At 39.2% G+C, this 57671-nt stretch carries 53 protein-coding genes and 1 riboswitch (2 of these 54 cut by a window edge); of the genes, 19 read left to right on the top strand and 34 right to left on the bottom strand.

The annotated features are described in order from the left end of the window. Window positions 1–1764 carry the 5' portion of a ferrous iron transporter B gene (locus ACK1JC_RS04925; RefSeq protein ID WP_409510747.1) on the bottom strand. The gene continues 96 nt to the left of window position 1, outside the view, so only the first 1764 of its 1860 coding nucleotides appear in the window; it begins with the start codon at window positions 1762–1764; its stop codon lies beyond the left edge, outside the window. Beyond that, window positions 1761–2030, bottom strand: coding sequence for a ferrous iron transport protein A (locus tag ACK1JC_RS04920; RefSeq protein WP_409510746.1), 270 nt, complete (start codon window positions 2028–2030; stop codon window positions 1761–1763). Before ACK1JC_RS04920 ends, ACK1JC_RS04925 begins: the two co-directional genes overlap by 4 nt. A 158-nt stretch (window positions 2031–2188) precedes the next feature. Here ACK1JC_RS04920 and xerD point away from each other — a divergent pair, with 158 nt between their 5' ends. The 4 genes from xerD to thrC all read left to right on the top strand — a co-directional run bounded on the left by xerD (window position 2189) and on the right by thrC (window position 6704). Continuing rightward, window positions 2189–3106, top strand: coding sequence for a site-specific tyrosine recombinase XerD (gene xerD / locus ACK1JC_RS04915; protein WP_409510745.1), 918 nt, complete (start codon window positions 2189–2191; stop codon window positions 3104–3106). 144 nt (window positions 3107–3250) lie between these two features. Continuing rightward, complete coding sequence (locus ACK1JC_RS04910) at window positions 3251–4066, top strand: DsbC family protein (protein WP_409510761.1); 816 nt, start codon at window positions 3251–3253, stop codon at window positions 4064–4066. Between the two features lie 135 nt (window positions 4067–4201). Further along, window positions 4202–5506 carry a homoserine dehydrogenase gene (locus tag ACK1JC_RS04905; protein ID WP_409510744.1) on the top strand — a complete coding sequence of 435 codons (1305 nt, stop codon included), beginning with the start codon at window positions 4202–4204 and terminating at the stop codon, window positions 5504–5506. Window positions 5507–5564: 58 nt separating this feature from the next. Beyond that, window positions 5565–6704 (top strand): threonine synthase, encoded by a 1140-nt coding sequence (thrC, locus tag ACK1JC_RS04900; protein WP_409510743.1) that lies wholly within the window; start codon window positions 5565–5567, stop codon window positions 6702–6704. 157 nt (window positions 6705–6861) lie between these two features. Here thrC and pbpG read toward each other — a convergent pair whose 3' ends face one another. Continuing rightward, window positions 6862–7932 (bottom strand): D-alanyl-D-alanine endopeptidase PBP7/8, encoded by a 1071-nt coding sequence (gene pbpG / locus ACK1JC_RS04895; RefSeq protein ID WP_409510742.1) that lies wholly within the window; start codon window positions 7930–7932, stop codon window positions 6862–6864. 220 nt (window positions 7933–8152) lie between these two features. On the opposite strand from pbpG, the gene ACK1JC_RS04890 reads away from it, so the two are divergent. The 3 genes from ACK1JC_RS04890 to ACK1JC_RS04880 are packed head-to-tail and all read left to right on the top strand — an operon-like array spanning window position 8153 to window position 11848. Then, a complete protein-coding gene (locus ACK1JC_RS04890) occupies window positions 8153–8788 on the top strand; it encodes a response regulator (RefSeq protein ID WP_409510741.1) in 636 nt (211 codons plus the stop codon). A gap of 45 nt (window positions 8789–8833) precedes the next feature. After that, window positions 8834–10402, top strand: coding sequence for a sensor histidine kinase (locus ACK1JC_RS04885; RefSeq protein WP_409510740.1), 1569 nt, complete (start codon window positions 8834–8836; stop codon window positions 10400–10402). An 18-nt stretch (window positions 10403–10420) separates the two neighbouring features. Further along, complete coding sequence (locus ACK1JC_RS04880; RefSeq protein ID WP_409510739.1) at window positions 10421–11848, top strand: sigma-54-dependent transcriptional regulator; 1428 nt, start codon at window positions 10421–10423, stop codon at window positions 11846–11848. Window positions 11849–11920: 72 nt separating this feature from the next. On the opposite strand, the gene ACK1JC_RS04875 is transcribed toward ACK1JC_RS04880, so the two are convergent. The 4 genes from ACK1JC_RS04875 to lptF form a co-directional block, all read right to left on the bottom strand. Continuing rightward, window positions 11921–13090 carry a S41 family peptidase gene (locus ACK1JC_RS04875; RefSeq protein ID WP_409510738.1) on the bottom strand — a complete coding sequence of 390 codons (1170 nt, stop codon included), beginning with the start codon at window positions 13088–13090 and terminating at the stop codon, window positions 11921–11923. 29 nt (window positions 13091–13119) lie between these two features. Beyond that, on the bottom strand, window positions 13120–14664 hold the full coding sequence (gpmI, locus tag ACK1JC_RS04870) for a 2,3-bisphosphoglycerate-independent phosphoglycerate mutase (protein WP_409510737.1): 1545 nt from the start codon (window positions 14662–14664) through the stop codon (window positions 13120–13122). Between the two features lie 187 nt (window positions 14665–14851). Next, window positions 14852–15922: an LPS export ABC transporter permease LptG gene (lptG, locus tag ACK1JC_RS04865; RefSeq protein ID WP_409510736.1), complete on the bottom strand. Its 1071-nt coding sequence runs from the start codon at window positions 15920–15922 to the stop codon at window positions 14852–14854. Further along, window positions 15922–17022 carry an LPS export ABC transporter permease LptF gene (gene lptF / locus ACK1JC_RS04860; protein WP_409510735.1) on the bottom strand — a complete coding sequence of 367 codons (1101 nt, stop codon included), beginning with the start codon at window positions 17020–17022 and terminating at the stop codon, window positions 15922–15924. Before lptF ends, lptG begins: the two co-directional genes overlap by 1 nt. Window positions 17023–17196: 174 nt before the next feature. Between lptF and ACK1JC_RS04855 the strand changes: the two genes are divergently transcribed. The 4 genes from ACK1JC_RS04855 (at window position 17197) to ACK1JC_RS04840 (ending at window position 20118) form a co-directional block, all read left to right on the top strand. Beyond that, on the top strand, window positions 17197–18645 hold the full coding sequence (locus ACK1JC_RS04855; RefSeq protein ID WP_409510760.1) for a leucyl aminopeptidase: 1449 nt from the start codon (window positions 17197–17199) through the stop codon (window positions 18643–18645). Continuing rightward, window positions 18638–19045: a DNA polymerase III subunit chi gene (locus ACK1JC_RS04850; protein ID WP_409510734.1), complete on the top strand. Its 408-nt coding sequence runs from the start codon at window positions 18638–18640 to the stop codon at window positions 19043–19045. Before ACK1JC_RS04855 ends, ACK1JC_RS04850 begins: the two co-directional genes overlap by 8 nt. A 45-nt stretch (window positions 19046–19090) precedes the next feature. Continuing rightward, window positions 19091–19714: a hypothetical protein gene (locus ACK1JC_RS04845; RefSeq protein WP_409510733.1), complete on the top strand. Its 624-nt coding sequence runs from the start codon at window positions 19091–19093 to the stop codon at window positions 19712–19714. Between the two features lie 185 nt (window positions 19715–19899). Next, on the top strand, window positions 19900–20118 hold the full coding sequence (locus tag ACK1JC_RS04840) for a hypothetical protein (protein ID WP_409510732.1): 219 nt from the start codon (window positions 19900–19902) through the stop codon (window positions 20116–20118). Window positions 20119–20174: 56 nt separating this feature from the next. On the opposite strand, the gene ACK1JC_RS04835 is transcribed toward ACK1JC_RS04840, so the two are convergent. The 7 genes from ACK1JC_RS04835 to glnK form a co-directional block, all read right to left on the bottom strand. Beyond that, the gene (locus ACK1JC_RS04835; protein ID WP_409510731.1) at window positions 20175–20720 is read right to left on the bottom strand and encodes a VTT domain-containing protein; all 546 of its coding nucleotides are present in this window, start codon (window positions 20718–20720) and stop codon (window positions 20175–20177) included. Window positions 20721–20830: 110 nt separating this feature from the next. Then, window positions 20831–21490 carry a riboflavin synthase gene (locus tag ACK1JC_RS04830; RefSeq protein WP_409510730.1) on the bottom strand — a complete coding sequence of 220 codons (660 nt, stop codon included), beginning with the start codon at window positions 21488–21490 and terminating at the stop codon, window positions 20831–20833. 89 nt (window positions 21491–21579) lie between these two features. Further along, a complete protein-coding gene (locus ACK1JC_RS04825; RefSeq protein WP_409510729.1) occupies window positions 21580–22887 on the bottom strand; it encodes a DNA adenine methylase in 1308 nt (435 codons plus the stop codon). Then, a complete protein-coding gene (ribD, locus tag ACK1JC_RS04820) occupies window positions 22884–23966 on the bottom strand; it encodes a bifunctional diaminohydroxyphosphoribosylaminopyrimidine deaminase/5-amino-6-(5-phosphoribosylamino)uracil reductase RibD (protein ID WP_409510728.1) in 1083 nt (360 codons plus the stop codon). Before ribD ends, ACK1JC_RS04825 begins: the two co-directional genes overlap by 4 nt. Before the next feature lie 51 nt (window positions 23967–24017). Then, a complete protein-coding gene (gene nrdR / locus ACK1JC_RS04815; protein WP_409510727.1) occupies window positions 24018–24482 on the bottom strand; it encodes a transcriptional regulator NrdR in 465 nt (154 codons plus the stop codon). 148 nt (window positions 24483–24630) lie between these two features. Further along, window positions 24631–26043: an ammonium transporter gene (locus ACK1JC_RS04810; RefSeq protein ID WP_409510726.1), complete on the bottom strand. Its 1413-nt coding sequence runs from the start codon at window positions 26041–26043 to the stop codon at window positions 24631–24633. A 66-nt stretch (window positions 26044–26109) separates the two neighbouring features. After that, on the bottom strand, window positions 26110–26448 hold the full coding sequence (gene glnK / locus ACK1JC_RS04805; RefSeq protein ID WP_139853406.1) for a P-II family nitrogen regulator: 339 nt from the start codon (window positions 26446–26448) through the stop codon (window positions 26110–26112). Between the two features lie 283 nt (window positions 26449–26731). Here glnK and ACK1JC_RS04800 point away from each other — a divergent pair, with 283 nt between their 5' ends. The 3 genes from ACK1JC_RS04800 (at window position 26732) to ACK1JC_RS04790 (ending at window position 29108) form a co-directional block, all read left to right on the top strand. Next, window positions 26732–26953, top strand: coding sequence for an accessory factor UbiK family protein (locus ACK1JC_RS04800; RefSeq protein WP_409510725.1), 222 nt, complete (start codon window positions 26732–26734; stop codon window positions 26951–26953). A gap of 76 nt (window positions 26954–27029) precedes the next feature. Next, the gene (locus tag ACK1JC_RS04795; RefSeq protein WP_409510724.1) at window positions 27030–28517 is read left to right on the top strand and encodes a YifB family Mg chelatase-like AAA ATPase; all 1488 of its coding nucleotides are present in this window, start codon (window positions 27030–27032) and stop codon (window positions 28515–28517) included. Between the two features lie 78 nt (window positions 28518–28595). Continuing rightward, window positions 28596–29108: a GNAT family N-acetyltransferase gene (locus tag ACK1JC_RS04790; protein ID WP_409510723.1), complete on the top strand. Its 513-nt coding sequence runs from the start codon at window positions 28596–28598 to the stop codon at window positions 29106–29108. 143 nt (window positions 29109–29251) lie between these two features. Here ACK1JC_RS04790 and ACK1JC_RS04785 read toward each other — a convergent pair whose 3' ends face one another. Then, the gene (locus ACK1JC_RS04785) at window positions 29252–30022 is read right to left on the bottom strand and encodes a TorF family putative porin (RefSeq protein ID WP_409510722.1); all 771 of its coding nucleotides are present in this window, start codon (window positions 30020–30022) and stop codon (window positions 29252–29254) included. A 510-nt stretch (window positions 30023–30532) separates the two neighbouring features. Next, window positions 30533–31303 (bottom strand): TorF family putative porin, encoded by a 771-nt coding sequence (locus ACK1JC_RS04780; RefSeq protein WP_409510721.1) that lies wholly within the window; start codon window positions 31301–31303, stop codon window positions 30533–30535. A gap of 315 nt (window positions 31304–31618) precedes the next feature. Between ACK1JC_RS04780 and ACK1JC_RS04775 the strand changes: the two genes are divergently transcribed. After that, the gene (locus ACK1JC_RS04775; protein WP_409510720.1) at window positions 31619–32932 is read left to right on the top strand and encodes an OprD family outer membrane porin; all 1314 of its coding nucleotides are present in this window, start codon (window positions 31619–31621) and stop codon (window positions 32930–32932) included. Window positions 32933–33019: 87 nt separating this feature from the next. Here ACK1JC_RS04775 and ppa read toward each other — a convergent pair whose 3' ends face one another. Next, window positions 33020–33556, bottom strand: coding sequence for an inorganic diphosphatase (gene ppa, locus ACK1JC_RS04770; protein ID WP_409510719.1), 537 nt, complete (start codon window positions 33554–33556; stop codon window positions 33020–33022). Between the two features lie 105 nt (window positions 33557–33661). After that, window positions 33662–34060: an MAPEG family protein gene (locus tag ACK1JC_RS04765; RefSeq protein ID WP_409510718.1), complete on the bottom strand. Its 399-nt coding sequence runs from the start codon at window positions 34058–34060 to the stop codon at window positions 33662–33664. 107 nt (window positions 34061–34167) lie between these two features. Between ACK1JC_RS04765 and ACK1JC_RS04760 the strand changes: the two genes are divergently transcribed. Beyond that, entirely contained in the window at window positions 34168–34563 is a 396-nt protein-coding gene (locus ACK1JC_RS04760; protein WP_409510717.1) for a hypothetical protein, read from the top strand. Between the two features lie 85 nt (window positions 34564–34648). Here ACK1JC_RS04760 and ACK1JC_RS04755 read toward each other — a convergent pair whose 3' ends face one another. After that, window positions 34649–36322, bottom strand: a complete 1674-nt coding sequence (locus ACK1JC_RS04755) for an AMP-binding protein (RefSeq protein ID WP_409510716.1) — start codon at window positions 36320–36322, stop codon at window positions 34649–34651. A 147-nt stretch (window positions 36323–36469) separates the two neighbouring features. Further along, the gene (parC, locus tag ACK1JC_RS04750) at window positions 36470–38689 is read right to left on the bottom strand and encodes a DNA topoisomerase IV subunit A (protein WP_409510715.1); all 2220 of its coding nucleotides are present in this window, start codon (window positions 38687–38689) and stop codon (window positions 36470–36472) included. Window positions 38690–39097: 408 nt separating this feature from the next. On the opposite strand from parC, the gene ACK1JC_RS04745 reads away from it, so the two are divergent. Beyond that, on the top strand, window positions 39098–40084 hold the full coding sequence (locus ACK1JC_RS04745) for a mechanosensitive ion channel family protein (protein WP_409510714.1): 987 nt from the start codon (window positions 39098–39100) through the stop codon (window positions 40082–40084). Here ACK1JC_RS04745 and ACK1JC_RS04740 read toward each other — a convergent pair. The 5 genes from ACK1JC_RS04740 to prfB form a co-directional block, all read right to left on the bottom strand. Further along, a complete protein-coding gene (locus ACK1JC_RS04740; protein WP_409510713.1) occupies window positions 40068–40784 on the bottom strand; it encodes a 16S rRNA (uracil(1498)-N(3))-methyltransferase in 717 nt (238 codons plus the stop codon). The genes ACK1JC_RS04745 and ACK1JC_RS04740 overlap by 17 nt on opposite strands. Then, window positions 40781–42070: a 3-deoxy-D-manno-octulosonic acid transferase gene (locus tag ACK1JC_RS04735; protein WP_409510712.1), complete on the bottom strand. Its 1290-nt coding sequence runs from the start codon at window positions 42068–42070 to the stop codon at window positions 40781–40783. The genes ACK1JC_RS04740 and ACK1JC_RS04735 overlap by 4 nt, the downstream gene beginning before the upstream one ends. Before the next feature lie 90 nt (window positions 42071–42160). Continuing rightward, window positions 42161–43246, bottom strand: a complete 1086-nt coding sequence (locus ACK1JC_RS04730; protein WP_409510711.1) for an alkene reductase — start codon at window positions 43244–43246, stop codon at window positions 42161–42163. 38 nt (window positions 43247–43284) lie between these two features. Then, a complete protein-coding gene (locus ACK1JC_RS04725) occupies window positions 43285–43584 on the bottom strand; it encodes an ArsR/SmtB family transcription factor (protein WP_409510759.1) in 300 nt (99 codons plus the stop codon). A 165-nt stretch (window positions 43585–43749) separates the two neighbouring features. Further along, window positions 43750–44845 (bottom strand): peptide chain release factor 2 gene (gene prfB / locus ACK1JC_RS04720; RefSeq protein WP_409510710.1). Its coding sequence is split into 2 segments (ribosomal slippage): window positions 43750–44772 and window positions 44774–44845, totalling 1095 coding nucleotides; the frame shifts between segments, so codons are not numbered across the junction. A gap of 446 nt (window positions 44846–45291) precedes the next feature. Here prfB and ACK1JC_RS04715 point away from each other — a divergent pair. Next, window positions 45292–46062: a putative porin gene (locus tag ACK1JC_RS04715; protein WP_409510709.1), complete on the top strand. Its 771-nt coding sequence runs from the start codon at window positions 45292–45294 to the stop codon at window positions 46060–46062. 92 nt (window positions 46063–46154) lie between these two features. Here the strand turns inward: ACK1JC_RS04715 and recJ are convergent, their stop codons facing one another. The 7 genes from recJ to ACK1JC_RS04680 all read right to left on the bottom strand — a co-directional run bounded on the left by recJ (window position 46155) and on the right by ACK1JC_RS04680 (window position 53917). After that, window positions 46155–47849, bottom strand: coding sequence for a single-stranded-DNA-specific exonuclease RecJ (gene recJ, locus ACK1JC_RS04710; RefSeq protein ID WP_409510708.1), 1695 nt, complete (start codon window positions 47847–47849; stop codon window positions 46155–46157). A gap of 140 nt (window positions 47850–47989) precedes the next feature. Then, window positions 47990–48646 (bottom strand): pyridoxamine 5'-phosphate oxidase, encoded by a 657-nt coding sequence (gene pdxH / locus ACK1JC_RS04705; RefSeq protein ID WP_409510707.1) that lies wholly within the window; start codon window positions 48644–48646, stop codon window positions 47990–47992. Window positions 48647–48707: 61 nt separating this feature from the next. Then, on the bottom strand, window positions 48708–50039 hold the full coding sequence (gene glmM, locus ACK1JC_RS04700) for a phosphoglucosamine mutase (RefSeq protein WP_409510706.1): 1332 nt from the start codon (window positions 50037–50039) through the stop codon (window positions 48708–48710). Between the two features lie 116 nt (window positions 50040–50155). Next, complete coding sequence (gene guaB, locus ACK1JC_RS04695; RefSeq protein WP_409510705.1) at window positions 50156–51622, bottom strand: IMP dehydrogenase; 1467 nt, start codon at window positions 51620–51622, stop codon at window positions 50156–50158. 248 nt (window positions 51623–51870) lie between these two features. Beyond that, on the bottom strand, window positions 51871–52236 hold the full coding sequence (locus ACK1JC_RS04690; RefSeq protein ID WP_409510704.1) for a YkgJ family cysteine cluster protein: 366 nt from the start codon (window positions 52234–52236) through the stop codon (window positions 51871–51873). Between the two features lie 138 nt (window positions 52237–52374). Beyond that, window positions 52375–53172, bottom strand: a complete 798-nt coding sequence (locus ACK1JC_RS04685) for an MBL fold metallo-hydrolase (RefSeq protein ID WP_409510703.1) — start codon at window positions 53170–53172, stop codon at window positions 52375–52377. Between the two features lie 169 nt (window positions 53173–53341). Then, window positions 53342–53917, bottom strand: coding sequence for a TMEM165/GDT1 family protein (locus ACK1JC_RS04680; RefSeq protein ID WP_409510702.1), 576 nt, complete (start codon window positions 53915–53917; stop codon window positions 53342–53344). Between the two features lie 114 nt (window positions 53918–54031). After that, window positions 54032–54174: riboswitch (yybP-ykoY riboswitch) on the bottom strand. A 68-nt stretch (window positions 54175–54242) separates the two neighbouring features. Between ACK1JC_RS04680 and ACK1JC_RS04675 the strand changes: the two genes are divergently transcribed. Continuing rightward, a complete protein-coding gene (locus tag ACK1JC_RS04675; protein ID WP_409510701.1) occupies window positions 54243–54914 on the top strand; it encodes a methyltransferase type 11 in 672 nt (223 codons plus the stop codon). 93 nt (window positions 54915–55007) lie between these two features. Here ACK1JC_RS04675 and ACK1JC_RS04670 read toward each other — a convergent pair whose 3' ends face one another. Together ACK1JC_RS04670 and aceE are read right to left on the bottom strand one after the other, a co-directional pair. Beyond that, window positions 55008–57002, bottom strand: coding sequence for a 2-oxo acid dehydrogenase subunit E2 (locus ACK1JC_RS04670; RefSeq protein ID WP_409510700.1), 1995 nt, complete (start codon window positions 57000–57002; stop codon window positions 55008–55010). A 2-nt stretch (window positions 57003–57004) separates the two neighbouring features. Further along, window positions 57005–57671, bottom strand: partial view of a pyruvate dehydrogenase (acetyl-transferring), homodimeric type gene (aceE, locus tag ACK1JC_RS04665; RefSeq protein WP_409510699.1) — the 3' portion only. It continues 2042 nt past the right edge of the window; 667 of the gene's 2709 nt are visible here — the last part of the coding sequence; the start codon falls outside the window, past its right edge; it ends in the stop codon at window positions 57005–57007.

Genomic DNA, 57671 nt, shown 5'->3' with positions numbered 1-57671 from the left:
CGAACCTGTTTCACGTTTTACCGTTGCCAAAGTTGCTAAGCAGTGTGGCGCATAAATAAACCAAACCAAGAGTGACAAACCTGTCGCAAGCGACCAACTCAGATCACCATGACTGATTAATTGTGATAAACCTTGTGATACTGCATCTTCATCTGTCGCAGACAAGGCATAAACAACACCGAGTGATGCAACAAGAACTTCACGAGCAGCCATTGCCGGAATTAAAGCGATACAAATTTGCCAATTAAAACCAAGGGGTGCAAAAATTGGTTGCATCAAATGACCCAACATCCCAGCAAATGAATAATCAATTGCGGGTAATGTGCCCCCTTCAGGCGGTTGTGGGAATGTGCACAAAAACCAAAGCAAAATAGACAACGCAAAGATGATACCACCCACACGTTTTAAGAAAATTTTGGCACGATCCAATAATCCAATCCAAACGCTTTTTACATCAGGAATACGGTAACTTGGCAATTCCATAAGTAACGCATGTTCTGATTTATCTTTTTGGAAGAATTTCAATACCGTTGCAACAATCAACGCACTGACAATACCTGACATATACAAAGCAAAGAGTACCAAACCTTGTAGATTAAACATGCCCCAAACAGTTGTGCTTGGAATGAATGCAGCGATTAATAAGGCATATACCGGTAAGCGTGCCGAGCAAGTCATTAGTGGTGCAACAAAAATCGTGGTTAAACGATCTCGTGGATCACTAATACTTCGTGTCGCCATAATGCCAGGAACAGCACAAGCAAAACTTGAGAGTAATGGAATAAATGCTCGACCACTTAGACCTGCTTTAAACATCAATTTATCGAGCAAGAATGCTGCACGAGGTAAATAGCCTGATTCTTCTAAAACCAATATAAAGAAAAACAGAATTAGAATCTGCGGTAGGAAGACAACAACGCCCCCTGCACCTGCAATCACACCATCCACAACCAAACTATTTAGCATTGGATGAGCAATAAATGAACCGACAAATTCACCAAGCCATGCAAATGTATCTTCAATTAAGGTCATGACAGGTTCAGCCCAAGCAAATACGGCTTGGAAAACCACAAACATCATCACTGCAAGGCTAAGCAACCCTAAGACTGGATGTAAGAAAATTTTATCGAGAAAATCTGTACGTTTATCTTCTTCGTCAGCAAAGTTGACCACATCTTTTAAAATCTGTTCAACTTTTTCATGATTTGTTCCTGACAGATGAACATCGCTCAACTCCGTATCTTGTGTACGGAATTTCTTTTGATCAAGTGCATTCATCAGGTTTTCAATACCTGAATTACGTACTGCAACCGTTTCAATCACAGGTACACCCAAACGTTGTGAGAGTTTCTGTGTGTTGATTTGCATACCACGGCGACGTGCTTCATCCATCATGTTAAGCACAAGTAAAATCGGTTTACCTTGTGCAATCACTTCGAGGACTAGACCCAAATGCAATTTTAAATTGGTTGCATCGACAATACACAAGAATGCATCTTGTTCCAGCTCTTCTGCAATTTTACCCATGACTACATCACGGGTAATTTCTTCATCTGGACTTGTTGCATTAAGACTATATGTTCCCGGCAAATCTAAGACACGAACACCTTGCCCTGAAGGCAATGTAAAGGTCCCGACTTTACGTTCGACCGTAACGCCTGCATAGTTGGCAACTTTTTGACGTGTCCCTGTCAAATGGTTGAATAGTGATGTTTTACCGCAGTTCGGATTTCCTACCAAAGCAATACGTAAAGCTTCGCTCATGTAGGTACTCCTGTTGATGCATCTGCAATTTCGATTTTTTCCGCCTCAACTTTACGTAAAGCAAAACGTGTAAAACCAACTTGAATTAAAATTGGGTCACCACCAAAGATACCTTTAGTGATGACTTGCACTCGTGTACCAGGAACAAAACCTAATGTTTCCAAACGACTCGCGACCATATCAGGACGCTGTGTTTCTGTGTTTTCGACTCGAGCGACCTTGGTAATCACAGCCGAGTGCTTTACCTTTAATTCTGACAAACGCACGGTAAATAACCCTAAAATCAATGTATATCTACCGTTTAGTATACATACAAATGAGAATAATTACCAAATCATGTTTGATAATAATTCTCATTTATTTTGTGATTCGACATCTTGTAAATTTTGCTCTACATTGCTGTAAAAGGATTGTTTTTATCACTATGCTCAATAAAAAGCCTCGCATCCCCACTGCTGTTCAAATCCCTGTTAATTATGATTTTTTACAAGGTTTCCGTGATGATTTAATTGCTCAATCCGTCAGTCCACATACTCGAAATGCTTATTTATCTGATCTCATTAACTGTGCAGATCTTTTAGTTCAGCCCATGCCTAATTGGAGTCATGATGATATTTCTGATGTATTGATTGCGTTAACAAAGCAAGGAAAAAGCCCTCGTTCAATTGCACGAGCATTATCTGCATTACGTTCATTTTTTAAATTTTTACGTGAACAACATTTCCGCTCAGATAATCCTGTCAGCGCACATAAAACGCCAAAATTAGGACGCTCATTGCCAAAGGATTTGTCAGAAGAAGATGTTGATGCGCTCATTCAAGCACCCGATTTAAATACGGCACTAGGGCTGCGTGATCGCGCCATGCTCGAAGTTTTGTATGCCTGTGGTTTACGTGTGACAGAACTGCTCAATTTACGTTTAGAACTGATTAATCTCAAACAAGGCTATTTACGCATTGTTGGTAAAGGCAATAAAGAACGCCTTGTACCTATGGGTGAGGTTGCTTGTGAATGGATTGAAAAATATTTAATAGATTCACGTCCTCAATTATATAAATCAGCAACGGATTATTTATTTTTGACTCAACATGGCGGCATTATGAGTCGGCAGAATTTTTGGTACGCCATTAAACGCTATGCACTCCAAGCAGGTATACAATCGGATTTATCTCCGCATACGTTACGTCATGCCTTTGCAACACACCTGCTCAATCACGGTGCTGACTTACGTGTCGTCCAAATGCTTCTTGGTCATAGTGATTTATCAACCACTCAAATTTATACGCATGTTGCACAAGTCCGTATGCAACAGCTTCATGCACAACATCATCCTCGTGCATAAACTAAAACTTTGATTTTTTGTGGAAAACTGATTTATATCGCCAAATTTCACCACTTAATCAAGTTTTAACAAAGTCTAGGCAATTTTTTGCTATGCTGATTGTCTAAAATGAATTTCCACGCAGAACAACATAAAGAGTTATTTATGCCATTTACCCGTTCAAAATTAATGCTTGCTTGTACACTTGCAACTGGATTGCTTTTTTCAGGATGTTCAAACTCAAAAGAGAGCAAAAACGATGATGGAACATTGACGGCAACTGCACCTGCAACAGGTGAAGCATCCAATTTGAGCGAGCGTAATGCGAAAGAACGTTTAATTCAGACTCTACAAGGTCATTTTAAAAAAGCCAACATCAATGCAAAAATTACCGACATTAAACAGACTGAAGTGCCAAATTTATATTGGGTTAGCATGGAAGGCATGTCATCAGTATATGCAACCAGCGATGGCAAATATATTATTCAGGGCGATGTCATTCGTTTAGGCGGAACTGAACTCAGTAGTATCAGTGACAAATTGCAGTCGACTGAAAATAAAAAGCACTTTGAAAATTTGAAAAAAGAAGATTTATTGGTTTACCCTGCACAAGGTAAAACAAAACATGTGATCTATGTCTTTACTGATGCAAGCTGTCCGTATTGTCATAAGCTGCATGAGCATATTCCTGAAATTACCGCTCAAGGTATTGAAATCCGATATATCGCATGGCCTCGTGGTGATCAGTTCATGCCTGCAATGGAAAGCATTTGGTGTAGTAAAGACCGTGCCGCAGCATTTGATCAAGCGATTGCTGGCGTACAGCTTCCTCCTGCAAGCTGTAAAAATCCTGTCCGTGATATGTATCAGCTCGGTCTGAATATGGGCGTGAACGGCACACCTGCAATTTACAATTCAGAAGGTGAATATTTGGGGGGTTACATGACCGCAGATGAAATTTCAAAGCGTTTAAATAAATAATTTTTATCAGTAAATTTACTATTATTTATAGCTAAAACAGCAATACATATAAAGATGCGTCAGGCTCTAGAGTCTGGCGCATTTTTTAGCTATGATCTAAGCTTAATACAATTTAAATGCATAATGGAGTGTGACGTGAAACCTGTGCGTCTGGCAATACTCGGTCTTGGTACCGTAGGCGGTGGTGCCCTTAAACTATTACAAGAAAACGCTGCTGAAATTAGACGTCGAACTGGTCGAGAAATTGAAATTACCCACGTGGGTACTCGTCGTCCACGCCCCGATTTAAATTTACCAGCAAGCATTAAGCAAAGTGCTGATCTGCTCGACATTGTTCGTCAACCTGATGTAGATGTTGTGGTTGAGGTGATGGGTGGTATTCATCCTGCTTATGAAGTCATGATGGAAGCCATCAAACATGGCAAACATATTGTGACTGCAAATAAAGCCTTACTTGCAGAACATGGCAATGAATTGTTTAAAGCGGCTGAAGATCACCATGTTCAAGTCGCATATGAAGCTGCGGTTGCTGGTGGTATTCCAATTATTAAAGTGATTCGTGAAGGTTTGGCTGCAAATAAAATTGAATGGCTTGCAGGCATTATCAATGGTACGGGTAACTTTATCCTCACAGAAATGAGCGAAAAAGGTCGTGCCTTTGATGACGTACTCAAAGAAGCGCAAGAACTTGGTTATGCAGAAGCAGATCCAACGTTTGACGTAGAAGGTATTGATGCTGCACACAAGTTAACGATTTTGGCATCATGTGCATTTGGTATTCCGCTACAGTTTGACAAGGTCTATACCGAAGGTATCACCAAAATCACAGCACAAGATGTCAAATATGCTGAAGAACTTGGCTATAAAATTAAACACTTAGGTATTGCTCGCCGTTCAGCAAAAGGCATTGAACTTCGTGTACATCCAACTTTAATTCCTGATGAAGAACTCATTGCAAATGTAAATGGCGTGAAAAATGCTGTTCTTGTTCAAGCCAATGCAGTGGGTCCAACATTGTACTACGGCGCAGGTGCTGGTGCAGGTCCAACAGCCTCTGCTGTGGTTGCCGATGTTGTCGATATTGTTCGTGACATTATTTACACAGAAGATGGTGCAGGTACTATTCCACAGCTTGCCTTTGAAGCACTTTCAGACTTGCCAATTTTAAGCAGTGATGAAATGACGACAGGTTATTATCTGCGTATCAATGCTGAAGATCAAACGGGTGTACTTGCTGATGTCACCACAATTTTGAGCCGTTTAGGCATTGGAATTGATGCGATTATGCAACAGCCACGCTTAAAAGATTTGATTCCTATTGTGATCCTCACTGATCCAATTCAAGAATCGAAAATGAATGAAGCAATTGCTAAAATTCAGGCTTTATCTTTCGTTCATGGCGAAGCTGTACGAATTCGTTTAGAATTGCTTGATAACTAATCGGGTTGGGGGTAGTCATGCCCTCTACCAGCTCTACTCATAAATTTGGAACACCACCATGTCTACTGCAAATCGCTATACAGGACTTGTTGATCGCTATCGTGACCGCTTACCCGTTTCTGCAACAACCCCTGCAATCTCTCTCGGTGAAGGTAATACGCCTCTCATTAAACTTGCAAATATTCCTCGTTTAATTGGTAAGAATGTCGAAATTTATGTGAAGTACGAAGGTTTAAACCCGACTGGTTCATTTAAAGACCGTGGTATGACCATGGCTGTAACAAAGGCTGTTGAAGAAGGCTCTAAAGCAATTATCTGTGCATCTACAGGCAATACTTCTGCTGCGGCTGCGGCTTATGCTGCTCGTGCCGGTATCAAAGCATTCGTTTTAATCCCTGAAGGCAAAATTGCCATGGGTAAAATGGCACAAGCGATGATGTATGGTGCTATTACTATGCAAATTCGTGGTAACTTCGATGACGGTATGCGCCTTGTTAAAGAAGTTGCAGACCAAGCGCCTGTAACGATTGTAAACTCAATTAATCCGTACCGTTTACAAGGTCAAAAGACCATTGCATACGAAATCGTAGATGAACTTGGTCGTGCACCTGATTATCACTGCTTACCTGTAGGTAATGCAGGAAATATCACTGCACACTGGATGGGTTATACCGAAGCTGTAGCAAACCAACCTGTAGGCGAGTTTGAGCAAGTTATTTATGACGCTACAACTGATGCCTTCACAGGTCCTAAACCTGAAGGCTTACCAACAATGGTAGGTTACCAAGCTTCAGGTGCAGCTCCATTCTTACGTGGCGCTCCGGTAGAAAATCCTGAAACAATTGCAACTGCAATTCGTATTGGTAATCCACAGAGTTGGAACCATGCGAAAGCTGTTGTACGAGACTCAAAGGGTTGGTTTGATGAACTAACTGATGCTGAAATCTTAGATGCTCAACGTATGCTTTCTATGTATGAAGGTGTATTTGTAGAGCCAGCTTCTGCTGCATCGATTGGTGGTGCAATCCGTGACCTTAAAGCAGGTAAAATTCCTGAAGGTTCAGTCATTGTATGTACTGTAACAGGTAATGGCTTAAAAGATCCTGATACTGCAATCAAACAATGTTCTGATGCAGTCATGTTGTCTATTGATGCCACTATGGATCAAGTACGTGATTCAATTCTTTCAAATATGTAAAATTTGAACGTATAAAAAACCTGCCAAGCGCAGGTTTTTTTATTTTTTAAATTCAAAATAATAATACGACATCCGTTTTAATCCCAATAAAATAAAAAATGCTTCTCAAAAGAAGCATTTTTTGATTACACAATTTATTTCAATAAGATCAAATAAATTAAATACGTTTTGGTAAATTACTTACCCAATTCATTAGATTAGTTGCATCATTAGTACGTGCTTGAGATGTACTTGCTCCAAGTAACACAACAACAGCAGGACGGCTATTCACAGTAGTATGCATCACCACACAACGCCCTGCTTCATTGATATAACCTGTTTTTGAAATATTGATATTCCAGCCACCGTTACGTACTAATGCATTGGTGTTATTAGATTTCAATACACGATAACCTAAATTGAAGTCATAATGCGCTGTAGTGGAAAATTGACGGATCAAACCATATTGTGATGCTGCACTGACCAAAATACCTAAATCACGTGCTGATGCGATATTACGTACATCTAAACCTGTAGATTCAACATAGTGCGTTGAATTCATACCTAACTGACGTGCTTTGGCATTCATTGCTGCAACAAATGCAGTACGACCACCTGGATATGTACGTGCTAAAGCAGCGGCTGCAGGATTTTCCGATTTCATGAGTGCCACAAGTAACATTTCAGCACGATTCATAGTATCGCCCGCTTTCAACGTTGAACTTGAGTTTTTACCGCCCGCACCTGCAAAATCAATCTGTTGCAAAGTAATATCTTCAGACATATTTAAACGTGCATCAGAGGTTACAACGGCTGTCATCAACTTAGTAATCGATGCAATTGGTAAGGCTGTATTGGTATTTTTACTATAGAGCACTTCACCTGTATTCGCATCCATCACCAATGCAGCTCGTGAATTTACAGATGGCTGATTACTATAACTATTTGTATCTGAAATATAAATAGATTTTGGTGTAGTACTACTTACTGTATTACGATTGGTTGTATTCGCTGTATTCGACGTACGCAATGTTGTCGTAATAGTGGTTGAGCCTTGTGGAGATGGTTCATCATCATCCAAAGAGTCATTGTTTAATAGTTGGCTTGCATCTGATGAAGACCAACTGATAGAAGCCTGACTGCTACTCCCAGAAGGATTCATGACTAGATCTGCAAAACTCGTTGAACTTAGACCAAAGAGTACTGATAGGCTCAATACACTCATCAATGTTTTTTTAGATTTTTTCACGGTTACCTACTCATTTCGGGAGGTGTTCAGCAATCTTGCTTCTTACCTCGAATATGACTTACATTTACACACTGTCGCGAATAATATAAATTTACGAAATTGTGCATGATGATTCTATAAGGATTATGGATAGCATTGCCAATTTTGTTGTGACATTGCAAGTGAATTTTGCTTTATGTAACAAAAAACATGATATTAAAATCATTAATAGAGGTGATATGTGATTACAGTTCTCGTCGTTGATGACCATGAATTAGTGCGTACAGGGATCTGTCGCATGTTAGAAGATCAAGTCGATGTACAAGTGATTGGTCAAGCTGAATCTGGCGAAGAAGCGATTGCCTTAGTACGCCAACATCACCCCAATGTCGTTTTGCTTGATGTTAACATGCCCGGTATTGGTGGTGTAGAAACGACTCGTCGCTTACTCCAAACTGCACCAGAAACCAAAGTACTTGCTGTCAGTGGACTTGCTGAAGAGCCTTATCCATCCTTATTATTAAAAGCAGGTGCTCGAGGCTATATTACCAAAGGCGCACCTATTACAGAAATGTTACGTGCCATTAAAAAAGTTATGCAAGGCGGTAAATATTTCAGTGCCGATATTGCAGAACAATTGGCAAGTTCATATCTCTCCGACACACAAACCTCACCTTTCGATGCATTATCTGAACGAGAAATGCAAGTGGCAATGATGGTAGTAAATTGTATTAGCGCACAAGAAATTTCCGATAAACTTTTTGTCAGTGTCAAAACCGTCAATACTTATCGTTATCGAATTTTTGAAAAATTGACAATCGATAGCGATGTAAAACTGACGCATCTTGCTATTCGTTACGGTTTAATTAAACCTTAAATCTAACTTTCTTTAATTGATTTGATTAAAAATCCGAGCATCGTTATGACTCCATCGGTATCCGTTTCTATGTCTCAGACGATGTACCGACTTGGATCGTCATATACGGGCTATCGGCTGATTACATCTGCAAGCCTGATTCTGATTTTTTTACTTACGTTAAATAATCAAACACTGCACTATGAATCGCCTGGACTGTATTTATATTCACTGATTATTTACGCCATTTTAAGTGCCGCACAATTGGCCTTATTAAAATTTTTCCCTCGTGCTATCTCAACACAATTGATTGCTATTTTTGCGATTGATGTCATTTTTTTAAGCACTTTGACCTTTGCCTTAGGCGGACCTAATGTTTCTATTGGTCTACTGTTTGTAATTACGGTCTTTGCATCTAATTTTTTACTGACACGCAATAAAGCTTTACTCATAACACTTTCTGCCGTCATTGCAGTAGTTTATCAACAATTTTTTGGTAGCTATTTTGATTATTCCAATTTAAATAATATCGGCAATAGTGTTTTCCTCGCTTTTTTGTTTTTTGTCGTCCATGCCATTGGGCAGATTGCCATTCGTCGCTTTCAAGTACTTGAATCACTTAACAGCCATCAATCAATTGAATTATTCAAATTACAAAATATTAACCGCTACATTTTAGAGCAAATTGAAGTTGGTTATTTGGTCTTAGATGAGCAATGTAAAATTCTAGTCAGTAACCCTGCGGCTTGTTCATTACTTGGAATTTCATCACTTTATGCACATCAGCAGTATCATTTAGCAAACTTCCAACCCGATCTTTTTGAAAATCTCAGAGACGCAACGTTAAGAGATGGTGAACGCTTTCAATTCCAATCAAAGCAATCTTCTTATACCGTTGATATTCGTGTGCAAAAACTGATTGTGCCTCATCAGGCTTTAACCTTACTTGTTCTTGAAGATGCACAAAAACTCAATCAAAATGTACAACAACTTAAACTTGCAGCATTAGGTCAACTCTCAGCGAGTATTGCTCATGAAATTCGCAATCCCCTAGCGGCCATTGCACAAGCCAATGAGTTAAACCAAGATAGCGATGAAGAACAAAAAATCATGCTCAATCAAATGATTGCTAAACAAACACAACGTATTGATAAAATTATTAAAGATACATTGGATATGGCAAGAAATAAAAAAACCAAAACGAGCCTCATTGATGTCCAAATTTTTATTGAAGATTTACTCCAACACGATTTACATGATGCTCAAACGCAAATTGAACTGCAGCTAAAATCAAACTATGAAATTTACTTTGATGAATCACAATTACGTCAAATTTTGGTCAATCTCATACGTAATGCCTTAAGACATAATCCAGAATATGCAAATGCTATTCAACTCAATATCCATGCCCAAGAAAATATGTTATTTTTTGATGTGATCGATTTCGGTCATGGCATCGCAAAACAAGATTTATCGCAACTTTTTCAACCGTTTTTCAGTACCGAAATCAATGGAACTGGTTTAGGATTATATCTATCACACAGTCTATGTGAAGCCAATCAGGCAAAACTAGTCTATGTAGAGCAAAAACAACAAGGGGCATGCTTTCGAATTGAATGCCCACTCACACATTAAATTAGGTTTTTTGGGGATATGACAACAAAGCAATCTTTGGTCTTATTGGTCGATGATGAACCTGACCTATGTACACTCATGCAAATGACTCTCTCACGCATGGGCATAAAAACGCATATTGCACATCATCTACAACAAGCACGCTATTTTTTTACAGAGTATAAATATGATGCCTGTATTACCGACTTAAACTTACCTGATGGTAGTGGTTTAGATTTAGTTCGTCATGTCTCTGAACATTATCCAAAAACCCCAATTGCCGTACTCACCGCTTATGGCAATATGGAAATTGCGATTTCTGCACTTAAAGCAGGTGCTTTTGATTTTGTCAGTAAACCCATTAATCAAATGCATTTGAATCAATTAATGCAAAAGGCACTGCATGTGCCACAAGCCGATGCTGAAGTAAATTTACAACTCGAACATCGTATGCTAATTGGTGATTCTGATCTTATTCAGAAACTTCGTGAAGCCATTAAAAAAATTGCTCGCTCACAAGCACCAGTATTCATTACGGGGGAATCAGGCACAGGCAAAGAAGTTGTTGCCAATCTTATCCACCAACTCAGTAATCGTAGTGATTGTCCTTTTGTCGCAATTAATTGTGGCGCGATTTCAGATGAGCTAATCGAAAGTGAATTGTTTGGGCACATTAAAGGTTGTTTTTCAGGTGCAACCCAAGACAAACAGGGGCTGATTCAAGCATCCAATGGCGGTAGTCTATTTTTAGATGAAATTGCCGAGTTAAGTATGGCAACCCAAGTCAAGCTATTGCGTGCCGTACAAGAAAAGAAAATTCGTCCTTTAGGCAGTGATAAAGAGATTGAAGTCGATTTTCGTATTATTAGTGCGAGCCATCAGGACTTAGAGCGCTTAGTTGAACAAGGTAAATTCCGTCAGGATTTATTTTTCCGTATTCATGTCATGGATATCGTTTTACCCCCATTACGTGATCATAAAAGTGATATTCCTGCGCTTGCAGCACATTTTATAGCGCAAATTTGCCGTGAATGGGGAATTCCAAATAAAAAACTCACCGAAAAAGCACTCAATTTTTTAATACAACAGCAGTATCCTGGTAATGTCCGTGAACTACGTAATATTGTGGAACGTGCCATTACACTGAGCGATGATGATCGGATTGACTTACAGCACTTACAATCTGCACCTATGCGTGTTTTACAGAAAACAGAACCGAATAACACCACAGCCAGCAACGAGGCTGTAACGCCTATTTCAACCGTAGATAAAGCTAAAAGTGATGCCTTACAAATTCCTGAGGAAGGTTTAGAACAGTTCCTTGAAAATGTTGAAAAGGAAGTTCTGCTCAATGCTTTGAATCAAACCCATTGGAACCGCACACTTGCTGCGAAGAAACTCGGCATGACCTTCCGTTCACTGCGTTATCGATTGAAAAAGTTTGGACTCGATACTGATGATGACTAAAACGAAAGTCATATGAATAAAAAAATGAGGATAATCATCCTCATTTTTTATTTAACTTTATATAAATTAAAGCTATTTATGCTTGATCAACATCTCTGCAACATTATTCAAATAAGTATCTTCTTTCATATCTAAAGGCCATGCATATTCTTGATTGGGACGAATCCCTTGACCATCAATCATGCTTTCCTTTGGGGTGAAATAATGCGATACCGTCATTTGTAGAGCCGCACCATTGGCAAGTGGAAAGAGCTTTTGTACGACACCTTTCCCATAACTTTTTTCACCTAAGACCCATGCACGCTGATGCTCTTTCAATGCAGCTGTGAACACTTCGGCTGCCGAAGCTGAACGCCCATTGATAAGGATACCAAGTTTTAAATTCTGAAATTCATTGCCCGGCAATGCCTGAAATTGTTGATCACCTTCTGAGCGACTTTTAGTCGAAACAATCACGCCTTGATTTAAAAATAAATCTGCTGTTTCAACAGAAGATGACAACAATCCTCCTGGATTATTGCGTAAATCAATCAGTACCGCTTTTAATTTACTTGGATTATTTTCTTCAATTAAACGCTTAATTTCATTGGCTGTATCTTGTTGAAAAACTCGTACATGCAAAACAAGGACTTGGTTATGCAATAGCGTGGCTTCAATATCAGCCACATCCATTTTTTTATTTCGCACAATGCTCATTACAGGACTATTGGCATTGAGCTGTAATTGTAAAGTCGAACCTATTGAGCCATGTAATAAATCTTCAACTTGTTCTCTGTTCAGATTTTTGAGTTCCTGATTATCGAGTTTAAAAATGGTAAAACCATTTTTTAGACCCAATTTATAAGAGTCTGAATTTACAGTTAAATTTTTGATTTGCCACTGACGATTGTGATTATCATAGTTCAATTCAAAATCGACTGTCGCCAAATCACTTTCAGTATATTGAACCAGTTGTTTATATTCTTCAGGACTTAAATAACGTGAATATCGATCTAAGCCACCAACCAAACCTTTGATCGCTTGTAAAAATAAAGCATCATCCGATTTTTCAGTGACATAGTTTTGTTTGACTGTGCCATAAATTTGCACAAATTGTTCAATGGACTCTACTGGAACTTCGGCAATGCTCTGCTCCGGATCATCCATTTCTAAAGAATCATCATATTCCGCTGCATAAAGTGAATGACTTGCACTCATCAATAAACCTGTTAAAACCGTAATGTATTTCCAGTTCCGTAGCATTCATTCACCCGATGCATTGAATATCAATATTATTTTAATGTAATGAGATTACGACCTTTCATATCACTCGGTACAGGTAACTGCATCAAACTCAATAGGGTCGGTGCAACATCGGCAAGAACACCACCGTCGGCAATGGTTGCAGCCGTTGGGCCAACATAGATAAAGGGTACAAGTTCCGTGGTATGCTGGGTATGTACTTGACCACTCACGTAATCTTGCATTTGTTCAACATTACCATGATCGGCAGTAATCAGCATATGCCCTTTCCGCGCCATTACAGCTTCATACAAACGACCTAAACAAGTATCGACTGTTTCAACCGCTTTAACCGCAGCATCAAACACACCAGTATGCCCAACCATATCACCATTGGCATAGTTCACTACCAACAAATCGAACTCGCCTGAATTGACCGCAGCAACCAATTCGTCAGTGACTTCTATGGCACTCATTTCTGGTTTTAGATCATATGTAGCAACATTTGGCGATGGAATCAAAATACGTTTTTCACCCGGATACTCATCTTCACGACCACCGCTAAAGAAGAATGTAACGTGTGCATATTTTTCAGTTTCGGCAATACGCAGTTGAGTTTTACCTAAACTTGATAGATATTCACCAATCGAGTTTTTAAGTGCATCTGGCATATAAGCCACAGGTGCATCAATGCTTGCTTGATAGCGTGTCAACATGACAAATTTAGAAAGTTTTGGCACAACTTTACGTTCAAAATTAGCAAAGTCTTTTTCTACAAATGCTTTGGTAATTTCACGTGCACGGTCGGCACGGAAGTTCATAAAGACAATGCTGTCGCCATCAGATACTTTCGCAACATCACCAATACGAGTTGCTTTGACAAATTCGTCATTTTCCCCTGCCGCATAAGCAAGTTCTAAACCTTCTGTTGCAGTGGTTGCAATACGTACTGCTTCGCCTTCAGTCATTAAACGATAAGCTTGCTCAACACGATCCCAACGGTTGTCACGATCCATTGCAAAATAACGACCAATCATGGTCGCAATCCGCCCTTGATTTGGATATTTAGCAAAGACAGCATCTAATTTTTGTAATGATGGCTGTGCGCTACGTGGTGGTGTATCTCGACCATCAAGGAAAGCATGTAAATACACGGTTGCTCCACGCTTTAGTGCAAGCTCTACCATCGCAACAATATGATCTTCATGAGAGTGTACACCGCCTTGAGACAACAAGCCCATGATGTGCACTGCACCATTTGCTGCTTTGGCTTTTTCAACAGCATCGATAAGGACTTCGTGCTCGAAAAAATCACCTGTACGAATATCTTTGGTAATACGTGTGAAATCTTGATACAACACACGACCTGCACCCAAGTTCATGTGACCCACTTCAGAGTTGCCCATTTGACCATCAGGCAAACCCACATCTTCACCTGAACCTGAAATCAAACTATGCGGATGCTTATCCTGCATCATGGTTAGATTTGGCGTTTTTGCTGCTAAAAACGCATTATCTTCGACCGCTTCACGATGACCCACACCATCCATAATCACTAGAACGTGCGGGATTTTGCCAGCAGTTGCATCCGTCATAATTTTCACTCTTTAATGTTTACAAGTTAATCATTCTATCTTACCGAATTTCCCAGTAAGACTCTATGTTCTCTCAATGTTTGCTTCATGGAAATCCTGAATCACGTAGATCAGGATTTCATATTACTTAAGTTATAAATAAATCTAGTTTTAAAGATCATTAAGCCAAACAAAATATTTTAAGTGCTTAGCGCGCACGATGTAGCAAATAACTTCCAACCACGAACATGATTCCAATTGGTAAGAATACAAACCATGCAGGAGACGGTGAATATACCAAACTCGCATAGCCCAAGAAGTCTTGTAGATAGAAAAATCCTAAACCGACAAAGAGTGCAATCACCAAACGGAAACCCATCGATTGTTGGCGCAAAGGTCCAAAAATAAATGAACATGCAATCAATACCAACATCAGCAATGCTAAAGGTGAACCCACTTTTTGCCAAAATGCCAATTGATAGGTTTTCGGTACTTGGCTATATTCATGCATATATTTCATGAAGCTTACCAACTGACTTGGTGCTAAATCTTCAGGATCAATGGTCACCATATGTACATATTTCGGTTGCAATGCCAAAGCTAAAGCTTGTTGATCTGCATGATTTAAAACCGCACTACCATTGGGCTGTAAAATCATTTGATCTGAATTTTTCAGAATCCACTGGCCATCTTTAACAAACTGCCCTTGTTCCGCATTTACAACATTTTCAAGACGATAATCGTGATCAAAATCGACTACTTGAACTTGTTTGAGTTCACCTTGTGAGTTGGCATAGTCAATGTATATGAAACGCTGACCTTCTCGTGTCCAATAACCTTTTACTTCACCTAATGCTGCAACACTACGATGACTCTTAGCACTTTTTGCTTGCTCATTGGTATATGGAACAATCCATTCGCTTAGTACAAAAGAGAGTAAAACCAAGACCAATGCAGAACGCATCACCCAACCGACAATACGCCACAAGCTAATACCTGCGGCACGCATCACAATCAGTTCACTACTCGATGCCATGGTGCCTAAACCAAGTACTGCACCAATGAGCGCTGAAATTGGTAAAATTTCATAGAGATAACGTGGCGCACCCCACATCACAAATTTAAATGCATCCCAAGCGCTATAAGTATCATTCAGATCGCCTAATTCAGCCAAATAGGTAAAGAGTACTTGAAGTACAGACAACACTGCTGTTGCACCTAGCATGGCAAGTAAGGTCGTTTTGGTAACGTGTTTTGCGACAATTCGACGTGCTAACATTATGATCTCACTCGCTGAATTTGTTTTTTCAACTTCGGTGCTAGTTTTTGTTTACGTGCAAAAAGTGCCGCTGCAATAGCATACACCGCCAAAACTGCAGGATATGCCCAAATACCCATTTCATCTTTACTAATACGGGTTTTCACTGCCATCAATGCCACAATCAAACTTGCAAAGATCAATAGGGATGGAAACAGTTTTAAGTAACGCCCCTGACGTGGGCTCACTTCACACAGTGCAATTGCCAACATTAATGCCACAACGACACTAAATGGCACAAAAATACGCCATCCTAGTTCGCTCGCAACCACAGGATCTTCACGAGTTTGCCACAACTTACCAAATGACAAAGCTTCTACATCACTACTTTCAAATTTAGCTTCTTTATTATTTTCTAAACGTAAACGATAAGACTGAAATTCTGCCTGAGAATACTGCGGTGTACCTGGATAAATCTCATAACGACGCCCTTGCAATAGGTCAACCACACTTGCAGTATCATTATCCATTTGCACACGAGTAGCTTCTTTTGCCAAGATCATCACATCAGGTTTACCTTCTTGGGTCGCACGCTGATAGAAGAAAATATCTTTCAAATTCTTACGATCTTCGGACAATGCACCCGCATAAATGGTATATGCACCCGAAGAAATAAACTCTTTAGGACGTACCAAATCAAAACCTGTCCGTACCGCTTGTGTTGTTGTCAATTGATCAAATTGACGAATACCCCACGGCGACATCCACACCATTAAGATAGTCTGTACAGCCATATACACCACGGTCAATGGAATCAGTAAACGCCCGAGTTGAATCCGACTTATGCCACTGCCGTTTAATACCGCCATTTCATGGTCAACGTACAAACGTCCAAAAACCAACATCAACCCAATAAAAAAACCAAGCGGTAAAATGAGGGTTAAAAATTCAGGTAAACGATATCCGATGATGCTGAATAAAATACTCGCATCAAGACGCCCTTGTGCCGCTACACCAAAATATTTGATCAAACGCCCGCCCATCATAATCAGGGTGAGGAGTGAAATGACAACCAGCGAGGTCGACATCACTTGCTTGACGAGATAACGTCTTATAATCAAAGTAATCTTCCAGAATCGGATTAATCGGAACGAAAATCACTGCCCATCAATTTAATTTGGCAGGATCAATAGTTTACCCGAATGTTAAAAATATAAAACCATATTGAAATTCTACCATTGACAGTGGTTCAATGGTTTAATGTTTTACAACCTCGTTCAGGCACGTTACTGCATATGAAACTTACGCTCAATACAACTTATACAACAGCATCAGAGAGTCAGTCATTGTTGATTCTTGTCGATTCAGAACAACAACAAATAGTTAAAACAACATATCAAATCAATGATTTAGATTCTTTAGCTCAAGCGACACAATTTAAAGCGGGTTTCAATGAGATTTTACCGCTTATCGGGAAAGTTCCTGCACAATTGAACAGTACGCTCATTGGTCTAGATAAAGCAACGGAATTAAAGGCAGCGAAGTTAGCAAAAATCGCACAAACCATTATCAAAGCGTCACAAAAAAAATGTGCAAAAATCAGTGTTGATATTTCAGCTGTCCCTTCGGAGCTACATTATTTACTTGCTTTGAACCTGACTCAAGCAGCTTATGCCTATGATGAGTACAAATCGAAGAAGAATGAATTTGCACTCAATCATATTGAACTCATCGCAACCAATTCACCATTAACAGCGCAACAACTCAGCCTGATTGAAGCTGTACAAAATGGTCAGAACTTTGCTCGTGATTTGGGTAACTGCCCAGGAAATATCTGTTTCCCTGAATATTTAGCGGAGCAAGCACTTGCGCTGGCAGAAGAGTTCCCTGATCTACTGAAAGTCACTGTACTTGAAGAACAGCAATTGGCTGACTTAGGCATGAATGCTTTTCTTGCTGTGAGCAAAGGTTCAGACCGTCCAGGTCGTGTAATCACCCTTGAATATATGTCAAATATTGACCAAGCACCAATTGTCTTGGTCGGTAAAGGTGTCACCTTTGATACTGGTGGTATTTCACTTAAACCAGGTGCAGGCATGGACGAAATGAAATTCGACATGTGCGGTGCAGCATCTGTTTTAGGGACTCTACGTGCTTTATGTGAATCTAAATTACCTATTCATGTTGTTGGTGCTTTGGCTGCGGCTGAAAACATGCCATCAGGCAGTGCAACACGTCCAGGTGATATCGTTACCACAATGAGTGGTCAAACGGTTGAAATTTTAAATACTGATGCTGAAGGTCGTTTAGTACTGTGCGATACACTGACCTATATCAAACGCTTCAACCCTGCATTAGTCATTGATATTGCAACATTAACAGGTGCGTGTGTAGTTGCACTTGGTTCAGTGGTTTCAGGTCTATTTACTCCCGATGATGAACTTGCGGCTGAAATTACTGCGGCGGGTCAAAACTCATTTGACCGTGTATGGCGCTTGCCAGTATGGGATGATTATCAAGAACAATTAGACTCACCATTTGCCGATATCGCTAACATTGGCGGTCCTAAAGCTGGTGCAGTGACAGCGGCTTGTTTCCTACAGCGCTTCACGCGTGACTACCGTTGGGCACATTTAGATATTGCAGGTTCTGCTTGGAACTCAGGTGCAAATAAAGGTGCTACGGGTCGTCCTGTGCCACTTTTAATGCAATTGCTTGCCAATCGTGCACAGTCTAATGGCTAAAATTAGCTTTTATCTGTTTGAAAAAAGTCCTGAACGACAAGTGCAAAGCACTTGTCGTTTATGTCGTAAAATTTTGCATCAATCTGCACGCATTTGGCTACATTGCCCTGATCCAAAAGTACAGCAAGAACTTGATGAGCTGCTATGGTCATTTGATCCGACAAGTTTTCTGCCACATGGTATACAGGACACAACTGCACCCATTTGTATTTCAGCAGATTTACCAACAGAAAATGATTGGATTGTATTTAATTTTAACAATCAAGCGCTTGAAAATATGACCCAGTTTGATCACATTATTGAAATCATCGAAAATGATGAACAAGCGAAAATCATCGGTAGAGAAAAGTTCAAAACTTATCGTGGTCTTGGCGTACAACCGCAAACCTTTAAATTATAAAGATGAAGATGAATTTTAAATTCATACTTTTCTAGGAGATACATTGTGGCACTAAATGTCGGTCAGGACTTTAAAAAGCGGTGGCTTGATGCACCGAATGCTGTACGTCAGTCGTTTTTTGATGACCTCAATCGTATCTGTGATTTGTTGCAACCGTCAACAAACATTGAAAAGTGGATAGACAATGACCGACGTGCCCTTCAAGTTGCACAGTTACAAGTCGATCAAGCTTATGCTGATTTAAAAGCACAACTCCTTGAAGAAGCCCGCATACGAAAGCAACTCGCGCTAGAAAAATCACTAGCAGATAAACGTGCAAAACAGCAGGCTTATAATTTGCAATTACAACAAGATGAATTACAGCAGTTTTATGCACAAACCCAGTCACTCAATGCTTTGCGTCAAGTGATTGATGATGAAATTGCGCAACAAAGCCAACGCTATAGCAAAAATCCTGAATATCCTGCAATTGATTTTTCTAACCCACGCTCACGTATTCAAGATGACGAAATTCTTTCCGAGCTTGAAAGTGTACGTTTACGTTTAGAACTTGAAGCTGAAACTTCGATTGAAGAAGCTGTGAATGCATTTCGCAATAAACTCAAAGCTGCGGCAAAAGATGAAATTGATTACATTTTAGAAAATTCAAAGTTTTCAGCAGAAATATAGATTAGCTTATCCATTTTAATGCTAATAGTTTCATTTTACTGTCACCAAAATGCAATCTTTATGTCACATCATCATACCAAGTACCAAAATCATCAATGCTAGGTTTGAAAGAACGCTAACTCAATTGATGATGGCATTCAAAATGTATATTTTTTGAATCATATTGCATTGTTAGAGGATATAAAATGGATACACTCAATCAAATTTCAAACCATATTCATCAACTACATACTGGCGAACAATGGACGCTTTCCGTCCAAGACTTATTGATTAGTCGTACCGATTTTCAATGTATTTCAGTTTTTTTAAGCCGTGAATCAGACAAAGGACATTTTTCTTTACTTGAAGAAGGTCAAACGAATTCGTACATCGGTCATACCTCACTAACCATTATCAAGCACTAAATATGTTTTGCTAGAGAACAAAAAAGCCCAGCAGGGCTTTTTAAATAAAATATAGATTAAATAGCGTCAAATAATAAAGATAATAAATTCCCTGCGCCATAACCAATGCCAAGCAATAGGGCAATCCAAATCAATCCGCCAAGTACGTTATACATCATAAAAACAGGCAGTTTCATATGCCCTGCACCGGCAGCAAAAGGTGCAAATGACCGTACAAATGGAATAAAACGGGCAAATAAAATGGTCATACCACCATGTTTTTGGAAGTAATAATTGGTTTTCTGAATATATTCGGGCTTAAAAATTCGTGAATGCGCATGAAAAAACTTAAATCCCAACACTCGACCAGTAAAATAATTGACGATATAGCCTAATACCGATGCAATAAATAACAATAATCCCATATAGTGCAAATGTACCGACTCTGCTGTTGAACACAATGCACCCACAGCAATCAGTAAACTATCACCAGGTAGGAAAAACATAAATACAGAACCCGTTTCTGCAAAAACAATCAAAAATAAAATGGCATAAATCCACAAGCCATAGTTTTCCAACAACATAGGCAAAAACTGTTCTAAATGTAGTAAAAAATCAATCAATCCACACTCGCTTAAGAATTTTCGATTCAGTGATAAGCTGAATTAAAACACAGACAAAGAAAAACAGCCTAATTAAATTAGGCTGTTTTTTATCTTCATTACAGTGTAGTCTATTTTAAAAAGCCATTCGCTGCTAAAAATTCCATACTCAATTTTGATTCTGCTTTAGGCTCAGCAGCTTTATCACCCAACAGTAAACGCTCAATATAACGGGCTAAAATATCAACTTCTAAATTGACTTTTGCACCGACTTTCCACGTTCCAATATTGGTTCGATCTGCTGTATGTGGAATCAAATTGAGACTTAAAATACTGCCACGTAAATGATTGATGGTTAAGCTAATACCATCGACAGTCACTGACCCTTTTTCTGCCAAATATTTTGCAATTTCAGCAGGGGCTGTCACTTCATAATATATTGAACGTGCATCTGAACGAACAACTGTAATTTCACCGACAGCATCGACATGACCACTGACAATATGCCCACCAAAACGTGTGGTCGGTAACATCGCTTTTTCAACATTCACCGATTGACCAACTTTCCAATTGCCCAATGTCGTACGATTTAAACTTTCACGAGAAACATCGGCAGCATACCAATGTTCGCCCCATTCAATCACCGTTAAACAAATGCCATTAGTCGCAATTGAATCGCCTAAATGTACATCGGACATATCTAGATCAGTATGAATACGTAGGCGTATATCGCCACCGACACTTTGTAAACTTTCAACTTTACCTAAACTTTCAATAATGCCTGTGAACATAATTTACCCTACAACCTCATTTATTGAGGAATTTATACCTGACTGTATTGAATGGTGCCAAATGACCTTTTTAAAGGGCTCTCACCATTTTACCAAAGTGCCAACTGTGTACTCACCCCTGTGGTATCGACACCACCAAGTTCTGCAAAATGATACAACTGCCCGAGCAACTGACGCAAAGGTGGACCTGATTTGGCATGTGTATCTGTAATGACAATAAACTCAAGTACACGTGCACGCTCGGACTGGCGCTGTTTACTGACACGATAACGAGGTACATCTTGTGTCAATAACGTCACCTTGCCACGTTTCAAATTGGCAGCCAGTAAGTCTTTGGCTTCAATATTGCCATCAGTTGAATAACTCGTCAGAATATAACGTGCATTGATGGTTTCCAATAACTTCTCATATGCTTCCTGCGCATGTTTAGAAGAGTTATATTGACTTGGACGTTCTTTACGCCAAGCACGATCAATACCACTTTTAAAGCCCTTAGTATCAGGTGTCGGTAAATCAGTTTGATCCCAAAGCGTCAATGAATTGAGGACATGGTAATTACTGCTATACGCATGTTGATTATAAGGTGGGTCAAGATAAGCGACATCCACTTCAAAACTACTCATTTGATTGGCAAGATGTTGCGCATCAACACACCACATTTCTGCCATAGGTATTTTTTGCTCAGTATCACCAATTTCACTAAAGCGACTTGGTGTTAACCAAAGCAATGATTCAATACGCTCAAGCGCTGTTTGCGTTTTACCACCCCATCCATGATGGAAACTTTTAAATACGCCACTTGTATTACTGACCAAACTTGCTGAATACAGTAATGGCGCAAGTAATGCACTCATCTCGACATCATCGATTGCACCTTGCGCTTGCCATGTTGCTATCTGCTGACGAATCGCATCAATACGCATTCCATTACGACGTTTAAAGAATAAACGGTCACGTGCAGGATCATAAAGGTCATCATTACGTGGGCACAAATTATGTGTCACCCATCCTTTGACTTCAGGCAAACGGTTTAAATAATCAATGGCTTTTTGATAACCACCCAACTCTTTAAATGCAGGTGCATCGGTACATGCCAAAATTGCATGATTCAATGCATGACTGTAGGGTTCCCAATCATTGGCAATCACACGATAACCATTTTGACGCGCTAAACGTGAAACGACCCCACTACCTGCAAAAAAGTCAGCAAAAATCGGGGCACGTTTACCGCCTTTATTCAGTGTGCCTGTTATTTCAAGGGCTTCAAGAATCAAATGCAGTAAGCGACGCTTATTCCCTAAATACGGCACAAGTTGATGAAATAAATATTCATCTGTCGTACGCGCGGAATGACGACGCTTATGATAAATCGCTGGCGTAGTAGATTCTGAATTCATACGGACTCTTGTAAGGGAATGAGTTTTAAGCGAATGTCATCACCCAATTGTGTCACATTAAGTAGCTTAAAACGAAGTTGTTCTGCCATACGATCAAACTCCGCATTGAACATCGTTCGTGCTTTTGCACCTAAAAATGTCGGTGCGACATAACTGATCAGTTCATCAACCAATTTTGCTTGTAAAAATGCAGTGGATAATGTCGCACCCGCTTCAACAAGCACATCATAAATCTGTATTTTTTTGAGTGTTTGTAAAAGTTCTGGTAAAGATTGTATTTCTAATTGTACCACGCCAATCTGTTCAAGTTCTGAGCGAAAAGGCCCCATAACGATAACCGTATCAGGGGTTTGTAAAATTTTTGCTGTCAATGGCAAACGTCCTTGCCGATCAAGGATTATACGTTTCGGCTGAATAACAGTTGCTAAATCAACACCTTCAAGTTGACGTACATTAAGTAAAGGATCATCAACTAAAATGGTTTCAATACCCGTAATGACTGCACCCGAAATCGCACGCCAATGTTGTACATCTTGACGGGCAAGATTACCCGTAATCCATTTAGACTCACCCGATGCCATCGCTGTACGCCCATCTAAACTCGATGCAATTTTTAAGCGTACATAGGGCATATCTGTTGCCATTGCCTTTAAAAAGCCTTTGTTTTGTACTTCGGCTTGTGCTGTACAGACATCTGTTACAACCTCAATGCCTGCTTGTTTTAATATTTCTATGCCTTTTCCTGCAACTAAAGGATTGGGGTCTGCACAGGCAATCACTACACGAGTAATGCCTGCTTCAACTAAACCTTTAGCACACGGCGGTGTACGCCCATAATGTGCACAGGGTTCAAGTGTCACATATGCAGTTGCACCTTGTGCCTGCTCTCCTGCTTCATGCATAGCAAAGACTTCTGCATGTGAACCACCGACAGGTGCAGTTGCACCACGCCCAACAATCGCACCGTCTTTGACAATTACACAACCAACTGCTGGATTGGGGCGAGTGCGGTAAATAGCTTTTTCTGCCTCAGCCAATGCTTGCAGCATCCAGAAATGATCCTGGTTTAACTCAGACATAGTGTTCCCAATTGGCAATAAGAGTGATATGAAAATGACATAGAATAAAAATTAGTTTTCCTGACCGTTATGCTGCATTTGTTCAATCTGGCGACGGAATGCTTCGACATCCTGAAAATCCTGATAAACCGATGCAAAACGCACATAAGCGACATGATCAAGTGCAAACAAGGATTGCATGACAATTTCACCAATCGTGCGTGAGCGTACATCTCTCTCACCCAAACGGCGAATTTTTAATTGAATATCACTTAAAACCGTTTCAATTTGCTCTTGCGTGACAGGACGCTTCTGTAACGCATGCATGAGCGATCTACGCATTTTCGCTTCATCGAAAGGTTCATTTTTTCCATCTGATTTGGTTACACGTGGCATAACCACTTCATAACTCTCAAATGTAGTAAATCGTTCACCGCAGCTCGTACATTCACGGCGTCGACGAATCTGGCAACCTTCAGCCGCAAGACGTGAATCAATCACTTTACTGTCTGCGGTGTTACAAAATGGACAATGCATAGCGGTTTAATTGAACAAATTTTATGGAAGAATCAAGTGTAGCAAAAAAATGGAGATTTGTTGAGTTTTACGCTACATATAGAAAAAAAACAGCCCTTTTGGGCTGTTTTACACAATATATAGTTTTTATTATTGAAGTAACATATCGTTATTCAATACGTTCACCATGTTGACTCAAGTCTAGACCCATACGCTCATCGTCAGCTTCAACACGAATACCAATTATCAGGTCAATCACTTTAAGAATAATGAAAGTCACAATAGCACTATAAGCTATCGTTGCAAGCACACCTTCAACTTGTACCCAAAGTTGTTCTAGCATAGTTGGTGCTAAAACGACACTGGCTGCTTTAATAATTTCTTCGTTATAAAACACGCCTGTTAAAATTGCACCTACAACACCACCAACGGCATGTAGACCAAATGCATCTAGAGCATCATCCGCTTTTAATAGACGTTTTAATGACGTTGTACCCCAGAAACAAACGACTCCACCAATCACACCCATGATCAATGCACCACCGACACCGACAAATCCTGCTGCTGGTGTAATCACCACTAGACCTGCCACTGCACCTGACGCGCCACCCAAGACTGAAGCTTTACCACGGACAAAACGTTCAACCAACAACCATGTAAATGCTGCCGCAGCCGCTGCGACTTGAGTCACTAAAATCGCCATACTTGCACGAGCCCCTGCACCCAATGCAGAACCACCATTGAAACCAAACCACCCAACCCAAAGTAAACTCGCACCAATAACAGTGAGTGTTAAGTTATGCGGCGCCATCGACTCACGCCCCAAGCCCATACGTTTACCAAGTAAATATGCTGCTACTAAACCTGCGACACCTGAGTTAATATGTACGACTGTACCACCAGCAAAATCTAACGCACCCGCTTTATATAACCAACCATCCGCAGCCCAAACCCAGTGTGTAATTGGTGCGTATACCAAAATGACCCATACTGCAATAAAGGCTACGAAAGCTGAGAATTTCATGCGATCAGCAACCGAACCACTTAAAATAGCAACAGTAATAATGGCAAATGTCATTTGGAAAATAACAAATAAGCTTTCAGGAATTGTGCCACTGAGTGCATCAAAAGAAACACCATTGAGCATAGCTTTGGATAAATCACCAATGTATGCACCTGACCCTGAGAATGCTAAGGAATAACCGACCGTTACCCAAATCAGACTCACAACAATGGCAGCAGTTAAGCTATACATCATGGTACTTAAAACATTTTTTTTACGAACCATACCACCGTAGAACAGTGCTAGACCCGGGATGGTCATTAACAAAACCAATGCTGTCGAAACCAAAACCCATGCTGTATCTCCTGTATCTACTGTCGGCTCAGCAGCAGGTACTGCTTCAGGAGTTATAGCAGCAGGAATGGGTTCTATAGATGGAATAGTGGTTGCAACTGTCTGATCTGTATTTGATGCAACTGTAGAAGTAGAGGTAGGCTCAGAAATACTTTCTTCAGCCCAAGTGACTGAACCACCAAGAAGTGCACCAGACAAGCTGAGTGCGAGCAGCATTTTTTTCATTTGATTCCCCAACCAATTTTTTTGAGTTATGTACTTAGGTACATAACTTGCAAACTTTATGCCAACTTAAACAGCATCAGGACCAGTTTCACCTGTACGAATACGAATCACTTGCTCAAGATTAGTGACGAAAATTTTACCATCACCAATTTTTCCTGTGCTTGCAACACGAGTAATTGATTCAATCACTGAGTCGACCAAATCATCACTGATTGCGATTTCAATTTTAACTTTCGGCAAAAAATCGACGACATATTCAGCGCCACGATATAATTCTGTATGACCTTTCTGACGACCAAAGCCTTTTACTTCTGTTACGGTAATCCCTTGGACACCAATTTCAGAAAGTGCTTCACGCACATCATCCAATTTAAATGGTTTTACAATTGCAGTTACGAGCTTCATGTTATTTTCCTTCGGCTTTTCTTACCAGTAAGGTTTTATGTTCAATTTTCGTGCCAAATTTGGGAAACGGTTGGGGGTGCTTCACAAATCTAACAGAAACAATATGTACATTCTATTGTATACTCGAAGACTGACTTTGAGTTTTAAAAAATACAGATTTTGTGATTGTTTTTTTATATTTTTTTATCAATTAATACCATAGAAATCAGTTAATACTTTGGTCGTCGTTTAAGCAATGTTACACTCATGCTACGCAACAAGCTGATTTATGGAACACTAAAAAATGATTGAAACCCTTTTACGCGCTATTCTTGAACAAGTTGATCAACCCAAAAAAGATCTTGAGCATAATCTTCGCGCCTTGCTCAATGAAGCGGTCAGCAAAATGGATTTGGTTTCTAAAGATGAGCTTACACGACAACAAATTGCACTGAATAATGCCAATATTCGTTTAGAACAATTGCAACAACAACTCGCACAACTCGAAATACAGTTACAAAAATAAAAAATACATAAATTGCACAAATTTAGTGCAATAAAGACCAAATTTGATTAAAAATAAAGCAAAATGGAAAATAATAATGTCTTTTGCAAAAATCTATACCCGAGGTTTGCTCGGTTTACATGCACCTCAAATTGAAGTTGAGGTACATGTCAGTCAAGGTCTGCCCTCACTAACGATTGTTGGCTTACCCGAAGCGGCTGTAAGAGAAAGTAAAGATCGTGTTCGATCTGCGATTATCAATAGTGGATTTCTTTTTCCTACCAAACGTTTAACCATCAATCTTGCACCTGCTGATTTACCCAAAGATGGTTCTCGACTAGATCTACCGATTGCGCTAGGTATTCTGATTGCCTCAGGGCAATTACCTGAAAATGCAACTGATAACTTTGAGTTTATTGGTGAACTCGCGCTCGATGGGCATTTACGCCCTGTTTCAGGAACATTGAGTATTGCAATGGCATGTCAACAAGCAGAGCATCAACTCATGCTACCGCTTGAAAATGCTGATGAAGCGGCTCAACTGCCCAATTTTAAAGTCTTTGCAGCAAATCACTTAAAGCAAGTATGTGAACATTTCCTTAATATGCACCAAATTAATGCAACTAAATCACCCGATATTTCATTTATTCCAAACTGTAAATTTGACCTTGCAGATGTCAAAGGTCAATTACGCCCAAGACGTGCTTTGGAAATTGCAGCAGCAGGTGGACATTCGATTTTATTTAAAGGGCCACCTGGTACAGGAAAAACTTTACTTGCTTCACGGCTGTCTAGCATTTTGCCACCATTAACTGCACAAGAAAATTTAGAAGTTGCGAGTATTTATTCTATAGCAAGTACCCAGCACAGTTTTGGACAACGCCCTTTTCGAGCACCCCATCACACTGCCTCTGCTGTTGCTTTGGTTGGTGGAGGCTCACAGCCCAAACCAGGTGAAATTACGCTCGCTCATTTAGGTGTTTTATTTTTAGATGAATTACCCGAGTTTGATCGAAAAGTTTTAGAAGTCTTACGTCAACCTTTAGAGTCTAAAGAAATTGTGATTTCTCGCGCTTCACGGCAAATGACTTTTCCCGCCAACTTTCAACTCATTGCTGCAATGAATCCATGTCCATGTGGTTATGCTTTTAATCAGGATAGTCGTTGTCAATGTTCGGCAGAAGCGATTAAACGCTATCAAAACCGTATTTCAGGTCCTTTACTTGATCGTATTGATTTACATATTGATGTGCCACCATTAAAAGCACAGGAATTACAGGATAATAAACCTGTTGAAAATTCTGAAACTGTACGATTACGTGTCACTCAAGCATATGATTTACAAATATATCGTCAAAGCTTTCTAAATCAAAGTTTGTCACCACAACAACTTGAAAAATATGCATTACTTGATGATGGTTCACAAAAAATAATTGCGCTTGCACAACAACGATTAAACCTCTCTGCGCGTGCCTATCATCGGATACTTCGAGTTGCGCGTACTATTGCTGATCTTGCTCAATCCGAACATATTCAGAGTATGCATCTCACGGAAGCGTTATCTTATCGTAGTCAAGAAAATTAAAGATTGTTTTGTTTAAATGATCGAATATATTAAAGGTACTATTCAATCATAAAATATGCCTCATCAGGAGTACACCACTTGACCCTTGCTATACAGATTCGACCTGAACAAGATCAAGATATTCATGACATTACTCAAGTGACTGAATTGGCTTTCGCTGATGCGCCACATAGTAGTCATACTGAGCATTTTATTGTGAATTCTTTACGCAAGCAGCAACAACTTACAATTTCGTTGGTCGCATTATTCGATGGCAAAATCATTGGACATATTGCAATTTCACCCGTGAACATTAGCTCAGGTGAAAAAAATTGGTATGGTTTAGGTCCAGTCTCTGTTTTACCTAAATATCAAGGACAAGGCGTCGGTTCTGCACTCATTCAGCAAGCGCTACAACAGTTAAAAAACTTAGGTGCTGAAGGTTGTGTACTACTTGGTGAACCTGAATATTATACTCGATTTGGTTTTCAAGTCGTATCCGGGCTGACACTTGCAGATGTTCCTGTTGAATATTTTCAAGCCTTATCCTTTAACGGTAATTTTGCACAAGGTGATGTGACCTATTCTTCAGCATTTGAAGCAATAGCATAATCTAAATATTGAAGTATCATTTTTTACATTCGATTTTCTAACTCAATAATTTAATTCATAAAAAAGCCCGATGAAATCCATCGGGCAAAGCGCATTTGATATCCATTTATTATTCTAAAATTAGTATTATTATTTACAAAAGTTTAGAAAGATTTAGCCAAGGTAAAAACTGCTCCTGTTTCTACAGCACGTTCTCCTGCATGTGACATACCATCAGTATCAATATTGGTTCCAATAGCTGCCAATTCAGCTGTTAAACCCGAAACAGATTTGAAACCATAAGTCACACCTGCTTTCCAATCTACATAATTATCATCGCCATTAAAGTCGTATTTATCTTTATCTACAGTTGTATAACCGACACTCGCAATACCACCAAAACCTGTCGAACCAAACGGCACTGTATATCCAACATTAAAATTCCAACTGTCACCATCTAAACCTGCATAATCATTGGTATAGTTCACATTGGTTAAAATATTATCACCTGAAATAATGGCATCTTTAAAGCCTAATTTTCCATAAAGCTCAACCCAGTTCAAATCACTATCACTTGGATAATTATAATAAAGCACACCAACATCTAATAAAGGTTTACCTGGAAGACTGCTCAAATTTGTAGCAAAACCTAATGATGGGTCAAGCTCTAAGCTTGGTGAATCCTCACCAAAATCTACATTTGAACCCCAAAGTCCAAAATACAATCCTGATGTGTGCGCCAATGTGAAACCAGCTTGAATTGCTGGATCATTTTGAGTTTGCGTAATCCCACGAAAACGATAGTCAGAAGTAATCGCCGCAGAGCCACTAAAGCTCAAACCCAAATTTGACAATGCTGTATTTTCTGTAGCCATTGCGACAGTTGTCATAGATGTTAAAATAGTTGCAGCGATCAGTTTAATTGAAAATTTCATTGGTATTACTCCCCATCAAATGGTGTATTTGTTTTGTTTAAGAACTCGAGAGGTATTTAGCAAATGCTATGCCAATTTTAATATTGATAATATTTTTTTAATAAAAAATTAATGAATTCATGCTTTTAAAATTTAAATTTTTTAATAAATTCAAATCATATTGCTGAAGTTATAGCCTTTTCAATTTAAAATTTTCAGTCTAGATATAACTTTATATACACATCATGCCTTTATTTATTCTTTTTAAGCGTAATTGCATATATACAAATGAATTATGCGTTAATTTTGTGCAAAATTGAATCAAGCGACATTCAGCTATTTTTAAATACTATCCTGATCTAATTTGATGCATTTTCGCTTAAATCCTTTATCGCGTTTTAAACACTTACAATACCTTACTGCATCTACTAGATTTTTACTCACCTTATCAAAAACATCATTTGAATGTTTTTTAAGCACAAAAAAGGTGCATATTAAATATGCACCTTTTTATGACAAAGCTAAATTATCTTAAAAAGCATAATTTAAACCGACAACTGTATTGTTATCAAAGTCATCACCTATACGATTTTCACCACCCATCACATAATCAACAGATATCTTTAAACCTGTTTTAGCAATTTCTTTACTAATTCCAAGGCGTGCTTCATTGAAAGCAAAGTCTTTTTTAGTTTCCATTAAAGCATCATCACGACTACTGTTATACACAGAAGTACCAATCGATGTATTCAACATAAACTCATATGGCAATGTATGACTATATGCCGCACTAAGGTACAAATCACCTGCATTGGCAAATGCCGCATCGGCAAGCATAACAGTCATACTCATAGTCAAATCTTTATAAGTAAGTGCACCTAAGACATCAAAACCTGTGGTCTTACGTTTCTCGTTATTGTCTGCATAAACAGTCCCACCATTGTGGTAAATATAGCTCGTTGCTTGTAAACGATAACTCAAGTCTTGATTAATTTCATGATCATAAGCGATATAAAGATCATTTTCGATGCCATGATCTTTGCTGTCATCAGTCATATCATAGTCAAGTGTAGACCCCCAATATCCCACACTAATGCCATTATTAAAGGCATATTCAAGTCCACCTTGTAGAGCAGGTTCATCATTTTCTACACCACCACGGTAAACATATTGTGAAACAACACCAATATTCCCTGATAAGTGCTGTGTCGCCTTTTCAGTCTCAGCAATCGCTGTTTGAGTTAAAAGTGAAGTAATACATAAAGCAGAAAGCGTGTGTTTGGAGAGATAAAAGCAAGACATATGGAAAGACTTGGAACAAAAAGATGAGCGATTCTACTTTTTTTTTAATTTTTAGTAAAAATAAATCACCTATTATTTTTATGACATTATTTCATCTATTTGAAACATTATTTCATTCTTTATAATGGGCTTATTTCATAAAAAAGTGATGCCTAAGTTAAGAAAAACAGAATAATATCTGAAAAACATGTAACTTTAGTAAAATAAAATGATAAACACTGTTATTTTTTTATGTTTTACTTATACAATTCAGTAAAAGAACCGTGTTCTATTTAAACAATATTGTAACCAATAATTTAATTGTGGGAATTTTCGATGCCAACCGCTCAGAAACTTACGTTAGCAGTACTCATTAATGCTACTCTTATTTCTTCAGTATACGCAAGTGAACAAAGTGAAGCTAAGGGCTTTTTAGAAGATGCTTCTGGTTCTGTTTTACTACGTACTGGCTTTATCGACCGTGATAAGAAAAATGGTGTAGAAGATACTCGCTCTACAGCTCAATCTGCAATTTTCAAATTAGAATCTGGCTATACTCAAGGTATTGTTGGCTTTGGTGTGGGTGCTGTAGGTGATGGTTCTTTCAAAATTGGTAAGAACAATCATGCTGGCAATCAAATGATTCCTCTACACAATGACGGTGCAAAAGATGCAAATGGTCATGTAGACGCATACGATCATTGGGCTCGTGGTGGCGCAAGTGTCAAAGCTCGTATTTCAAATACAGAAGTTCGTTACGGTACTCAAGTTTTAGATTTGCCTGTACTTGCGAGCAATACCGGTCGTATGGTTCCTGAATACTTTGAAGGTGTGCTTGCAACAAGCCGTGAAATTAAAGGTTTAGAATTAACTGCGGGTAAATTTACTAAAAACCAAATGTCCGATCAAATCAATACAGATTCTGATGTGAATGGCAATGGACTCGATAGTGCTATTGTTTGGGGTGCCAAATACAAATTTGATGACCAATTCAACGCATCTTATTATGGTTTAGATTCTAAAAATGCTTTAGAACGTCACTATGTTAATGCCAACTATAAATATCCATTGGCAAATAAAAGCTCTTTCACTGTAGATTTCAGTGGTTATCACACTGAATGGGATAAACAAGCTTTAACTTACTCATCCCCTCTTGGCGATAAAGATGTAGATGGTCGTAGCAATAATATTTGGGCACTTTCAGGTACTTATAACCAGGATGCACACACTGTAATGTTGGCTTACCAGCAAAATACAGGCAATACTGGTTATGACTATGGTCAAAATGCCGATGGCTTCCAAAGTATCTATCTACCAAATTCTTACTTATCTGATTTTATTGGTAATCATGAAAAGTCGGTTCAAGTACAGTACAACTTAGACCTAGGTAGTTATGGTGTTCCAGGGCTAAATTGGACGACTGCATATGTCTATGGCTGGGATATTAAAGTTGCAAATAATCCAGAAGAAGGTAAAGAACGCGAATTCTTTAACCAAGTAAAATATACCGTTCAATCTGGTTTTGCTAAAGATGCTAGCTTACGCTTACGTAACTCAATCTACCGCGCAAATAATGCTTATGACGGCGCATATATTGGTGATACCAATGAATGGCGTATCTTCTTAGATATTCCTGTGAAATTATTCTAATTCACACGATATTTAAGTCATAAAAAAACCTGCATCATCGGATGCAGGTTTTTTTATTCAATATTTGAATCATATAAATCAACAAAATTATTTGTTTGCTGCTTTATACGCTTCAATTGAATCTAATACTTCTTGCTTTGCAACATCAGCACCAGACCAACCACTTAATTTAACCCATTTGCCTGGCTCTAGATCTTTATAGTGAGCAAAGAAGTGTTCAACTTGTTTGATCAATAGTTCAGGAAGATCTGTATATTCTTGAACATTTTTATAAAGCGGTGTTAATTTGTCATGCGGAACTGCGATCAATTTCGCATCTACACCACCATCATCTTCCATGTTCAATTTACCAACAGGACGACAACGAATCACTGAACCTGGTTCAACTGGGTATGGTGTTACAACAAGTACGTCCAGTGGATCACCATCCAAAGACAATGTATTTGGTACATAACCATAGTTCGCTGGATAGAACATTGCAGTACCCATGAAGCGGTCTACAAACAATGCATCAGAATCTTTGTCAATTTCGTATTTAATTGGCGCTGCATTTGCAGGAATTTCAATGATTACGTAGATGTCATTCGGTGCATCTTTGCCCGCTGGGATATTGCTATAGCTCATAGAATTGCTCTTTAACTGAGGTGTTATTTAAAAATCTGGACGATTATAACGCTTTATGTCATTTGAAGAAATAAATTGAATACAGTCTGTATTTAGATTGTAAAATCAAATGATACGGATCACAGTAATCATCAAAATAATGGGACATGCCATCGACAAAAACCAAATGATCGAGCGTAATGTTGCTAGATTCAATAAATAGCAAATACCATAAATAATACGTAAGACAATATACGCGATACCAAGTTTCATAATGATGACTTGTGGCACCACCATATATTCAGCCATCAAAACAGCAGCAATAAATAAGGGTAAGCTTTCAAAAGAGTTTTGCTGTACTGCATTGGCACGTGCTGCTAAACCTGTCGTCTTGGCTAAAAAATCACGTGGATTTTGATTGTCACGGGGTTTAAAACCACCTGTAACTTTGGCAAGAATGGTAAAAACATAAGGCAATAAACAGGCAATTAAAATTAGATATATGATGCCATCTATCCCGGACATGGGTTTATTCTCGTAAAGTCTGAATACAAACCATCATAGCATGTCATTACTGCTATAATTTTGTCTAAGTTTAGAGATTTGCAAAATTGTGTAGTGAGGGCAACATCGTGCAACCAGATCAAAATGAACTGCTTGAGGTTTTAGATAAGCAACGTCAACAACAAACTGAAATTGATCGTATTTTAAAAGTTGTATTGCCCATTTTAGCATTCTTGTTGTGTGTAATTTGTGCCAACTACAATTGGCAATCTACGCTTGGCACACTGCTCGTATTAGTCGTAGCATTTTGGGCGGTTGGTATTAAGAGAATGAATTTATATCTTTGGCTTGCCATTATTGCGGTATATTGCCTCATTGATATCTATTTCAGCTATGGAACAATTCAGCCAACTGCATTGGGTCGTCAAATGGGAACCATGCTGACCTTTACAGGCATTGTCGGTTTGAGTCGCCCTTATATTGATGGTTGGTTTATTCGTTCCAAAAACAATCAGCTTAAATAATCAAGCATACTTCAATTTTACGATTTAAAACAATACTTTAACACATAAAAAAGCACCCTATAGGGTGCTTTTTATTTTTATGAAATTACTTACGTAAATCTTTACGTAGAATTTTACCTACGTTTGATTTTGGTAATTCATCCATAAATTCCACATAACGTGGGCGTTTATAACCTGTTAGATTTTCTTTTGCAAAAGCAAGAACTTCTTCTGTTGTTAATGATGGATCTTTTTTAACAACGAACAACTTTGGAATTTCACCCGATTTTTCATCAGGTACACCAATTGCTGCAACTTCCAACACTTTAGGATGAGTTGCAATCACCTCTTCAATTTCAGAAGGATAAACGTTAAAGCCTGAAACCAAAATCATGTCTTTTTTACGATCAACAATTTTGAAGTAACCACGTTCATTCATGATCCCGATATCACCAGTACGGAAATAACCATCTGCAGTCATCACTTTCTCAGTTTCATCTGGGCGGTTCCAATAACCTTTCATGACCTGAGGACCACGAATCGAGATTTCACCTTGCTCACCTTGTGGTAGATGGTTGCCATCATCATCCAAAATTGCCATATCTGTTAATGGAATTGGAACACCAATCGTGCCACTAAATTCTGTCGTTGCAGGTGGATTTGCTGATGCAACAGGAGAAGTTTCAGATAAACCATAACCTTCGATAATAATCGTACCTGTCACTTTTTTCCATTCAGCAGCAGTCGATGGCAATACAGCCATACCGCCACCCATCGCCATTTTCAAACGACTAAAATCAAGCTGACGGAATTCTTCGTTATGTACAAGTGCATTAAATAATGTATTTACAGCAGGGAAGAAACCTGGTTGATATTTACGTAATTCTTTAATCACCGCAGGTAAATCACGTGGATTCGGAATCAAGATATTCGCTTGACCTTTATACATGCCGTACAGTGCACAAACCATAAATGCAAAAATATGATACAGCGGTAAAGCACAGAAGATACGGTCATCTTTCGCACCATCACCTTGCCCAAATTTACTTTGGAAAATACCGTCACACTGCAACAGATTGGCAACCAAGTTGCGATGTGTCAGTTCCGCACCTTTAGACACACCTGTCGTACCACCTGTATATTGGAGTACAGCAGTATCACTCAATGTCATATTTGGACGTTTGTAGTTATCAGCACTAACTTTCGCAAGTGCTGCATTAAACTTGATATGCCCTGGAATATTCCAAGCAGGAATTTGTTTACGAACATTACGTAAAACAAAATTAACCAATGTACCTTTTAATGTGCCAAGCATATCGCCAACTGAAGCAACAACGACATGCTTCACTGGTGTTTTGCCATGGATCGCTTGATATACGGTAGCAAAGTTTTCAATAATCACTAAGGCTTCAGCACCAGAGTCATTTAACTGATGCTCAAGCTCACGTGTAGTGTACAGCGGGTTAACATTAACCAAAACCAAACCTGCACGGAAGACCGCCAATGCAACAATTGGATACTGCAATACGTTCGGCATCATCACAGCAACACGGCTGCCTTTTGCTAAACCAAGGCTCTGAAGATAGGCTGCAAATTTACGGCTTGCAACTTCAAGTTCACTGAATGACAACGCCTTATCCATAAAGATAAATGCGTCACGTGAGCCAAACTTTTGGAAATTACGCTCAAAAATATCAATAAGTGAGGTATTTTCCGGCGGCAATTCTACTGTCTCTGGAATCCCAGTTTTTTGGTATTCAGTGAACCATATCTTTTCCATAATGCCCTATTCTCCAATCTCTAATCCTTGGTTTTAAAATGTTTTTCTCAATATTAAGCATGCTTTTTAACTTTCTTTTGCTCAATATTGCATCCATCTGCTCGAATACTCACATATATAACGTATTTCAAGCTATGGATGCCACTATTATCTTTGAATGAGCAGTTTATTTGCTTTCTGATATCCTCGTGGTAAGAGCAAACCTTTACTTGCTCTTTTTCCGATATATTTTTGTAAATCATCACCTTTCAGTTTTAATTGCTGTTGTCCCGCAACCACATGAATCATTTCATTTAAATTCAATACCGCTACAGATAAGACTTGGTCACTCGCTTCAAGTTGTATCAACTTATTCCCTTTTCCTTTATTTAAAACAGGTAAGTCAGCAAGATCAACCAACAGCAAACGCCCTGCTGTACTTAAAATCGCAAGATGTGTTCCACCCTTAATAACCTCTAAGGGGAATGCTTTCGCATCATCTGCAACTGTAAGAAAAGATTTACCTGCTTTAGCATTAGTATCTAACTGTTTTGCTTGTGTTTTAAATCCATAACCATTAGAACTTAATGCAACGATTTCACTATCATCTTCTTCAACTAAGGTTTGAATAAAACCCACACCATTTGCAGGTGAAAGTTTTGAACTCAGCGGTTCACCTAAACCTCGTGCAGATGGCAAACTGCTAATTGAAAGCGCATAACTACGTCCTGTTTCATCCAACACGTAAACTTTCTGATTGGACTTCCCTTGAGCAGAACTCAAATACTGATCGCCTGCACGGAAATTCAATTTTCCAACATCAATATCATGACCTTTAGCACAACGGATCCAACCAGCTTCTGAAAGTATCACTGTCACGGCTTCCGCAGGCATTAAATCTTGTTCACTCATTGCAGATGCTTCTGCACGTTGCACAATTGGAGAGCGGCGATCATCACCAAATTTTTTCGCATCATCTTTAAGTTCATCAATAATCAATGCTTTTAAAGATTCAGGATTTGCCAACTGCTCCCTAATAATCGCTGCGCGAGCTTCAAGTTCTTCTTGTTCACGGCGCATTTCCATTTCTTCAAGTTTTGCCAAATGACGCAACTTCAATTCTAAAATGGCTTCCGCTTGAATTTCATCAATATTAAAACGTGACATCAACTCAGGTTTTGGCTGATCTTCTTCACGAATAATACGAATCACTTCATCAATATTTAAAAAGGCAATAATTAAACCACCCAAAATATGCAGGCGTTTTTCAATTTTATTCAAATGATATTGCAAACGACGTGTGACCGTAGTCTTACGGATTTCAATCCATTCCAATAAAATTCGGCGGATCGATTTTACTTGTGGACGACCATCAGCACCAATCATGTTCATATTGACACGATAGCTTGATTCTAAATCTGTCGTTGCAAATAAGTGGCTCATCACTGACTCTGCATCAATACGATTAGAGCGTAAAACAATAACCAAACGTGTTGGATTTTGATGATCTGATTCATCACGTAAGTCACTTACTAATGGTAACTTTTTGGCTTGCATCTGATCGGCAATTTGTGTGATGACTTTTGAACCTGACACTTGATATGGCAGTTCACTAATAATAATTTCGTTTTTTTCGATAGTATAAATGGCACGTGTGCGATAACTACCTCGCCCTGTAATCTGAATTTTAAGCAATTCAGCAGGTGGTGTAATAATTTCTGCACGGGTTGGTAAATCAGGTGCAGGGATATATTCTGCGACTTGTTCATCGGTCAAATGTGGCTTACGAATCAGCGCAATTGTTCCTTTGACCACCTCACGTAAATTATGCGGAGGAATATCGGTTGCCATTCCCACCGCAATACCCGTTGTACCATTGAGTAGGATATTCGGTACACGTGCAGGCAAGTTGACAGGTTCTTTCATTGAACCATCAAAATTGTCCTGCCAATCTACTGTGCCTTGTCCAAGTTCAGTCAGTAATAAATCGCTATATGCTGACAATTTTGCTTCGGTATAACGCATTGCTGCAAATGATTTTGGATCGTCAGGAGAACCCCAGTTGCCTTGTCCTTCAATAAATGGATAACGATAACTAAACGGCTGTGCCATCAGTACCATAGCTTCATAACATGCAGAATCACCATGTGGATGGTATTTACCCAATACATCACCAACAGTACGTGCAGATTTTTTTGGCTTACCACTTGGTTTAAGTCCAAGCTCACTCATTGCAAAAACAATACGGCGCTGAACAGGTTTCAGACCATCACTGATATGTGGCAATGCACGGTCCATAATCACGTACATGGCATAATTGAGATAAGCTTGTTCGGTAAATTCTGCTACGGAGCGATTTTCTGTCGCTTGATGCGTAAGGATTGTCATAACAACCTTTAATCCTAAATAAATGCGTTCTAAATGTGTTTATGTATCTATGTTCTTATGCTAAATCGCAGGGTCTAATGAAACAAGGGGAAGTCTGTTCCATAACGACAATTTATGACACTCTATGTCCCTACTGAGGTAAAATTATCCACTTTCAGTCAAATGATCAAGCCTTATAAACTGATTTATTAGATTCTCTTGTAATAGATGTATTCTTTATAAATTCAAGCTAAGCCAAAACATTCAAAAAAATGGACATGAATACACCCTTTAAGTCCAGACAAGCTACAGATCAGTAAAATAAACCTACACGTAAACACATCAATCGCCGAGAATTCAAACACTTCTAAGGGTTCATTTTTTGTAAAAATCAGGCAAAATATTACAAATTTTTTAACGGACACAAAAGTGGCTGAAGAAGCAACCAAACTCAGTGAAGTGGCACAAGACACTTCACAGCTCATCCATTCTGCAGGTGAAAAAACTGCGCAATCGGTGATTGAACATACTGCAAAATATAATGATGCTTACTCGACCATTGATAAATTTGTTGACGGCTTTTGGGAACGTGTACCGTATCTGTGCATCGGTTTAACCGTTATTATTATTTTTTGGTTACTGTCAAAACTGTTCAAATTTTTTGTCCGTAAAACGTTAGAAAATAAATCATATACGCGTCAAAACTTAGTTCTAGTGCTCAACCGTGTCGGTAGTACTGCAATCATGTTCTTTGGCTTCCTCATTGCGATGGTTATTGCTATTCCTGGCTTTACCCCTGCTCAGCTCATGAGTGCACTGGGGATTGGTTCGGTTGCAATCGGTTTTGCATTTAAAGATATTTTTCAAAATTTACTGTCTGGTATTCTTATTTTATTGAGTGAACCATTCAAAATTGGTGATGATATTATTGTGTCTGGCATGGAAGGTACGGTCGAAGATATTCAAATTCGTGCGACATTTCTACGTTCTCCAGATGGTCGTCGTATTGTTATTCCAAATGCTACTGTCTATACAAGCCCTGTTACAGTTAATACAGCTTATCAGCGTCGCCGTTGTGAGTTTATTGTGGGTATTGGTTATGAAGATGATGTACAAACTGCTAAAGATCTTATTTTGCAACAGCTTGATCGTGATCAAAAAATCTTGAGCCAACCAGGTTTTACCGTGAATGTTACTGCGCTTGCAGACTTCTCAGTAAACTTAACCGTTCGTTGGTGGGTCAATACCACTGAAACCACAACATCTGCATCAATCAGTGAAATTCAAGAACACATTTTAAAAGCTTTTGCTGAAAACAATATTTCAATTCCTTATCCTGTACAGGAAGTGAAAGTTTATCGTGGTGATCCATCTGTGGATGATACTGAGTCAGGTCGTGCTAAACAGTCGAGCTAAATAAACGACCAAGTACATAAGAAATTGCAGTTTCAGTGCGCAAAATACGGTTGCCTAGGCTTACAGCTTGGCAACCATTTTTTATGAGTAAATCAACCTCATACGGAATAAAGCCACCTTCAGGACCAATCAATACAATACACGGATGCTCAATTGCAGAGGGCATTTTTTGTGTCGTATATGGATGTGCCACATAGGCAGGACAATGTTCATTTATTAATGTTGGTAGTACATCTTCAGTAAAAGGTTTAAAGCGTTTATAAATTTCAACTTGCGGTGCAATCGTATCACCCGCCTGTTCTAAACCAAGCATTATATAGTGTTCAATTTGCTGTAAAAATGGTGTTTGCCAATAGCTTTTATCGACCCGATAACTATGGATCAGAATGAGTTTTTCTACACCCATCGTCACTGCATCCATCATTAAACGGCGCAACACTTTCGGGCGAGGCATCGCAACGACCAAAGTCACAGGCAGTTTTTCAGGCATACTTTCTTCTTGTAAGAGTTTTACCCGAATACTATGTTCGGTTATTTCGACGATTTCTGTGAGATAGCGCTTCCCCTCACGAATGCCGACCTTCAAAGTATCTCCAACTTGGACATTGACATGGGTTTTTAAATGTTCAAGTTGGCGACTTGCTGTGATATTCCAAAGGTCAGATTCGGTTTGACGAGGGTCTAAAAGGACGATGTTCATAATTTTGATAAGAACCGATCAATCACTGCAATATGCTTCTGCAAAGAACCCTTATTCTGATTTAACACTTCAATCGCATGCTGGCTCAATTGCGTTGCAAAATCCTGATCCTCTACACAACGCACCAATAACTGCACAACATCATGTTCAGACTGACCAATGGCAACAGCATTCGCCTGTAAAAACTCATCAACAATCGCTTGAAAATTAAAATAATTCGGACCAATCACCGTCGGTACATTCAAAACCATCGGCTCCAAAATATTATGACCGCCACCCGGTTCATTGAGTGAACCACCAACAAAACTGGCTTGACTGAGTGCATACCACAACCACATTTCGCCCATACTATCTGCTAAATATACTTGTGTATCTAATTGAATAGACTGATTTAAGCTACGGCGTTGCGTATTTAAATTTAAACTTTGTGCAACCTTAAAAACCTCATCAAAACGTTCAGGATGACGAGGAACAACTATGACTAAGCAATCAGAATGCTGTTCTAAATAAGGTTTCAGCCCATTGAGTAATTTTTCTTCTTCAGGTGCATGTGTACTTGCAAGGGTAATGATTTTACGTCTTGCTAAATTCCAATCGTGTTTTAACTGCTGTGCTTTTTCAATAAAAACTTCAGGTGTGGAAATATCAAATTTAATACTGCCCACAACTTCACTTTTTGAAGCCTCTAAACCCAATTCGATAAAGCGTTGCTGTGTCGCTACATCTTGTGCAAGTAACACATCAAAATTTTGCAACATGGGACGAGTTAAACTCGGCACTTTGCTATAGCCTTGTGCTGATTTTGCAGATAAGCGCGCATTGACCAAAATACAAGGCACTCCAAACTTATCAGCTTGATCAATCAGATTTGGCCACAACTCAGTTTCTACGAGAATAAGTAATTTGGGTTGATATTTTTGATAAAAATCGGCAATTAAAGACTTCTGATCGGCAGGTAAATACACGGCTTGAAACAAAGCCTCATAAGGAGCTTTTAAAAATAGTGCTTTAGAACGAGCCTGACCTGTTTTAGTCGTATTAGTCACTAAAATGGGCTGACCCAATTTTAAATAATGTTCAATTAAAGGCTGTGCAGCATTGGTTTCCCCCACCGAAACACAGTGAAACCAAATTGCTTGCTTATTTTTGGCACTCTGAAATGGACCAAAACGCTCAAGACATTCCTGTTGATATGCCTCTACATTTTGTGCACGCTGTTTTATTTTCCACTTATATAGTGGTTTTACCATCGCCAAAGCAGCGTTATACCAAAAAGGAGTAGCCAAATAATAATCTCAAACTAATCAAAACTGCACGAATATAGCAGAGCCTCATCGGCTTGTTAACCAATGAAGCTTAAGGAAATGTGTTTATTTTTAAGCGTTCGGTTCTAATGCTTCAAGTTCTGCCAAAGTTGGATAATCCACATAGCCTTCAGCAACATCCGTCCCGATCATATTGTCGAAAATTAATTCATTCAGTGGCGCATCTTCAACTAAACGCTCATACAAATCAGGATTAGAAATATAGTCTTTACCAAATGACACCGCTTCTGCCTTGCCCGAAGCCAATAAATCAATCGCATCTTCACGACTTAACTTCATATTGGCAATGTATGGCACACCATTCGATCGCTGTTTCAAATAACCACTAATACTGCCTTCGTCCAAATACTCACGAGTAAAGAAGAATGCAATTTTGCGCTTACCCAATTCTTCGAGTGCATAACCAAATGTTTCACGTGGATTCTCATCACCCATGTCATGCTCATCACCACGCGGCGCAAGATGCACGCCCACACGACCTGCGCCCCACACTTCAATCAAAGCATCAACGACTTCTAACAAGAAACGTGCACGATTTTCAACTGAACCACCATAGAGATCGGTACGTTGATTGGTTGAACTTTGTAGGAATTGGTCAATCAGATAACCATTGGCTGCGTGTAATTCAACACCATCAAAACCTGCTTGTTTGGCTTTGATTGCAGATTGTTTGTATTGTTCAACAATGGCTTGGATTTCTGAAATTTCCAATGGACGTGGCATAACATATTCACGTTTTGGACGCAATAAGCTGACATATCCCGCTTGTTGGACTGTACTTGCAGATACAGGTGTTTCACCATTTAAAAGATCAGGATGCGAAACACGACCGACATGCCAGAGTTGAGCAACGATTAAACCTTCTTTGTCATGTACCGCATTGGTAACCAACTTCCAACCTTCAACTTGTGCATCAGTGAAAAGCCCGGGAGTATTTAAATAACCATTAGCTTCTTCAGAAATCACCGTTGCTTCAGAAATGATTAAGCCTGCGCTTGCACGCTGGGCATAATACTCAGCCATCATTACAGTTGGAACACGTTCAGCTGTTGCACGACTACGTGTTAGAGGAGCCATGACCACTCGGTTTTTGAGTTTCAATTCGCCAAGGGTTAAAGGTGAGTTTAATTGAGCCATATTCGCCTCGTTACTCACTTTCCAATTTAAATTAGGAATTAAAGTGAGTTTTGTAGATAATCGATATATTGCTGAATCAAAGCTTCGTTTCGGGAAAAATACGACCACTGACCGTATTTTTCGGCTTGGATTAAATCTGCTTGCTGTAAAACAGACAAATGATTTGACATGGTCGATTGAGAGACATTACCGAGCTTTTCGATATTCCCTGCACACACACCACGATTAAAGCCACCACATTGCTCCTCAGACAAAAACTGCTCAGGGTTCTTCAACCATTCAAGAATTTGCCGACGAGTCGGATTTGCCAGCGCTTTAAAAATTAAATCTATATCCATCATATAAGGCACGTTTAATTGAGAGCTAAATATGAAACTGCAAAGCCTTGATCAACATCTTTACAAACACTATATCGTATTTTTTCGATTTTAATATCGAATATTTTAGATGTATTTGCAAAAAAATCTTAAGACTTTGCTTTTAAATTAAATTTATTTGAAAACTTATAAGCCTTGTTTCAAGCTTGCTTCAATAAATTTATCCAAATCACCATCCAACACCGCACCAGTATTTGAACTTTCAACACCAGTACGTAAGTCTTTAATACGTGAGTCATCTAAAACGTATGAACGAATTTGACTTCCCCAACCAATATCAGACTTGGTATCTTCAAGTGCCTTCGCAGCATCATTACGAATTTGCATTTCACGTTCGTACAGCTTTGCACGTAACTGTTTCCAAGCATGGTCACGGTTAGCGTGTTGTGAACGTTGGTTCTGACAAGCCACCACAATACCTGTTGGCGCATGCGTTAAACGTACAGCAGAATCGGTTTTGTTAATGTGCTGACCACCCGCACCCGATGCACGGTAAGTATCGGTACGAACATCCGCAGGGTTAATATCAATTTCGATATTATCATCAACTTCAGGTGAAACGAATACCGCTGAGAATGATGTATGACGGCGGTTTCCTGAGTCAAATGGCGATTTTCGTACCAAACGATGTACGCCAGATTCTGTACGTAACCAACCATAGGCATACTCACCATCTACACGAATAGTTGCCGATTTAAGTCCCGCAACATCGCCATCCGACTCTTCCATCACTTCAGCTTTAAAGCCATGACGTTCAATCCAACGTAAATACATACGAAGTAGCATAGATGCCCAATCTTGCGCCTCTGTACCACCTGAACCCGCTTGAATTTCCACATAACATGGGTTCGGATCCATTGGATTACTAAACATACGACGGAATTCAAGTTTCGCCAATTCAGCTTCACTTGCATCAAGTTCAGCCTGAACATCAGCCAATAAGCTTTCATCATCTGCTTCAACAGCAAGGTCAAGCAATGCTTGTGCATCTTCAAGTTGTGTAGACAAACCTTCTAAAACGTTTAACACGTTTTCAAGTTCGCCTTTTTCTTTTGCCATAGCTTGTGCACGACTTTGGTCATTCCAAATGCTCGGGTCTTCTAACTCACGGAGAACCTCTTCTAAACGCTCTTTCTTTAGATCGTAGTCAAAGATACCCCCGTAGTGTTTGACCACGGTCATTTAAGTCTTTTAGCTGTACTAGATAAGGATTAATTTCCACGAGTTTTCATCTCACATTTGACATCTTTTCATTTGCAGGCATTCTATCACAGAGTAGCTAAAGTTCAGAATCGTCATTTTTTAGTGTTTTATTGAATCAACATGTCTTTGTAAGATCAATTTATTTGCTCTCTATCAAGACTAAAATGATGGTTTTTAGTAAAAATTATTCCCTAGATACAATGAACTAAAATCACTATTTTATTACAAATTGTGTTTAAATTTGCATCATACAAAATCTTCTTCACAGTATCCACACAGTTTTAATAAAACAAAACATTATTTTTTATCTATATATTTCAATATTATATTTAATTAATTTACATAACTTTACTAATGTTTCAATTTTATTACCTGAGTTCTATTGACGGTATTTTTATTTCACCTAGACTAAATATGTAACAAAAAATGTATATCGAAATGGATCATTTTCAGAGGGCAATAACCATGAAAAAATTAGCAATCGCTTCAGCAGTCTTATCCGCTTTGGTCATGACTGGTACAGCAGCACATGCTTACCAAGCAGAAGTCGGTGGTTCATATACATACAATGACCCAGATGATTTTGACGCAACACATCAGTTCGGTGTAGATGGCACATATTATTTCAACCCAGTTCAAACACGTAATTCGCCACTCAATGAAGCAGCGTTCCTTGACCGTGCAAGTAATGTAAAAGCGAATGTCGATTATGCCAATAATGACGGCGTAAAAAATAGCCAATACGGTGCAGGTCTTGAATACTATGTTCCAAATTCTGATTTCTATGTGAGTGGTCGTGTAGGTCGTAATGAACAAGAAGTTAAAGATACACCTATAGATAACAAAGTAACCACTTATGGTGCTGAAGTTGGTTATCTACCAGCACCAGGTTTATTACTTGCGTTAGGTGTAACAGGCTATGACGTAAAAGATGGTGATGATGGTGCAGACCCAACAGTACGTGCTAAATACGTGACTAAAGTAGGTCAATATGACGCTAACTTTGAAGCATTTGGTGCATTTGGTGATCTTGATGAATACCGTGTTCGTGGTGATTTATACCTAGATAAAACTTTAAGTGTCGGTGCAGATTATTACAACAACGATTTATATGATCATGATGAGTTTGGTATTTCTGCTAAGAAATTCTTTAACCAAAATGTAAGCCTTGAAGGTCGTGTTGGTTTCGGTGATGACTACAACACTTATGGCGTCCGTGCAGGATACCGTTTCTAAGTTAAGGCATTACACAACTTAAAGGTTCCAACCATTTAAATAGAAATTAAAAAAACCGCTATTCATAGCGGTTTTTTTATTGTGAAATACGGTTAATTTTCAACATGTAACATGCGTAATTGCAAATTTACTCGTCCATTAAATTCATTCTTATCGAGTTCATATACCACTCGGACTTTATTTTTTGTGGCATCAAATTGGAATTTATCTCGGGCATTAAATGCAATTGCATCAACAAATTGACCGTTGTTCAAACCCAATTTTAACTTTAAATGAACCTCTTTAAGCCAACGATGCTCCAATAGTTCAAATTCGCCCTCAAATACTGGTGATGGAAATTTTTGCCCCCATGGCCCTAATTGCTCAATTAAATCAACTGTCTGTAATTGAATATCTTGTTCATGCAAAACTCCATCTGTCCATAATACTGCATCAAACAAGGCTTCATCGGACTGTGAAATTAAATCAGTAAATACTTGTTTAAACCGTTCAAAATTTTGCTTTTCAATAGTTAAACCTGCCGCTGCCGCATGTCCACCAAAAAAACTTACCATATGCGGATACTGTTCTGCCACTTGCTCAATGGCATCTCGAATATGAATACCTTCAATTGAACGTGCTGAACCTTTAATATGAATACCATCCTTATCGGCAGCAAAAACAATACTCGGACGATGGAACTGCTCTTTCAAACGCCCTGCGACAATCCCAATTACGCCTTGATGCCACTGTTCATCAAACATCACCAACGCTGCAGGTAAATTATCTTCATCCAAGTGTAAGGACTGCATTTCAGCAAGCGCTTCTTGTTTCATTTGTGATTCAACTTGACGGCGTTCAAGGTTTAAATCATTAAGCTGACGAGCGAAGGTATAAGCTGTTTGCATATCGTTGGCAAGTAAACATTCAATGCCGATGTCCATGGTTTCCATACGCCCTGCCGCATTGATGCGTGGTCCTAAAACAAAACCTAAATCAGAGGCTTTTAAACTCATCGGGTCACGACCTGCAATATCAAGCAGTGCGCTAATACCTGCACGACATTGATTTTGCTGAATGCGTTTTACGCCTGCATCAACCAAAATTCGATTGTTATAATCGAGACTTGCGACATCAGCATAAGTTCCTAACGCCACCAAGTCTAAATATTGTGCCATTTTCGCACTCGACTTGCCTGCTTGAGTACGTTGACTGCTCAAATTTGCAAGTAAATAAAAGGCAACACCAACACCTGCTAATGCCTTGCTTGGGAAATCACAACCGAGCTGATTTGGATTAACTACCGCTTCTGCATCAGGTATTTCCTTGGTTGTTAAATGGTGATCGGTAATAATCACTTTCACACCATACGACTGCGCCTGCTTCACACCTGCATGACTTGAAATACCGTTATCCACCGTAATCAAAAGATCAGGTTGAAAACGTTCAAATGCTAAATCTGCAATTTTTGGAGTCAAGCCATAACCGTATTTGAAACGGTCAGGCACTAAATATTCAACATTTGCACCCATTTCACGGAGTGCCAAAATCATCAGTGCAGTACTCGTAGCACCATCGGCATCATAATCGCCCACAATCACAATTTTGAGCTGTTGATCTATCGCATCATTCACGAGGTCAATAGCCCGCTGTAAACCTTTCATGGTCGGTGCAAGCAAATATTTGAGTTTTAAATCAAGTTCTTTTTCTGACTGTACACCACGTCGTGCCAAAATTTCAGCCATAAAATCTGAAACATTGGAAAATTGTTTCGGATCACTCAAATAAGGTCTTTGCTGAATTTGCATATGAGATATAGCAACAGTGAAAAAGAAGATTAAAAAGTATATCGCCTTCCGAGGCAGGACACCAACACCTCCTTTTAAAGAAAAATAAAGGCGATGAATTCAATATAAATTCATCGCCTTATTCATTTTCCAATCAAAATTTATGGCATCAAACGTTGTATCTGCCATACATTTTCAGTTTTTTCATACACCAAACGATCATGTAAACGGTTCGGACGGCCTTGCCAAAATTCATAATAATCAGCTTTTAGGCGATACCCTCCCCAAAACTCAGGTTTGGTCAATGTCGCTTGTTGCTCTACACGATCATGCAACGCTTGAAAACGCTGTTGTAATAACATACGACTTTCAATCACACCACTTTGCGGTGTACTGATATGCGCTGCAATTTGGCTATCACGGGGGCGTTTGTGATAATAATCGGTTGATTCTCCAACTGAAATTTTCAATACCTTCCCTGCAACACGTATCTGACGTTCAAGTTCAGGCCAATAAAATAACAATTCAGCATAAGGATTAGCCGCTAAATCCAATCCTTTTTGACTGTCATAATTGGTATAAAAATCATAACCTGCTTCAGTCGCGCCACGCAGTAGTACAGTGCGAACATGTGGTCGCCCCTGAGCATTTGCAGTCGCAAGTGACATGGCATAAGGTTCGTGAAGTTTAGCTTCCAAAGCTGTATTAAACCAACCTAAAAACTGCTCATGCGGATCAGCATTGACATACTGTTCATGCAACTCACCTTTTTGGTAGCTTAAACGTAATTCACTTAAATCCTTAATTACATCACTCATGCTTTAACCTTTAATATCGAAATTTTTATATTCAAAAACTAAGCTAAACTTTGATCAAGAACTAAACTGCATTTTGACGTACAGCATCAGCCAAATGATTTGCAAGATCAGTTACTTCTTGAAGATTATCACCTTCAACCATGACACGAATCACGGGTTCAGTCCCAGATTTACGAATCAAAAGACGACCACGTCCTTTCAACTGCACTTCTGCTTTGTCAAACTCCGCAACCAATGCAGGTACAGAGAATGGGTCAAACATATTTTCTAAGCGTACATTCACTAAGACATTAGGTAAGATTTCAAAATCAGCAACCAATTCATCAAGTGATTTATTTTGTTCAACTAAAACAGTCAATACCTGTAATGCAGCAATAATTGCATCACCTGTTGTACTCTTGTCTAAAGTCAAAATATGACCTGATGGCTCGCCACCAATAGACCAATTATTCGCTTCAAGATTTTGTAAAACATAACGATCGCCAACATTTGCACGAACAAATGGCACTTCGGCTTTTTCAAGCGCAAGTTCAAGTGCCATATTACTCATCACTGTGCCGACAATGCCTGCTGGTTTATTGGTAGCTTGAGTCGCTAAAATATAAAGAATATGGTCACCATCGACCAACTTACCATAACGATCAACCAAAACTACACGATCTGCATCACCATCGAAGGCAATACCCAAGTCAGCTTGCTGTTCTACAACCGCTTTTTGTAAACCTTCAGGATGTGTTGAGCCACAATTTTCATTGATATTCAGGCCATCGGGTGTGTTATTCATGGCAATAACTTTTGCACCTAACTCACGAAATACGGCAGGTCCGACGTTATATGCGGCACCATTGGCACAATCCACTACAATTTTTAAATGGCGCAAATTGAAATGGTATGGAAATGTCGATTTACAGAATTCAATATAACGGCCATTGGCATCTTTCACACGCACACTTTTACCCAAGTTTGCGTTGTCATCAATCACGATATCTTTTTCAAGTTCTTTATTGATGGCATCTTGAATCGAATCAGGCAATTTTTTACCTTCATCTGAGAAAAATTTAATCCCATTATCAAAATATGGATTATGTGATGCAGAAATCACAATGCCTAAATTTGCATGTAAAGCACGTGTTAAATGCGCAATTGCAGGTGTTGGTAGTGGTCCCAACAAATGCACGTACACACCTGCGGCATTCAAACCTGCCTGTAAGGCAGCTTCAAGAATATAACCTGATAAACGTGTATCTTTGCCCAATACAACAATCGGTTTTGACTTCGGACTTAATTGTTTTAAGACTTTACCCGCTGCGAAACCTAATTTTAATGCAAACTCTGGGGTAATCGGTAGCTGACCAAATTTTCCACGAATCCCATCTGTTCCAAAATAACTCATCTGTACCCCAACTTATTATGTGTTGTTTAGCTGCCTGTTTAATTTCCTCACTTTACACCAAAATAAAAAAGCCGTCATAACATGACGGCTTTTTTCAATCAAAACGATACGAAAGATTAACCTACACGATAGTTTGGTGCTTCTTTAGTAATCGTTACATCATGTACGTGAGATTCAGACATCCCTGCTGATGTGATTTTCACAAACTTAGCATTTTGACGAAGGTCTTCAATAATCGCAGAGCCTGTATAACCCATAGATGAACGTAAACCACCCATCATTTGATGAACGATGTTACCCATTGGACCTTTATAAGGCACACGACCTTCAATACCTTCAGGAACCAATTTCTCAGCACCTGCTTTAGAGTCTTGGAAATAACGGTCAGCAGAACCTGTTGCACCCGCCATTGCGCCCAATGAACCCATACCACGGTATGCTTTGTAGTAACGACCTTGGAAAAATTCAACTTCGCCTGGAGCTTCTTCAGTACCCGCCATGAGTGAACCCACCATGATGGTACTTGCACCTGCACCAATTGCTTTCGCCATATCACCAGAGAAGCGAATACCGCCATCTGCAATCAATGGAATTTGATCTTTCAATGCATTTGCAACAGCATCAATTGCAGAGATTTGTGGCATACCAATACCAGCCACAATACGTGTCGTACAGATTGAACCTGGGCCAATTCCGACTTTAACAGCATCTGCACCAGCATCAAGTAATGCCAATGCAGCATCACCCGTTGCGATGTTCCCACCAATGACTTGTACTTGTGGATAGTTAGCTTTAACCCAACGTACACGCTCAATCACACCAGCAGAATGACCATGCGCTGTATCAACAACAATCGCATCGACACCAGCATCAACAAGCGCTTCAACACGACTAGGTGTTTCAGCACCTGTACCGACTGCTGCACCTACACGTAAGCGACCTAAATCATCTTTACAGCTGTTTGGATAAAGCTCAGCTTTATTAAAGTCAGTAACAGTAATTAAGCCTTTTAATTCGTTGTTTTCACCCACCACCAATACTTTTTCAATACGGTGCTGTTGCAATAATGCTTGGATATGTTCTTTTGAAGCATTTTCACGTACAGTGACCAAACGGTCTTGACCTGTCATGATGTTGCTTACTGGCTGTTCAAGATTGGTTTCAAAACGTGTATCACGTCCTGTCACAATACCAACTACTTTGCCATCTTTAACAACAGGTACACCACTGATGTTGTTCGATTGAGTAATCGAAATCAACTCGCGTACCGTTGTTTCAGGCGTCACAGTAATTGGATCTTTCACCATTCCTGCTTCGAATTTTTTCACACGGCGAACTTCTGCTGCCTGAGCAGAAATATCCATGTTTTTATGAAGAATACCAATACCGCCGTTTTGCGCCATCGCAATTGCCATACGTGACTCTGTCACAGTATCCATTGCTGCTGAAACTAAAGGGATATTCAAATTGATGCCACGAGTCAGGCGTGTCTTTAGGGAGACATCTTTTGGGAGGACAGTAGAATAGGCAGGGAGTAATAAGACATCATCAAAGGTTAGGGCTTCTTGAACGATGGTCAACATAACAGTCTCGCTGGTAATTTCCGTGAGCTATTATATACAAATTTCAGTTTAAATTTCATTTTTTATTAGTCCGATTTAAAGTCTTTGTTGAGTATTTATAAATTCAATGTAATTTCAACTAGCTATTGCTATCATCCGAAGTCAAATATTCAACTCAACATCAGACCTGTATACATTTTTATCTGAACAATCGACTTTAAATCTAACTTAAATTATCTAATCTTTATTCTCAGACCATTCAATACAGTTTAAACCACTTGGTCATAGTCTTCGTCATTACTTGGATATGCAGGTTCAATCTCAATCAATGGAATTAATCCATATCCTGCCCGTGCTTTATGACACTGCTCATCGCCCGCTTGTACGTCCTTACATGAAGAACTGCGTTGTGCGTACATGGTACAACTAACCTGCTGACCAATTTCACCTGACAACATAATACAACGTGGATTTTTTTGATTGGTTCCTTTCATACACGAATATACAGGCGTTATTGCTTCAACAGCCTCTTCTGGCATACCTTCCCCTTCTGCCCAATAAAATGAAACTCTGAAGAAGGCGCAACACGCCCCGCAAGTTAAACACGCATCCTGTGCAATCATTTGTGACAACATTTTTTTAAAATTCTCGTAGTCAAAAAAACCTCCTTCATCAAATACAATGAAAGAGGTTTAAAGTGGATTTTGGCAACGTAAATCGTAAAAAAAAATGCGTATAAACTCAATATTTTTTTTTGAACGTAGATGTTTATTTTATTGCGGACAAGTAAAAACTGTTTGATCCATCAAATCGACACCACATTGTAAATTTTCAATCCAATCTAAAAACTCAGTTATCTGTGCTTTACCTACAAATGGTGTGCCGTGCTGCGGTACGATCATTTCAATATCCATACCACGTACCATATTGACCCAAAGACGGATCACACGATTGGTACACATATAACGCTGATGAAAACCCTTCATTTTAGGAATATGCGTAACGAAATCCGTAATTGGCGTCGAAGCATCCGCCACCATTGAAGCACCCATATCGCCTGAAAATAAAATTTTCGAAATTGGATCATAAAATTGAAAATTACCAACCGAATGCAAAAAATGCGCAGGCACAGCAATAATACGTGTTTTGCCTAAATAAATAGAATCACCTTGGTCTGGTAGTTCAATCAAACGCTCCAACCAACCACCTTTCATTCGATCACTCATAAATGCTGAGTTCAAATGCGGTAAAAAACGTGCCCACAATTTCGATGCTACGACTTTGGCATCGGTATATACCAACCAACGTGGCATAGAAGTAATAATATCGGGGTCTTGATGCGATGCAATCACATAATCTAAATTTGCCAAACGAGTGTATTTATTGAGTTCCATCGTCAACGGCACATAAGTCAAATCACCACCTGGATCGATCACTGCTGCACGGTCATTATTGACAATTAAAAATTGATTTGCTTGAACACCTTCGCCTTTCACAAGACTGGTAAAACTAATGCACTTATGCACTCCATTATCAAACAATACCTGCGATGTAGTACGATCCAATGACATTAAAGAAACCCCGAAATATTTTAAAAATTAAAAATTTATTTATTCCATACAACATATAAGGATTTCTTTAAAGTTACAACAAATATACAATAATATTTTGATAATAATTACATGAATACTCAAAAACAAATCCCGCCAATTGACGGGATTAGTAACAAGGCGAATGAATTTAAAAATAATAATGTTGCACTAAAACACTTACACCAATCACTAAGAAAATGGCTGCACCTATTTTATGAATCAGTGAAATTGGTAGACGGCTTGCAAACTTGTCACCAACAAAGACCGCAGGCACGTTTGCAATCAGCATACCCAAGGTTGTACCTATGGTAACGAGAATAATGCTGTCATATTTAGCAGCCAATGCAACGGTGGCTATTTGAGTTTTATCACCAATTTCTGCGAGAAAAAATAAAATGAATGTAGCACCAAAAACACCGAATTTTTGCCATTTATTAATACTGTCGGTTTCATCATCTAACTCATCGGGAATGAGCATCCAACCTGCCATAGCAATAAAACCAACAGCAAGTACCCATACTAAAATATCAGGGTTGAATAATTGCGTAATCCACTGACCAAGAACAGCAGAAAGACCATGATTAATTAAAGTTGCGATTAGAATGGCAGCAATAATCGGAACAGGTTTACGAAAACGTGCAGCAAGGAGTAAAGCGAGAAGCTGTGTTTTATCACCCATTTCAGCGAGGGCAACAATCACAGTTGAAGAAAGGAGTTCTTGCATAAGGATTCTCTGGCTAGCAAATATATACCGATGACTTATCCCTCCTGCTAGCCAAGTATCATGTGTGCAAAAAGCACTGCATGAAATGCAGAGTGATAAATCAAAGGTCTTGCCAACAAAAGAAACTAAATATTTGAATTTACAAATATTGAGTCAAATTGGTTCTTTGCTATGATGACCATGCTCTGTTGAGCAATTATGTTGACCATCACCTATTTACAGAACGTAAATAGCGGCTACTCCCCAATGAAGTTTAATTAGTTTACAATATTCCAAGATAATTGCACACTAATTTTAAATAAATAAAAATATTAAGACATCAGCTATGAGTGATAATTTCAGATACTATTTACAACAATATCAGAAACCTAAATTAATTTTCATCATTGGTGGCGGACCATCTTTAAAGAAAATCGACCTTTTATCTTTACAACATTCAGATCATTTCATTATTTGTTGTAATCAAGCATTTCAACTCTTTCCAAATGCTCGGATTGCACATCACAGCGATTACAACTGGTGGCAACAATACCAAATAAAACTAGAACAGCAATTTAAAGGTGATCTCATTACTGGCTGTGGTTTAGGCAGTACCCTTAGCTACCCTTCAAATGTGACACGTTTATCTACAAGTCACTACGAGAACCATCATGAATTGTTTACATTACCCACCATGATTACAGGGAATAATTGTGGCTTGCAAGCCTTAGTGCTTGCTCACTTATTTAAGCCACAACATATCATATTGATTGGTTTTGATTTTAAAGCAACCAATAATACAACGCATGGTTATAACAAAGCAGACCTTACATCAATTGAACATTATCAAAAATTTTGGAATATATTCTTAAAAGATTTCAAACGATTTGAACAACTAAAAAAAATACAATGGAATGTAGCCTTTCCCAATATTGATATGCCAAAAATTTGGAACCTTAATCCTGACTCAGCTCTAGAACTTTATGATAAGAGTAAGAACTTGGCTGACTTTATTTGATATATAGAAAATGCTAGGCATTTGTTGTCTTTAAATAATCTAAGTTAAAAAAATCTCGCCGAAACGAGATTTTTAACAAGATTAAAACACTATTTACAGCAAAATATTACGAATATCAGCCAAAAGCTTGCTGAGTTTATTGGTAAAGCGAGCTGCATCTGCACCATTAATTACACGATGGTCATAAGACAATGACAACGGTAACATCAAGCGTGGATCAAAATCTTTACCATTCCAAACAGGTTGCATAGTTGCAGGTGAAATCCCTAAAATCGCAACTTGAGGCCAATTCACAAGCGGTGTAAATGCAGTACCACCAATTGAGCCAAGGCTCGTAATGGTAAAATTCGCACCTTGCAAATCTTTTGGTGATAATTTCTTATCACGCGCTTTTTGACTCAACTGACCTAACTCAATTGCAATTTGCTTAATCGACTTTTGATCAGGGTTACGCAGTACAGGCACAGTCAAACCATCAGGCGTCGCCACTGCAATACCCATATGGATTTCGTTACGCAACAGTACGCCTTTTTGATCATCAGCCAGATGCCCTGCAAAATAAGGCTCTTCTTTCAACAAGAATGCCACAGCTTTCGCAATAAATGCCAAAATAGTCAGGCTTACACCTTGCTTTTTAAAGCCATCTTTCAGCTCGCCACGCCATGCTTCAAGTTCAGTAATATCCGCATGATCAAACTGAGTCACTTGTGGAATGAAGTTATTCAATGACAATTGTGGTACAGACACTTGCTGTAAACGTGTCATTGGTGCGACTTCACCACCACCAAATGAGCTAAAGTCTGGTAATGATGGTAAACCTGATGCAACAGCAGGTGCAGTCGCTTGTGGAGCAACTTGTGGCGCAGTCAATTTGGTTTTTACATAAGCAAAAACATCATCTTTCACGACACGATCATGTACACCCGATGCTTGTACTTGTGACAGAACCACACCTAATTCACGTGCAAGTTTACGTACCGCAGGACCCGCATAGACTTTGGCATTTTCAGCCTGTTGAGCAGAACTCAATTTATCGCCATTCGCTACAGGTGCAACTTGCGCATTCGCTTTCACAGTTTGCGCTTGAGGTGCTACAGGTTTCGCAGGTGCAGTTACTTGCGATGCTTGTGTAGTCTGCACTTGTGGTGCTTTAACTTCACTTGTTTGTGCTTCAATTGTTACCAAAGCCATGCCTTGTTTCACCGCTTGGTTTAACTCGACATGAATAGCTTTTACAACACCAGCAACTGTACTTGGAACTTCAACCGACGCTTTGTCAGATTCAGCAACACATAGACTTTGGTCTTTTTCGACTGTGTCACCCACGCTGACTAAAATTTCTGAAATTGTTGCTTTATCAACACCTAAATCAGGTACAACCACTTCAATAGGACCTGCTTGAGTCGTGGTCGCCACAACTGCTGTTTTCTCAGCAATAGGTTGAACCGCTTCTGACGGTGTGACTGAACTTACAGACTCAGAAACAACTGCTTCCACCACTTCCGTTTTCACAGTAATCAGGACAACGCCTTCTTTGACTGAATCACCTTCTTTAACAATCACTGATTCAACGATGCCTGCAACTGTGCTTGGCACTTCAACCGTTGCTTTATCAGATTCAACCACAACAATACTGTCATCTACAGCAATGCTATCGCCAACTTGAACAAGAATCTCGCCAACCAATGCTTTTTCAACACCAATATCAGGCACTTTCACTTCGACAGTTTGTGCTTTTGTTTGTGCTGATGTTTCAGTTGATTGACTTGGTGCTGTATTGGCTTGGGCAACAGGCGCGGCTTGTACAGCTTCAACTTTTTGAGCTTCTGTTGGCGCAGGCGCTTCTTTAGTTTGAACTGAATCTGCTGATTCAACTTCAATCAAGACAGCACCTTCTGAAACTGAATCACCTTCAGCAACCGAAATACTTTTCACTACACCTGCCGAAGTGCTAGGCACTTCAACAGAGGCTTTGTCCGATTCAAGCAACACAATACTGTCATCGACAGCAATGGTATCGCCCACTTTAACCATAATTTCTGCAACGGTGGCTTTATCGACACCAATGTCAGGAGTCTTAATTTGCATCATTATTTCTCCTCAGTTGGTTCAGCATAAGGCGCAACATCTTGAGTCGTTGGATGCGCTTGTGGTAACCATGCCACTGGACGATCAACATCCAATTCAAATGATGAAATTGCATCTTTCACCAAACGTGCATCTACTTCGCCTTCATCCGCCAATTTTTTCAATGTTGCGACAACAATATGTGCAGCATCGACACCAAAGTAACTACGCAGCGTGCCACGTGTATCTGAACGACCATAACCATCTGTACCTAATGCTACGAATGGACGGCTATCTGGTAGATAGGCACGGATTTGTTCGCTATATGCACGTACATGGTCTGTTGCAGAAACTACAATGCCATCTGTACCACGTAATTGCTGAGATACCCATGCTTCTTTGCCATCTTCAAGTGGATGTAAGCGGTTGTATTCTTCAACAGCCATACCTTCACGAGCCAATTCATTGAAGCTTGTTACGCTCCAAACATTAGAATGGATTTGATATTCATCACGTAAAATTTTCGCAGCTTTGATCACTTCACGTAAGATCACGCCTGAACCAAGTAACTGAACAGTGGCTTTTTCATCTTTTTCAAACTGATACATACCACGTTTAATGCCTTCTTCCGCACCTTGTGGCATTTCAGGATGTTCGTAGTTTTCGTTCATTACGGTCAAGTAATAGAAC

Source organism: Acinetobacter sp. TY2, assembly GCF_046269225.1.
GTDB lineage: Bacteria > Pseudomonadota > Gammaproteobacteria > Pseudomonadales > Moraxellaceae > Acinetobacter.
The sequence above is the reverse complement of the archived record's forward strand: the minus strand, read 5'-3'. Positions and strand labels throughout refer to the sequence as shown.

Bases quoted from the DNA above. Each gene is read 5' to 3' on its own strand.
- xerD (WP_409510745.1), top strand. From the start codon at position 2,189: ATGCTCAATAAAAAGCCTCGCATCCCCACTGCTGTTCAAATCCCTGTT.
- ACK1JC_RS04910 (WP_409510761.1), top strand. From the start codon at position 3,251: ATGCCATTTACCCGTTCAAAATTAATGCTTGCTTGTACACTTGCAACT.
- thrC (WP_409510743.1), top strand. From the start codon at position 5,565: ATGTCTACTGCAAATCGCTATACAGGACTTGTTGATCGCTATCGTGAC.
- ACK1JC_RS04885 (WP_409510740.1), top strand. From the start codon at position 8,834: ATGACTCCATCGGTATCCGTTTCTATGTCTCAGACGATGTACCGACTT.
- ACK1JC_RS04880 (WP_409510739.1), top strand. From the start codon at position 10,421: ATGACAACAAAGCAATCTTTGGTCTTATTGGTCGATGATGAACCTGAC.
- ACK1JC_RS04875 (WP_409510738.1), bottom strand. From the start codon at position 13,090: ATGCTACGGAACTGGAAATACATTACGGTTTTAACAGGTTTATTGATG.
- gpmI (WP_409510737.1), bottom strand. From the start codon at position 14,664: ATGACGGATGCAACTGCTGGCAAAATCCCGCACGTTCTAGTGATTATG.
- lptG (WP_409510736.1), bottom strand. From the start codon at position 15,922: ATGTTAGCACGTCGAATTGTCGCAAAACACGTTACCAAAACGACCTTA.
- ACK1JC_RS04855 (WP_409510760.1), top strand. From the start codon at position 17,197: ATGAAACTTACGCTCAATACAACTTATACAACAGCATCAGAGAGTCAG.
- ACK1JC_RS04850 (WP_409510734.1), top strand. From the start codon at position 18,638: ATGGCTAAAATTAGCTTTTATCTGTTTGAAAAAAGTCCTGAACGACAA.
- ACK1JC_RS04840 (WP_409510732.1), top strand. From the start codon at position 19,900: ATGGATACACTCAATCAAATTTCAAACCATATTCATCAACTACATACT.
- ACK1JC_RS04830 (WP_409510730.1), bottom strand. From the start codon at position 21,490: ATGTTCACAGGCATTATTGAAAGTTTAGGTAAAGTTGAAAGTTTACAA.
- ACK1JC_RS04825 (WP_409510729.1), bottom strand. From the start codon at position 22,887: ATGAATTCAGAATCTACTACGCCAGCGATTTATCATAAGCGTCGTCAT.
- ribD (WP_409510728.1), bottom strand. From the start codon at position 23,966: ATGTCTGAGTTAAACCAGGATCATTTCTGGATGCTGCAAGCATTGGCT.
- nrdR (WP_409510727.1), bottom strand. From the start codon at position 24,482: ATGCATTGTCCATTTTGTAACACCGCAGACAGTAAAGTGATTGATTCA.
- ACK1JC_RS04810 (WP_409510726.1), bottom strand. From the start codon at position 26,043: ATGAAAAAAATGCTGCTCGCACTCAGCTTGTCTGGTGCACTTCTTGGT.
- glnK (WP_139853406.1), bottom strand. From the start codon at position 26,448: ATGAAGCTCGTAACTGCAATTGTAAAACCATTTAAATTGGATGATGTG.
- ACK1JC_RS04800 (WP_409510725.1), top strand. From the start codon at position 26,732: ATGATTGAAACCCTTTTACGCGCTATTCTTGAACAAGTTGATCAACCC.
- ACK1JC_RS04795 (WP_409510724.1), top strand. From the start codon at position 27,030: ATGTCTTTTGCAAAAATCTATACCCGAGGTTTGCTCGGTTTACATGCA.
- ACK1JC_RS04785 (WP_409510722.1), bottom strand. From the start codon at position 30,022: ATGAAATTTTCAATTAAACTGATCGCTGCAACTATTTTAACATCTATG.
- ACK1JC_RS04780 (WP_409510721.1), bottom strand. From the start codon at position 31,303: ATGTCTTGCTTTTATCTCTCCAAACACACGCTTTCTGCTTTATGTATT.
- ACK1JC_RS04775 (WP_409510720.1), top strand. From the start codon at position 31,619: ATGCCAACCGCTCAGAAACTTACGTTAGCAGTACTCATTAATGCTACT.
- ppa (WP_409510719.1), bottom strand. From the start codon at position 33,556: ATGAGCTATAGCAATATCCCAGCGGGCAAAGATGCACCGAATGACATC.
- ACK1JC_RS04765 (WP_409510718.1), bottom strand. From the start codon at position 34,060: ATGTCCGGGATAGATGGCATCATATATCTAATTTTAATTGCCTGTTTA.
- ACK1JC_RS04755 (WP_409510716.1), bottom strand. From the start codon at position 36,322: ATGGAAAAGATATGGTTCACTGAATACCAAAAAACTGGGATTCCAGAG.
- parC (WP_409510715.1), bottom strand. From the start codon at position 38,689: ATGACAATCCTTACGCATCAAGCGACAGAAAATCGCTCCGTAGCAGAA.
- ACK1JC_RS04740 (WP_409510713.1), bottom strand. From the start codon at position 40,784: ATGAACATCGTCCTTTTAGACCCTCGTCAAACCGAATCTGACCTTTGG.
- ACK1JC_RS04730 (WP_409510711.1), bottom strand. From the start codon at position 43,246: ATGGCTCAATTAAACTCACCTTTAACCCTTGGCGAATTGAAACTCAAA.
- ACK1JC_RS04725 (WP_409510759.1), bottom strand. From the start codon at position 43,584: ATGGATATAGATTTAATTTTTAAAGCGCTGGCAAATCCGACTCGTCGG.
- ACK1JC_RS04715 (WP_409510709.1), top strand. From the start codon at position 45,292: ATGAAAAAATTAGCAATCGCTTCAGCAGTCTTATCCGCTTTGGTCATG.
- recJ (WP_409510708.1), bottom strand. From the start codon at position 47,849: ATGCAAATTCAGCAAAGACCTTATTTGAGTGATCCGAAACAATTTTCC.
- pdxH (WP_409510707.1), bottom strand. From the start codon at position 48,646: ATGAGTGATGTAATTAAGGATTTAAGTGAATTACGTTTAAGCTACCAA.
- glmM (WP_409510706.1), bottom strand. From the start codon at position 50,039: ATGAGTTATTTTGGAACAGATGGGATTCGTGGAAAATTTGGTCAGCTA.
- guaB (WP_409510705.1), bottom strand. From the start codon at position 51,622: ATGTTGACCATCGTTCAAGAAGCCCTAACCTTTGATGATGTCTTATTA.
- ACK1JC_RS04690 (WP_409510704.1), bottom strand. From the start codon at position 52,236: ATGTTGTCACAAATGATTGCACAGGATGCGTGTTTAACTTGCGGGGCG.
- ACK1JC_RS04685 (WP_409510703.1), bottom strand. From the start codon at position 53,172: ATGTCATTGGATCGTACTACATCGCAGGTATTGTTTGATAATGGAGTG.
- ACK1JC_RS04680 (WP_409510702.1), bottom strand. From the start codon at position 53,917: ATGCAAGAACTCCTTTCTTCAACTGTGATTGTTGCCCTCGCTGAAATG.
- ACK1JC_RS04675 (WP_409510701.1), top strand. From the start codon at position 54,243: ATGAGTGATAATTTCAGATACTATTTACAACAATATCAGAAACCTAAA.
- ACK1JC_RS04670 (WP_409510700.1), bottom strand. From the start codon at position 57,002: ATGCAAATTAAGACTCCTGACATTGGTGTCGATAAAGCCACCGTTGCA.